At 38.3% G+C, this 57,671-nt stretch carries 50 protein-coding genes and 1 pseudogene (1 of these 51 running past the window's edge); 37 read left to right on the top strand and 14 right to left on the bottom strand.

The features are described from left to right. On the top strand, window positions 1-366 hold the end of the coding sequence (ald, locus tag WKU33_RS07520) for an alanine dehydrogenase (protein WP_188857723.1). Its footprint begins 765 nt before the window's first position; only the last 366 of its 1,131 coding nucleotides appear in the window; its start codon lies beyond the left edge, outside the window; its stop codon occupies window positions 364-366. A gap of 58 nt (window positions 367-424) precedes the next feature. Here the strand turns inward: ald and WKU33_RS07515 are convergent, their stop codons facing one another. Both WKU33_RS07515 and WKU33_RS07510 read right to left on the bottom strand, forming a co-directional pair. Beyond that, window positions 425-2,218, bottom strand: a complete 1,794-nt coding sequence (locus WKU33_RS07515) for a TcaA NTF2-like domain-containing protein (RefSeq protein ID WP_188857725.1) — start codon at window positions 2,216-2,218, stop codon at window positions 425-427. A 922-nt stretch (window positions 2,219-3,140) separates the two neighbouring features. After that, window positions 3,141-3,470 (bottom strand): DUF3899 domain-containing protein, encoded by a 330-nt coding sequence (locus WKU33_RS07510; protein WP_188857727.1) that lies wholly within the window; start codon window positions 3,468-3,470, stop codon window positions 3,141-3,143. Window positions 3,471-4,210: 740 nt separating this feature from the next. Between WKU33_RS07510 and WKU33_RS07505 the strand changes: the two genes are divergently transcribed. From WKU33_RS07505 to WKU33_RS07485, 5 genes are all read left to right on the top strand, one after another. Further along, entirely contained in the window at window positions 4,211-5,944 is a 1,734-nt protein-coding gene (locus tag WKU33_RS07505; protein ID WP_188856204.1) for a peptide ABC transporter substrate-binding protein, read from the top strand. Window positions 5,945-6,073: 129 nt separating this feature from the next. After that, window positions 6,074-7,006 (top strand): oligopeptide ABC transporter permease, encoded by a 933-nt coding sequence (gene opp3b, locus WKU33_RS07500; protein WP_188856203.1) that lies wholly within the window; start codon window positions 6,074-6,076, stop codon window positions 7,004-7,006. Then, entirely contained in the window at window positions 7,003-8,022 is a 1,020-nt protein-coding gene (opp3C, locus tag WKU33_RS07495) for an oligopeptide ABC transporter permease (protein WP_156855124.1), read from the top strand. The genes opp3b and opp3C overlap by 4 nt, the downstream gene beginning before the upstream one ends. Before the next feature lie 18 nt (window positions 8,023-8,040). After that, window positions 8,041-9,099 carry an ABC transporter ATP-binding protein gene (locus WKU33_RS07490; RefSeq protein ID WP_156855122.1) on the top strand — a complete coding sequence of 353 codons (1,059 nt, stop codon included), beginning with the start codon at window positions 8,041-8,043 and terminating at the stop codon, window positions 9,097-9,099. Window position 9,100: 1 nt separating this feature from the next. Further along, complete coding sequence (locus WKU33_RS07485; protein WP_156855120.1) at window positions 9,101-10,042, top strand: ABC transporter ATP-binding protein; 942 nt, start codon at window positions 9,101-9,103, stop codon at window positions 10,040-10,042. A gap of 185 nt (window positions 10,043-10,227) precedes the next feature. On the opposite strand, the gene queF is transcribed toward WKU33_RS07485, so the two are convergent. The 4 genes from queF to WKU33_RS07465 all read right to left on the bottom strand — a co-directional run bounded on the left by queF (window position 10,228) and on the right by WKU33_RS07465 (window position 13,062). Beyond that, window positions 10,228-10,716 carry a preQ(1) synthase gene (gene queF / locus WKU33_RS07480; RefSeq protein WP_188856202.1) on the bottom strand — a complete coding sequence of 163 codons (489 nt, stop codon included), beginning with the start codon at window positions 10,714-10,716 and terminating at the stop codon, window positions 10,228-10,230. Continuing rightward, window positions 10,689-11,282 (bottom strand): VUT family protein, encoded by a 594-nt coding sequence (locus WKU33_RS07475; protein ID WP_156855250.1) that lies wholly within the window; start codon window positions 11,280-11,282, stop codon window positions 10,689-10,691. Before WKU33_RS07475 ends, queF begins: the two co-directional genes overlap by 28 nt. After that, complete coding sequence (queC, locus tag WKU33_RS07470; protein ID WP_255454341.1) at window positions 11,282-11,941, bottom strand: 7-cyano-7-deazaguanine synthase QueC; 660 nt, start codon at window positions 11,939-11,941, stop codon at window positions 11,282-11,284. The genes WKU33_RS07475 and queC overlap by 1 nt, the downstream gene beginning before the upstream one ends. Before the next feature lie 431 nt (window positions 11,942-12,372). Further along, window positions 12,373-13,062 carry an SDR family oxidoreductase gene (locus WKU33_RS07465; RefSeq protein ID WP_156855114.1) on the bottom strand — a complete coding sequence of 230 codons (690 nt, stop codon included), beginning with the start codon at window positions 13,060-13,062 and terminating at the stop codon, window positions 12,373-12,375. 335 nt (window positions 13,063-13,397) lie between these two features. Between WKU33_RS07465 and WKU33_RS07460 the strand changes: the two genes are divergently transcribed. Then, the gene (locus WKU33_RS07460; RefSeq protein WP_156855112.1) at window positions 13,398-14,369 is read left to right on the top strand and encodes a LacI family DNA-binding transcriptional regulator; all 972 of its coding nucleotides are present in this window, start codon (window positions 13,398-13,400) and stop codon (window positions 14,367-14,369) included. 16 nt (window positions 14,370-14,385) lie between these two features. Next, a complete protein-coding gene (gene rbsK, locus WKU33_RS07455) occupies window positions 14,386-15,297 on the top strand; it encodes a ribokinase (RefSeq protein ID WP_340453953.1) in 912 nt (303 codons plus the stop codon). A 217-nt stretch (window positions 15,298-15,514) separates the two neighbouring features. On the opposite strand, the gene WKU33_RS07450 is transcribed toward rbsK, so the two are convergent. The 3 genes from WKU33_RS07450 to WKU33_RS07440 form a co-directional block, all read right to left on the bottom strand. Next, entirely contained in the window at window positions 15,515-16,660 is a 1,146-nt protein-coding gene (locus WKU33_RS07450; RefSeq protein WP_188856200.1) for an acyl-CoA dehydrogenase family protein, read from the bottom strand. Between the two features lie 343 nt (window positions 16,661-17,003). After that, window positions 17,004-18,284 carry an L-lactate MFS transporter gene (locus tag WKU33_RS07445; protein ID WP_188856199.1) on the bottom strand — a complete coding sequence of 427 codons (1,281 nt, stop codon included), beginning with the start codon at window positions 18,282-18,284 and terminating at the stop codon, window positions 17,004-17,006. 269 nt (window positions 18,285-18,553) lie between these two features. Then, entirely contained in the window at window positions 18,554-19,132 is a 579-nt protein-coding gene (locus WKU33_RS07440; protein ID WP_340453950.1) for a uracil-DNA glycosylase, read from the bottom strand. A 138-nt stretch (window positions 19,133-19,270) separates the two neighbouring features. Here WKU33_RS07440 and WKU33_RS07435 point away from each other — a divergent pair, with 138 nt between their 5' ends. The 3 genes from WKU33_RS07435 (at window position 19,271) to manA (ending at window position 24,358) form a co-directional block, all read left to right on the top strand. Next, entirely contained in the window at window positions 19,271-21,199 is a 1,929-nt protein-coding gene (locus WKU33_RS07435; protein ID WP_340453948.1) for a BglG family transcription antiterminator, read from the top strand. 140 nt (window positions 21,200-21,339) lie between these two features. Continuing rightward, on the top strand, window positions 21,340-23,289 hold the full coding sequence (locus WKU33_RS07430; protein WP_188856197.1) for a PTS fructose transporter subunit IIABC: 1,950 nt from the start codon (window positions 21,340-21,342) through the stop codon (window positions 23,287-23,289). Between the two features lie 112 nt (window positions 23,290-23,401). Further along, window positions 23,402-24,358, top strand: coding sequence for a mannose-6-phosphate isomerase, class I (manA, locus tag WKU33_RS07425; protein ID WP_340453946.1), 957 nt, complete (start codon window positions 23,402-23,404; stop codon window positions 24,356-24,358). Window positions 24,359-24,617: 259 nt separating this feature from the next. Here manA and WKU33_RS07420 read toward each other — a convergent pair whose 3' ends face one another. Continuing rightward, window positions 24,618-25,412, bottom strand: a complete 795-nt coding sequence (locus WKU33_RS07420) for an HAD family hydrolase (RefSeq protein WP_340453944.1) — start codon at window positions 25,410-25,412, stop codon at window positions 24,618-24,620. Window positions 25,413-25,605: 193 nt separating this feature from the next. Here WKU33_RS07420 and WKU33_RS07415 point away from each other — a divergent pair, with 193 nt between their 5' ends. The 4 genes from WKU33_RS07415 to tkt all read left to right on the top strand — a co-directional run bounded on the left by WKU33_RS07415 (window position 25,606) and on the right by tkt (window position 31,381). Further along, complete coding sequence (locus WKU33_RS07415) at window positions 25,606-27,642, top strand: BglG family transcription antiterminator (RefSeq protein WP_340453942.1); 2,037 nt, start codon at window positions 25,606-25,608, stop codon at window positions 27,640-27,642. Continuing rightward, on the top strand, window positions 27,642-27,923 hold the full coding sequence (locus tag WKU33_RS07410) for a PTS sugar transporter subunit IIB (protein WP_340453940.1): 282 nt from the start codon (window positions 27,642-27,644) through the stop codon (window positions 27,921-27,923). The genes WKU33_RS07415 and WKU33_RS07410 overlap by 1 nt, the downstream gene beginning before the upstream one ends. Before the next feature lie 27 nt (window positions 27,924-27,950). Further along, window positions 27,951-29,291, top strand: coding sequence for a PTS ascorbate transporter subunit IIC (locus WKU33_RS07405; RefSeq protein ID WP_340453939.1), 1,341 nt, complete (start codon window positions 27,951-27,953; stop codon window positions 29,289-29,291). A 92-nt stretch (window positions 29,292-29,383) separates the two neighbouring features. Beyond that, window positions 29,384-31,381, top strand: a complete 1,998-nt coding sequence (gene tkt / locus WKU33_RS07400; RefSeq protein ID WP_340453937.1) for a transketolase — start codon at window positions 29,384-29,386, stop codon at window positions 31,379-31,381. A 217-nt stretch (window positions 31,382-31,598) separates the two neighbouring features. Here the strand turns inward: tkt and WKU33_RS07395 are convergent, their stop codons facing one another. The 3 genes from WKU33_RS07395 to WKU33_RS07385 all read right to left on the bottom strand — a co-directional run bounded on the left by WKU33_RS07395 (window position 31,599) and on the right by WKU33_RS07385 (window position 35,659). After that, window positions 31,599-32,453, bottom strand: a complete 855-nt coding sequence (locus tag WKU33_RS07395; RefSeq protein WP_188856195.1) for an ROK family protein — start codon at window positions 32,451-32,453, stop codon at window positions 31,599-31,601. Window positions 32,454-33,011: 558 nt separating this feature from the next. Further along, window positions 33,012-33,941, bottom strand: coding sequence for a DMT family transporter (locus WKU33_RS07390; protein ID WP_340453934.1), 930 nt, complete (start codon window positions 33,939-33,941; stop codon window positions 33,012-33,014). Window positions 33,942-34,162: 221 nt separating this feature from the next. Then, window positions 34,163-35,659, bottom strand: coding sequence for an aldehyde dehydrogenase family protein (locus WKU33_RS07385; protein ID WP_336252986.1), 1,497 nt, complete (start codon window positions 35,657-35,659; stop codon window positions 34,163-34,165). 386 nt (window positions 35,660-36,045) lie between these two features. Between WKU33_RS07385 and WKU33_RS07380 the strand changes: the two genes are divergently transcribed. The 19 genes from WKU33_RS07380 (at window position 36,046) to WKU33_RS07290 (ending at window position 53,078) form a co-directional block, all read left to right on the top strand. Further along, entirely contained in the window at window positions 36,046-36,996 is a 951-nt protein-coding gene (locus tag WKU33_RS07380) for a hydroxyacid dehydrogenase (RefSeq protein WP_156855087.1), read from the top strand. Between the two features lie 304 nt (window positions 36,997-37,300). Next, complete coding sequence (locus tag WKU33_RS07375) at window positions 37,301-37,996, top strand: CoA transferase subunit A (protein WP_340453931.1); 696 nt, start codon at window positions 37,301-37,303, stop codon at window positions 37,994-37,996. Beyond that, complete coding sequence (locus WKU33_RS07370) at window positions 37,974-38,603, top strand: 3-oxoacid CoA-transferase subunit B (RefSeq protein WP_156855084.1); 630 nt, start codon at window positions 37,974-37,976, stop codon at window positions 38,601-38,603. The genes WKU33_RS07375 and WKU33_RS07370 overlap by 23 nt, the downstream gene beginning before the upstream one ends. Window positions 38,604-38,640: 37 nt before the next feature. Beyond that, window positions 38,641-39,642: a TAXI family TRAP transporter solute-binding subunit gene (locus tag WKU33_RS07365; RefSeq protein WP_445321687.1), complete on the top strand. Its 1,002-nt coding sequence runs from the start codon at window positions 38,641-38,643 to the stop codon at window positions 39,640-39,642. A gap of 44 nt (window positions 39,643-39,686) precedes the next feature. Continuing rightward, window positions 39,687-41,642, top strand: a complete 1,956-nt coding sequence (locus tag WKU33_RS07360; RefSeq protein ID WP_340453927.1) for a TRAP transporter permease — start codon at window positions 39,687-39,689, stop codon at window positions 41,640-41,642. A 71-nt stretch (window positions 41,643-41,713) separates the two neighbouring features. Next, a complete protein-coding gene (locus WKU33_RS07355; RefSeq protein WP_156855078.1) occupies window positions 41,714-42,559 on the top strand; it encodes a 3-hydroxyacyl-CoA dehydrogenase in 846 nt (281 codons plus the stop codon). A 10-nt stretch (window positions 42,560-42,569) separates the two neighbouring features. Then, window positions 42,570-43,352 (top strand): enoyl-CoA hydratase/isomerase family protein, encoded by a 783-nt coding sequence (locus WKU33_RS07350; RefSeq protein WP_340453924.1) that lies wholly within the window; start codon window positions 42,570-42,572, stop codon window positions 43,350-43,352. Window positions 43,353-43,364: 12 nt separating this feature from the next. After that, window positions 43,365-44,516, top strand: coding sequence for an acyl-CoA dehydrogenase family protein (locus tag WKU33_RS07345; RefSeq protein ID WP_188856187.1), 1,152 nt, complete (start codon window positions 43,365-43,367; stop codon window positions 44,514-44,516). Window positions 44,517-44,528: 12 nt separating this feature from the next. Continuing rightward, on the top strand, window positions 44,529-45,716 hold the full coding sequence (locus WKU33_RS07340; protein ID WP_340453923.1) for a thiolase family protein: 1,188 nt from the start codon (window positions 44,529-44,531) through the stop codon (window positions 45,714-45,716). A gap of 77 nt (window positions 45,717-45,793) precedes the next feature. Continuing rightward, the gene (locus tag WKU33_RS07335) at window positions 45,794-46,789 is read left to right on the top strand and encodes an NAD(P)-dependent oxidoreductase (protein WP_340453922.1); all 996 of its coding nucleotides are present in this window, start codon (window positions 45,794-45,796) and stop codon (window positions 46,787-46,789) included. Window positions 46,790-46,793: 4 nt separating this feature from the next. Beyond that, a complete protein-coding gene (locus WKU33_RS07330; protein ID WP_156855070.1) occupies window positions 46,794-47,195 on the top strand; it encodes a PaaI family thioesterase in 402 nt (133 codons plus the stop codon). A gap of 27 nt (window positions 47,196-47,222) precedes the next feature. After that, window positions 47,223-47,447, top strand: a complete 225-nt coding sequence (locus tag WKU33_RS07325; RefSeq protein WP_156855068.1) for a hypothetical protein — start codon at window positions 47,223-47,225, stop codon at window positions 47,445-47,447. Between the two features lie 136 nt (window positions 47,448-47,583). Then, window positions 47,584-48,342 (top strand): IclR family transcriptional regulator, encoded by a 759-nt coding sequence (locus WKU33_RS07320; RefSeq protein WP_156855066.1) that lies wholly within the window; start codon window positions 47,584-47,586, stop codon window positions 48,340-48,342. Window positions 48,343-48,408: 66 nt separating this feature from the next. Beyond that, window positions 48,409-48,579, top strand: a complete 171-nt coding sequence (locus tag WKU33_RS07315) for a hypothetical protein (protein ID WP_156855064.1) — start codon at window positions 48,409-48,411, stop codon at window positions 48,577-48,579. A gap of 404 nt (window positions 48,580-48,983) precedes the next feature. Further along, the gene (locus WKU33_RS07310) at window positions 48,984-49,943 is read left to right on the top strand and encodes an ornithine cyclodeaminase family protein (RefSeq protein WP_340453919.1); all 960 of its coding nucleotides are present in this window, start codon (window positions 48,984-48,986) and stop codon (window positions 49,941-49,943) included. A gap of 61 nt (window positions 49,944-50,004) precedes the next feature. Then, entirely contained in the window at window positions 50,005-50,220 is a 216-nt protein-coding gene (locus WKU33_RS07305; RefSeq protein WP_156855060.1) for a hypothetical protein, read from the top strand. 15 nt (window positions 50,221-50,235) lie between these two features. After that, window positions 50,236-51,678 carry a sodium:solute symporter family protein gene (locus WKU33_RS07300; protein ID WP_156855058.1) on the top strand — a complete coding sequence of 481 codons (1,443 nt, stop codon included), beginning with the start codon at window positions 50,236-50,238 and terminating at the stop codon, window positions 51,676-51,678. Between the two features lie 133 nt (window positions 51,679-51,811). Beyond that, complete coding sequence (locus tag WKU33_RS07295; protein WP_156855245.1) at window positions 51,812-52,402, top strand: hypothetical protein; 591 nt, start codon at window positions 51,812-51,814, stop codon at window positions 52,400-52,402. Window positions 52,403-52,520: 118 nt separating this feature from the next. Next, a complete protein-coding gene (locus WKU33_RS07290; protein WP_156855056.1) occupies window positions 52,521-53,078 on the top strand; it encodes a flavodoxin family protein in 558 nt (185 codons plus the stop codon). A 74-nt stretch (window positions 53,079-53,152) separates the two neighbouring features. On the opposite strand, the pseudogene WKU33_RS07285 reads toward WKU33_RS07290, so the two are convergent. Next, window positions 53,153-54,301, bottom strand: a pseudogene (locus WKU33_RS07285) (CdaR family transcriptional regulator); the annotation flags it as partial. A 193-nt stretch (window positions 54,302-54,494) separates the two neighbouring features. On the opposite strand from WKU33_RS07285, the gene WKU33_RS07280 reads away from it, so the two are divergent. The 3 genes from WKU33_RS07280 to WKU33_RS07270 are packed head-to-tail and all read left to right on the top strand — an operon-like array spanning window position 54,495 to window position 57,510. Next, complete coding sequence (locus tag WKU33_RS07280; RefSeq protein WP_340453916.1) at window positions 54,495-55,661, top strand: NAD(P)/FAD-dependent oxidoreductase; 1,167 nt, start codon at window positions 54,495-54,497, stop codon at window positions 55,659-55,661. Window positions 55,662-55,699: 38 nt separating this feature from the next. After that, complete coding sequence (locus WKU33_RS07275) at window positions 55,700-57,058, top strand: sodium-dependent transporter (RefSeq protein WP_156855050.1); 1,359 nt, start codon at window positions 55,700-55,702, stop codon at window positions 57,056-57,058. Window positions 57,059-57,108: 50 nt separating this feature from the next. Further along, window positions 57,109-57,510: an acyl-CoA thioesterase gene (locus WKU33_RS07270; protein WP_198042568.1), complete on the top strand. Its 402-nt coding sequence runs from the start codon at window positions 57,109-57,111 to the stop codon at window positions 57,508-57,510. The last annotated feature ends 161 nt before the right edge of the window (window positions 57,511-57,671 follow it).

The raw sequence follows: 57,671 nt of genomic DNA, 5'->3' as shown, positions 1-57,671 counted from the left end.
TCGATGGAGCCTGGTTCTGTTATCGTAGACGTTGCGATTGATCAAGGCGGGAACTTTGAAACGATTAGCACACCAACGACCCATGATAACCCAACTGTTATGAAACATGGTGTCGTGCATTATGCAGTTGCAAATATCCCTGGTGCTGTACCACGTACCGCAACAGTTGGTTTAACAAACGTGACCATTCCTTATGCAGCACAGATTGGCTCACATGGAATCGCCAAGCTTATTCAAGATAATCTAGCGATACGCTCTGGTGTTAATACAATTAATGGAAAAGTAACCATTCAAACGGTGGCGGATGATCTTGGTTATCGTTATACTCCACCTGAAGAAGCACTGATTGAAACGGCAAATGTATAATGATAGAAAATACCCTTCTGATTTGTTTAGAAGGGTATTTCTCGTTAATTATATTTTTTTAATCTATATTTGTTAATGATACCCCATTGCCATCCGACTCTACGGTGTAATTCCAACTATAATCACTAGTTTCCTCTTTACCGCTGCTATAAATTATCTTAATGGTTTCGTCTGTCGTTACAATCCATGAATCGCCGTCTTCTTCAATATTCGTTACGGTTGCATCGATGACTTCTTGCTTCATACCTTTTTCCACCAAGCGATTTACTAAATCTACTTGCATGCCGTGGAGCGGGCTGTCATCTTTGATATAAGGACGAACTAGCTCATAATCATCCGCATTAATCGCTTCAACAAGACTGTATATATAATTTAAAGTGGTTTCCTCTATTTGTTCATCCATGTCTTTGCTTGCAGGTGCTGAAGCTGACTTGGTAGCCTTATGTAATTCTTGCGACCCTTCCAATGTTGCCGTAGCTTTAAAATCATTACTGCTAAATAGTCCATACGAACTCGCTTCATCGATCAGCCATTTTTCTTCATCCGAATCGAACTTCATTAGAAGTGTTACCGTGTCAATTCGTTCTTCTAAATCAGGCTGCTCATCAATATCATAGGTGGATGCTGTAAAATGGAAGTTCGCCGGGATGGCAACTTCATTTTTTTCATAGAAAGTTAGCTCATCATAATTTATTTCAATTTTGTCTAATTGTCCAGTGAAATTTTTCCCGTACTCGATATTATAGGAAAAGTCGTCTTGGAAATTTTCTCTTACGTTTTCCGTGACAGCTGTAAAGATTGTGGCATCATTCGCTGCATGGGCTTCTACATATTCTTCCCCATACAATAAAATAACTTCTGATAAATTATCCATCAGTTCCTTGCTTACAGTGTTCAATGTAAGCTCGTAGTAATCTTCTTCAATCTTGATATCCTCTAATGTCACCTTACCCCATTCTGTTTCAATAATCGGAGTTGCAGTGACAGAGCCATCCAGATTCATCGGGCCAAGTGCGTCAATATTCATACTCTCATCGAAGGGAATTTGCTGTTCATTCACTTCAATGTACGCATTTTTAATCGGACTGTTATTCGAATTATATAAATGGAATGTTGTCGATTCTGCATCCAGTTGAACATCATGGTAAACCGTATCACTATAGCTGTCTCCGAGGATTATTACATCATCGGACTCAGCTTCCGTTAATTCCCCGCTGTAACTACTATGTATTTTATACTTCCCGGGTGCGAGTGGCCCGTAAACAATGTTTCGTTCATCGTTCTTTTTAGCAGGAAATGTTTCTTCATTAAATGTCGTTTCTATATCTTTAAAAGGCAGATCCAAGTCCACATATTGTGGTACTAAAGAAAATTGATATTTGGGAAAAATAAATAAATGCTTCCCGTTATCTATTAGTTTCATAAGGTCATTCTGATTCGTAAAATCCTCTAAATTTGTCGTTTCAATATTGATATAATGTGCCTCTTCTTTTGCTAGAGTGACAAGTGCTTCTGCCTCTGCCTGTGATATCGATTCACCTTGCATCATTGTCAAATCCTGAACTTTTCCATAATCTTCTTCAATGATTGCTGTGATGAATCGTTCTGCCGTTTTTTCTGGAGAGAAATATGATTTTCCCCACGTATAGCCGCCAATCATGAAAACTAATAGAGCGGCTACTGCACCCATGATTATTTTTTGTTTCTTTGTATAATTTTTTGGCTGCTTTTTAGGAGGGATAACTGTATTTCCGTCCTGTTCTGAAGAGGCATGTAATTTATGCCCACAATTCTGACAAAAATTCAAGGATTCATCTATTGCTTCCCCGCATTCCGTACAGTACTTATCCATGTTTGATAGACCCCTTTATGTTAATTATTTCTTCAAAATCACCATCGTCAGATAACGATCTTAATTATTCACACTCTAGTATTTAAGAAATAAATTTTCTTCATCCATTCAATCATAAGTAGTATAGACTATTCTATTAAATTTGTTAAGCCTTTTCGTTATTTAATGAATATGAATAATTATATACTTTAGTAGATTCATATATAAATGTTTGCACTAGTATTAGATTAATAAAAACAATCATTATGATGACCGGTTCAATATCAGAAAGGAATGAAAAGAGTATATCCTTATACCCTTCGCAAAAGACCTAGTAATGTGTAGCATTATTTCGGTTAGGTAAATAATGCTTATAGATGATGAAGATGATGATTGGGAATTGGTAACAGTGGAAGTTATGCAATATGGTGATAAGTGGTATGTCTCGGATGTGTACGGGTCAAACCATTATACATAAAAATTAATTTAGCTTTTATATAATAAAGTGGAAGACTTAGCCGTTTTGTATAAGGCCTAGTCCTCTTATAGCCGAGTAGTGAAAGCTGGTATCAACTTACTCTCTTCGCCTAAGTTTCCTTTAATGAGGCTGGGACATAACTATTCTAATATGAATTAAATCCGAACAAAACTGCTAACTAGCTCCGGGAATATACGGAGACTCCAGCAGGAGGCCGGCTAAGTACGGTCACGTCCTGTGACCAACGCCGGCACTAGAACCTCCTGTTCGTCGGCCGGCATCGGGGAGACCCCGCAGGGCGGCAGCCCGAGGAGGCTCACCAGCCGCCTGCGGAAAGCGTAGTATATTCCCGGAGCGGTTGTTGATGCTCTTTCTTATCATTTGTTCGGATTTATAACCATACTAAGAAGTTATGTCCCAGCCTCGATTAAGTTCGCTCACGCAATGGGAGTCGCTGTTTCGGTTTTAATATAAAGATAAGGCTAAAAGCATGAGCAAAATAGTTACCATCCCCGTTATGAGCGGAAGTTGGTAATTTTGGGGAACAAGACGTGATAGTGGTCTCCGGTCTTTTTCAGTCACGTTACTAAATGTGTGCTGAAAACTATAAAAAATGATATCAAAGAAACGTCCTTTTATTACATAACCAGCCATCGCTATGAGGATTAGTGCAGTGCCAATAATAAAAGATACATTAATATAGGCTAATAGGTCCGCACGTTTGTAAAAAATCATAGCAAGCAGTAACACAAGTAATTGAGTTATACTATTCCAAATCAAAATTTTCTTGAGCATGTAGGTTAACATCCTTTATAAAAAATGGATACGAGAACAAAGGCAAGCGCCCTTGCAGGTAAAAAACGCGATCATCTTCGCAACACCTGGGACAGAGATCGTCCCGCTAAAGGGCGTTTGTACTAGCACATCCAGTAGTCGCAGCAACGTACAAACTGTGTTTCTGGACGCAGAGCGGACTTGGCTAGTCCTGGATACCTAAGTTACCATAGTATTTTTATTTAATACTTTCTTATCTTTAAAAAAGTCTTGCCGAATTATAAATCTACTGGTATATTATATTATGAAAACGCATTCATGCAAGAATTAAACTGAAAGGTAGCATAAAAAACGATAATCAATTATAGTGGCTAACCCCAAAAACAGGGTTATTTAACTCCTCTTATCTGAACATCTTAAAGTTATGCCTGCAATATCAGCTTATCATTGGATAATTCTTTATGCCAATTTATTCCTGATCGGCTACGTATGCAATTAACTTGGAGATTACGAACCTGCATGAAAGCAATATACTAAAAAGTAAGGAGGAGACAGAAGTATAGGTGAAAGGTCTGGTTTTATAGAAGGGAAGCCATTGATTTCGTTCATACTATCTACATAGAAGGAGAGGGTTTTATAAGAATAATTGCTCAATTCCGATAAAGAACTTTGCAATAATTTGTAAAAAAAGTAATGTACAATTATTTAAATTGTAGTATAATATATCCTGAAACTATATAAAGAAAAGGGTGGGTTTACGAATGAAAAAGTCAAAATATTATCTTTTTATTGTACTAGCCTTGATGCTGGTACTCGCTCTTTCAGCTTGTAGCGGTTCTGACTCAGACTCAGGTGCAGATTCAGGCTCAGAGCCGGATTCAAGCTCGGACACAAGTAGCGAGGAAACTGATGAAGGTTCAGATGGTGGAGAAGCCACAGGTGAGCAAGTGTTTAATATGATTGAAACAGCTGAGATTCCTACGGGTGACCCGTCACTTGCTACAGACGCAGCTAGCTTTATCGTGTTTGGGCAAACAATGGAAGGTCTTTATGTTTTAGATGAGAATGATACACCTGTCCCTGCGATTGCAGATGGCGAACCAGAGATAAGTGAAGATGGTAAGGTCTATACATTTAAATTACGAGAAGATGCTGAGTGGTCTAATGGTGACCCTGTCACTGCCAATGACTTTGTATATTCTTGGCAAAGAGCAGTAAATCCTGAGACTGGATCAGAGTATGCATATATGTTCTCCGGAATTATTGAAAATGCAACAGAAATTATGAATGGGGATAAAGATCCAGAAGAGTTAAAAGTCGAAGCTATTGATGATTACACGCTAGAAGTAACATTGGAACAACCTGTTGAATATTTGGATTCCCTATTGGCATTTGGAACATACTTACCTCTTAATGAAGAGTTTGTTGAGGAGCAAGGTGACAGCTTTGGAACAAATAGTGACACGATGCTTGCAAACGGACCATTCGTACTAACAGAGTGGGACGGAAGCGGTCTAACTTGGAAGTATGTGAGAAATGACCATTATTATGATAAAGAAAACGTTGCTTTAGATGAAGTTAACGTACAAGTTGTAAAAGAACCAAGTACAGCGGTCAATTTATTTGAAACAGGCGAAGCAGATCGTACAGCTGCTTTAAGCGCTGAATATGCACAACAATATCAAAATGATGAGAATGCTTCTACATTTGAAGAAGGTAGTTCTTGGTATTTGAAGTTCAACCAGGTACGTGATGGCGAAGAAACTCCATTAGCGAATGAGAATATTCGTAAAGCAATAGCAATGGCGTTTGACAAAGAAGCATATACAACAACAGTTTTAGCAAACGGTTCTGTTCCAAGTGATGGATATGTACCAAGAGGTTTGGCGAAAAATCCTGAAACTGGCGAAGATTTCCGTGAAGAAAGCGGCGACTTGATTGGATTTGACCTAGAAAAAGCACAAGAGTATTGGGAAAAAGGTTTAGAAGAGTTAGGAGTGGAAGAAATTACGCTTGATTATTTAAGTGATGATACAGAAAACGCTAAGAAAACAAGTGAATATTTCCAGAGCCAACTCGAAACAAATCTAGAAGGTTTGAAACTTGAGTTAAGAAACGTACCATTTAAAGTGCGTCTGCAAGATACGACCAATCAGGACTATGACATTGTCATGCATGGTTGGGGACCAGACTACTTAGACCCAATGACATTCCTTGATCTATACGTTACAGATGGAACGAACAACAATACTGGTTATTCAAATGAAGAATATGATCAATTAATTGAAGACGCGAAAGTGAAATATGCGAATGACCCTGAAAAACGTTGGGAAGCAATGTTAGAAGCTGAAAAGCTATTGATTCAAGAGGATACTGTAGTGGCTCCAATCTATCAAAGAGGACGACTTGTTCTTATTAAACCAAATGTAAAAGGTTTTGAAGAGCATTTATTCGGACCGGACTATACATTGAAGAACGTGTATATGGAAAACTAATTTTGCTATCAAGTGAACAGCAACGGTTAAAGGAAAAGAGAGTATTCCGTAAAGATACTCTCTTTTCCTCATGTATGCACCTTTTTTATTAGAAAATTTCTATTTATTAGCATATAGGAGGAAACACCAATGGCGAAGTATCTCATAAAGCGTATAATTTATTTGGTTATTACGCTGTTTATTATAGCTTCATTAACATTCTTTTTAATGAAGTTCTTGCCTGGTAGCCCATTCCAAAATGAAGAAAAGCTCACGGAAGATCAGCGAGTAATCTTAGATGAGAAGTATGGGCTAGATAAGCCGATTCCTGTGCAATACGCCAATTATATGATGAATGTTGTGAAGGGTGACTTAGGTGTGTCGTTTCAGTTCGACAATCAACCCGTGACAAAACTTTTAAAGAATCGTATGGGGCCATCCTTACAGCTTGGTTTTCAGGCGATGTTTATTGGAACCATTATTGGTATATTACTTGGCGTTTTAGCTGCTATGTTTCAAAATACATGGATTGATTATGGCAGTACATTTTTAGCAGTCTTAGGGAAATCAATTCCCTCTTTCGTATTTGCAGCACTCTTGCAGTATGTAATCGGAGTTAAGCTCGGATGGCTGCCTGTTGCATCCTGGAATGGATTTGCTTCGTCAATTATGCCAACGATTGCTCTGGCGATATTCCCTATTGCAACCGCGGCCCGTTTTATGAGAACAGAGCTGATTGAGGTCTTTAGCTCGGATTATATTACTCTCGCAAAAGCAAAAGGGAACTCAAGAATGGAAGTATCCTTCAAACATGCTATCCGCAACGGATTAATTCCTCTTGTAACCGTACTTGGACCTATGGCTGTAGGATTGATGACGGGGTCGATGGTCGTAGAAAAGATATTTGCGATTCCGGGAATCGGAGAACAGTTTGTAAAATCAATTATGACAAATGATTTTCCAATTATCATGGGAACAACCATCTTTTTTGCCTTCTTGTTGACAGTGATTATTTTAATCGTGGACATATTATATGGAATTATTGATCCAAGGATTCGTTTACAAGGAGGGGATAAATCATGATGAATGTTCCGGAAAAAATTGAAAAACATCGATTTGATCCCGCTCCAAAGGATCATTCTGATTTAGAAAAGATTGAGAAACCACAACTTTCATTCGGTAAAGATGCATGGCTACGGGTCCGGAAAAATAAAGCAGCAATTGTTAGTGCAGTCTTATTATTGCTTATAGTTGTGATGGCAATTATTGGACCGTCCCTTTCAAAATTTGACCCCTATGCGCAAAACGTTGCCCATGGGAATCTTCCTCCTCGTGTGCCTGTTTTAGAGGATATTGGGATATTTGATGGCAGTCAAAAAATCGGCGGTGTAGAAACAAATAAATATGAAGAACTTGGTATAGAAGAGTATTATTGGTTTGGAACGGACAGTCTGGGACGTGACCTGTTCTCCCGTGTCTGGGTAGGAACAAGGGTGTCACTTTATATTGCCCTTTTAGCGGCAGTAATTGACATGGTAATTGGTGTTGTCTACGGATTAATCTCCGGTTTCAAAGGCGGCAGAGTTGATAACGTGATGCAACGTATCCTGGAGGTAATATCTGGTATTCCTAACCTAATTGTCGTCATATTAATGCTTTTAATCTTAAAGCCAGGTATTATGTCGATTACAATAGCTTTGGTTATCACCGGCTGGATAGGTATGGCAAGGGTTGTAAGGGGACAAGTGCTTAAGTTGAGGAATCAGGAGTATATACTTGCCTCAAGGACACTCGGAGCAAGTAACTTCAGATTATTATTCAAACATTTACTACCCAATTTATCCGGGGTTATTATCATTAATACCATGTTCACGATTCCTAGTGCCATCTTTTTTGAAGCCTTCCTAAGCTTTATCGGAATTGGTTTACAAGCACCAGAGGCATCTCTTGGTACACTAATTGAGGATGGATATAAAACATTTCAGTTCTTACCTCATTTAATGGTTATTCCGTGTATTGTTATTTGTATTATCTTAATAGCTTGTAATTTAATGGGAGATGGACTTCGTGACGCGTTTGATCCAAAAATGCGTGATTAATAAATGAGGTGAAACGACATGAAAAAGATATTGGAAGTTTCAGATCTGCATATTTCTTTCCATACATTCGCAGGGGAAGTGCAGGCCATCCGTGGCGTGAACTTTGATCTTTTTGAAGGAGAAACACTTGCTATAGTTGGAGAGTCTGGATCTGGAAAATCGGTAACAACGAAGTCGATCATGCGATTGTTACCACCTGACAACTCGGAAATAAAAAAAGGAAAAATTCTTTTTAAAGATACAGATATTGCTCAAGCAACGGAAAAACAGATGCAAAAAATTCGTGGAAAAGATATTTCAATGATCTTTCAGGATCCCATGACCTCGTTAAATCCAACGATGACAATTGGAAAGCAGATTATGGAACCACTTTTAAAGCATCAAAAGTTGAGTAAAGACAAGGCAAGGGAACGGGCTTTGAAACTGCTTGATCTTGTAGGTATTCCAAAACCGGAAATTCGTATTAAACAATACCCGCACCAATTCTCAGGTGGAATGAGACAGCGTGTTGTAATTGCGATTGCACTTGCTTGTGCTCCGAAAGTGTTGATTGCGGATGAGCCAACAACGGCCTTAGATGTTACCATTCAGGCGCAGATATTAGATTTAATGAAAGAATTGCAAAAACAAATCGAAACATCGATTATTTTTATCACACATGATTTAGGTGTTGTTGCTAATGTTGCTGATCGTGTAGCTGTCATGTACGGGGGTAAGATTGTAGAAATTGGCACCGTAGATGAGATATTTTATAATCCACAACATCCTTATACATGGGGGTTAATAAGTTCCATGCCAAGCTTGGATTCAGGAGATGAGGAGTTATTTGTAATTCCTGGTACACCACCAGATTTACTGCATCCGCCAAAGGGAGATGCGTTTGCTCCAAGAAATCCATATGCTATGAAAATAGACTTGGAGGAAGAACCGCCAATGTTTCAAGTTTCGGATACCCATTTTGCTGCTACCTGGTTGCTTCATCCCGATGCACCTAAAGTAGACCCTCCAGCAGCAGTCAAAGAAAGAAAGGCTATATACCAAGCGAAACAAGCGGCTTCTTTAAAGGGGGGACAGTGAAGTGGCGGAATCAGAAAAGTTGTTAGAAGTTAAAAATCTTAAGCGACACTTTAACGTTGGCAAACCAAGTGAAGTCAGAGCAGTGGACGATGTCACTTTTGATATATATAAAGGAGAAACATTAGGACTTGTTGGCGAATCAGGATGTGGCAAATCAACTACTGGAAGGACCATTATCCGTTTGTATGACGCAACAGACGGTGAAGTGCTTTATAGAGGCAAAAATGTACATGGGAAAAAGTCAAATTCGGAAATGAAGGAATTCAACCGTAAAATGCAGATGATTTTCCAGGATCCTTACGCCTCATTAAATCCAAGGATGAAGGTATCAGACCTGATCGCTGAGGGGATTGATATCCATCGTCTAGCCAAATCGCCTAAAGAGCGTATGGAAAAAGTTCATTCGCTTTTGGAAACAGTTGGTTTAAATCGAGAACACGCGAACCGTTTCCCGCATGAGTTCTCCGGGGGACAAAGGCAAAGAATAGGTATTGCGCGGGCATTAGCAGTGGAACCGGAATTTATTATCGCGGATGAACCTATTTCGGCTTTGGATGTATCAATCCAAGCCCAGGTAGTTAACTTACTCAAAAAACTACAAAGGGAAAAAGGACTAACTTATTTATTCATTGCCCACGATTTATCGATGGTGAAATATATTAGTGATCGAATCGGTGTGATGTATTTTGGTAAATTAGTCGAACTTGCGCCTGCCGAGGATTTATACCGCAATCCGATGCATCCATATACACAGTCATTACTTTCCGCAATCCCGTTACCGGATCCGGACTATGAACGCACCCGTAAACGGCAATCATACAATCCTGCAATTCATCAGTACGCTGAAGGTGAAGAAGTGACCATGCGAGAGGTTGCTCCAGGACACTTTGTCAATTGTTCGGAAAAAGAATTTGAACAGATCCAGAAAGACTATAAAATTTAATAAGCTTTGAGCGTGGTATCCACTATGATCCGTGCCACATTTTAGTAAACTTGATTGTTAGCTAGATTCCTCGAAGTTTATTCGCTAAACATAAAATACCTCCATCAATAGGATGATGGAGGTATTTTATGTTTAAGCAGATTCTATATCTAACTGCATGTAGAATAATAAATGGGGATTTCACTTCATCTATTATCTACTTTCTCCGGATACATATCATGCTTAAACATTCGTTCTCTTGCCATTTCTTCATATATCGTATTGGGCTTTCCGTAATTGCAATACGGATCAATGGAGATTCCTCCGCGTGGGGTGAATTTTGCCCAGACTTCGATATACTTCGGATCTAATAATTTAATCAAGTCTTTCATGATTATATTTGCACAGTCTTCATGGAATCCTGGTTGGTTCCTGAAACTGACCATATACAGTTTCAGTGATTTGCTTTCCACCATCTTAACATCAGGCATATACGAAAGGTAAATCGTGGCATAATCCGGCTGTCCTGTCATCGGACAAAGGCTTGTAAATTCAGGGATATTGAATTTAACGAAATAATCATTTTCTCTATGTTGATTTTCAAATGTTTCCAAAATGTCGGGATTGTATTTGTAATTGTATTCCGTATTTTGATTTCCTAGTAATGTTAAATCGTTTGTGTCACTTTTTCGCATGCTTTATCCTCCTCTAATTTCCTATCCGTAATATTCGGTTCATACAGATCCATTTTTATAACGACTTTCCTAATTCCACCAGCAACTACTAATTGCATCACAACCTTGGCAACCCATTGACCTAATATGGCATAGGGCACTAGATTCCACGGAACGAATTCCAGTCCAAGCGGTCCAATACCGATAATGACAAAGATTGCTGAATCCAAAAATCCTGCAACGATACCTGAATACATGACCCTTTTTACAAATGGTAATTTAAACCGTGTATAAATTTCGGTGTCGGCTGTCTCGGAAATAATGAAGCTTAATGTACTTGCAAAAACGACCCATAATGGATCCCCTATTAAATAGCTTGAAAGAGCTGAGAGTAACAGGGCTAGCCCAATGAGCAGATAGGTCCGTAATCTGCCGAATCTATTTTGCACCATATCTCTCATGACAAGGGTTAATCCGATCAGCAAGGTACCATACGGGATGATGAGTGGACCTAGTTCCAAGGGAGCGAATCTTGCAGTAATGACATTGGCTAAAATGATAGATAATAGGTAGATAGCTATTCGAATCATACTACATGTCGCCCTTGTAGATAGGTTTCTAACCCATCATTTCTTAGTTTACAAGCAGGGCATTCACCACAACCATCCCCGATAATCCCGTTATAGCATGTCAACGTGTTTTCCCTAATATACGCTAGGCGATCCATCCGATCTGCCATTTTCCAAACCTCTGATTTATCTTTCCACATGAGAGGGGTGATTAATTTAAAAGGAAAATCCATTGCAAGATTTAACGACGTGTTGAGTGATTGAATAAAAACATTTCGACAATCCGGATATCCGCTGGACTCTGTTTCACTGACCCCGGTGATAATATTTTTTATGCCCATTGATTTTGCATAAATGGCAGCAAATGAAAGGAAGATATGATTTCTTCCTTCTACATATGTATTTGGTATTGTTCCTTCTTCTATTTCCATATCTTTTCTCGTTAAGGAATTTTCAGTTAATTGATTCAGTAGATCCATCTGAATAATTTTCTGATTGACACCGAGATCCTTTGCTATTTTCTTCGCGCATTCGACCTCCGATTCATGTCTTTGCCCATACAAAAAAGTGACGGTTTCCACTTGATCGAATTCTTCCAATGTCCATAACAAGCATGTGGTCGAATCCTGTCCGCCACTAAATACAACCATTGCCTTTTCCATTGTACATTCCTCCATAGTTTTTATTTAAGAGGGGATGGTTTCGAACCCTCTATGAGTATTTAGAACGAGATATCCATTATTGTTGGTCTTCCTATTCTAACCGTTTCCTTTATAGGATGGATAATAAAGTAACCAAATTTTTATATTCACCATTATAAGGAAAGAAAAGTGGAAACGCAATAGTAGTAAAAAATTGTATGGAGTTGTGTTAATTCTGGCGTTGGGTGTACTGAATTATCGAGGACGCTGTCGTAAGTTAAATTTCTAACTCAAACCTTCTGCGTCTGCCCCGAACCCTAGCATTCTCTTTTCGTTTTTTCAGTATGGATAACCATCTCGCAGTTATCCGTACTGGTTATATAATTAAGGATTGTTCAGTAAACCCTTCCTAAAACATTAAATCCTATTCCTTTAAAAGCTTATAAATACAACACTGTCCACTACTACTATTTGTTAGTAATTGTGATCTCCGTTACAGTCAAATTATCACGCGGTTCAACATTGTTCATAATAATTTCTGCTACGTCGTCCGGATTCATTAAGTGTTTTGTTTCTTCTTCCGTATAAATCCCATCCCAAAATTCAGTTTTCATGCCTCCCATGTATGCAGCATAAACATGAATATTCGTATTTTTTAATTCGGCTACTAGGCTCTCTGTAAATCCTCGTACTCCAAATTTGCTAGCACAGTATACCGATTCGTTTATTTTACCAGTCTTTCCTGCTGTTGAGACAACGTTAATAATTCTTCCTTGGTTCCTTGCTTTCATCTCTTTTAGGGCTTCTTGCGTACAAAAGATGGTTCCTTTCAAATTAATATCAATCATTTGGTTTATATGGGTTTCTTCGATATTTTCAGCGAGATCAAATACACCTAGCCCAGCATTATTTATTAACAGATCTATGGTACCGACTTCACGCTTAATGGAATTAAAGACATTTACTACCTCTGTTTTAGAGGAAACGTCAAGCTCGTAAATTGTATAATCTGATACGAGTGACTCTGAAACCTTAAGAAGCTTCTGTTTCGTGCGTCCTAATAAAACAACATGAAACCCTAATTTCGAATATTTTATTGCTAAAGAGGCACCTAGTCCGCTTCCTGCACCTGTTATGATCACATTCTTTTTCCTCATCTTTACATTCATTCTCCTTTGTGAATAAAGTATTTTAAGTAATATACGTTTGTTTTTAATCGCTAGCCTATGTCAAAATAGAATAATGTGTAACCCTTTACACATATATGATAAAATACTTCTAATTTGATTTCAACTCTCTAATGTAATTGTTTATAATTATTTATTTCCAGTTGAACATGGAATGATTCAAATTTAAAATAAGTATCTGCTCGTAATATCATCATATCGTATTGCAATAATGTTTTATAACAATATATAGCTTATAATAGAGATTAAACTATGATCCTATCTTACTTAGTCTTTACATAGGATCTAAATAGGTGGGGGTTTGTATGGTTACGATAAAAGAAGTGGCAGAAGAAGCAGGGGTTTCGGTTGCAACTGTTTCCCGGGTAATCAATCAAAATGGTTATGTTAGTGAAGAAACTTTGGAAAAAGTAAAAAGTGTAATTGACAAATTAAATTATAAGCCGAATTCAATAGCTAGATCACTTTATCATAAAACTTCAAATATGATTGGTCTCATTATTCCTGACATAACTAACCCTTTTTTTCCAGAATTGGCAAGGGCAGTTGAAGATGTTGCAATGATGTATGGATTTAAAGTTGTACTTTGCAACTCAGATCAAAACCCAGAAAAAGAAATGAAATATCTCGATTTGTTTAAGGAAAAATATGTTGATGGCATTATCTTTACTACACAATCACAAGAATCAACGGTTTATTCAGATTTAAATGTCCCTATAGTTGCTTTGGACCGTATTGGAGATACGACGATCCCTTCCGTTGTTTCAAATAACTATAAAGGTGCTAAGAAAGCTACTGAGCTATTGTTGCAAAAAGGTGTAAAAAATATTGCTCATATTAGAGGTCCAAAAAATATCGCACCTTCAGAAGCACGTTATCACGGTTTTATCGATGCCGTGGAAGGAAAAGGAGTTAATTATACGATAAGTGAAGCTGAATTTCAGCTGAAAGATGCGGAAAGAAAAGCCGAGCAATTCTTTGAAACTCACACAGGTATAGATGGAATTTTTTGTAGTAATGATACAATTGCAGCTGGGTTTTTGAAAGTAGCTTTAAAAAAAGGAATTAAAGTACCCGAAGACCTTCAAATTGTTGGATTCGATGGATCGTTTTTTGGCGAATTTATTTATCCAGAATTAACGACTGTATCCCAGCCTATATATGATATGGGAGCAGTAGCTACTCGATTGTTAATAAAAATAATTCAGGGCAATCAACCGGAAAAGTTACTATATGAAATGCCAACGACAATTATAGAGAGAGGTACGACCAGATAGTAATGGAGGAGATTGTATGAAGAAACCAGTGGTTTCAGTAGTTGGAAGTATAAATATGGACTTAGTGGTGAGTGCCTCCAAGCGTCCCATAGCCGGTGAAACAATCTTAGGAAATGACTTCCAGATTATTCCGGGCGGGAAAGGGGCGAATCAAGCTGTTGCCATTTCGCGTCTTGGGGCTGAAGTTCATATGATTGGAAGAGTTGGAGAAGATAAGTTTGGTGCCAATTTAATAGAATTTCTAGAGAAGGAAAGTATATTCTTAGGTGGAGTAGAAACATTACCTGATATATCTTCAGGAGTAGCAGTTGTTACTTTAGCAGATCAAGACAATGATATTATTGTCGTACAAGGAGCCAATAAATATGTAACACCTGATTATATAAGAAAGTTCGAAAAGCAAATTGCGGAAAGTGACGTTGTGCTTGCCCAACTAGAGATTCCTATTGAATCAGTAGACGAGGCTGCAAGGCTTTGTCATAAGTATGGAACTACATTTATCTTAGATCCAGCTCCTGCCCAAGAACTTCCTTCTTCATTAGTAGAATATGCGGATTATATTACACCTAATCAATCAGAGCTTTCTCAGTTAACGTCAGAAGGAATGATGAGTTTAAAACAATACCCACAAAAACTGATTGTTACAGAGGGGAAAAGTGGAGTTATGTATTTTGATGGAAATGATATTATTAAAATATCTAGTTACCCTGTTAAAGCAGTAGATACTACGGGTGCCGGTGATACGTTTAACGGAGCATTCGGTTATGCTATCAGTCAAAAATACGATTTACAAACTGCTTGTGAATTTGCAAATGCAGCAGCAGCCTTATCTGTTACGAAGCTGGGAGCTCAAGGTGGAATGCCAACGATGGATGAGGTTAAAGAATTTCTTTATAAAAATGGAAAAGGAGATATTGTAATTGCTTGAAATAATTAAAAAAGAGAAGTACTAAAAGTTGTGGTATCTAAATTATTCTAAGTTTTTTATTGACTCTAGCTTGTGAATTTATTTTCCCTTTAAGCACCAACTACTATCTCTTCGGGGCCAGTTTACGATAAAGGCATAAAGTATACCAATCAGAAGCAACGATGCGGGAATGTTAAGGGAGGGGGGAACGAGAGTCCCCGACATTCCCCCATGTAACTTAATTATTTTTCGTTTGAGCCAAATTCATAATCGTCATATCATCCATCGGCGGGTTATGAAGGCCGGCACGAACATCGCGGTAATAGCGCTGTAATGGATTGTTCTCTGACAGACTTCGGGCACCGACGATACGCATCGCTAGATCCACTACATGAATTGCCTTGTTGACAACCGATAATTTTACGGCGCCAAGCTCTGGTCCCATTGTTTGCCTCATGCTTTCATCTGCTCCGTCCCATTTTCTAGCTACAGAGAAAAGGAAGTGTTTTGATTCTAATATCGCTAATTCCATTTCTCCCATCTTCTGTTTGACGTTTGGCAAGTCGGAAATGGTTCCGGATATGCTGTTAGGTGAATAAGTTCTAGCAAATTGATTAGCATAATCCTGAGCAGCGCGGGCGATACCGAGATAACAGGCTGGAATATGAAGCAGCCAACCCGTTGCTTTTCTCTTTCCACCTGTGAGTTCTTCCACGAGATCATCTTTTTCTACCTGCACATTTTCGAGAACGAGGTCGTGACTGCCTGTTCCTCTCATAGCAATGGAATCCCAGGTTTCATCAATGCTTACTCCTTTAATATCATGTTTAATTAAAAAGTTACCTATTTTCTCCGTCCCATCAATCGAGGCACTTACTACAAAATAATCAAGAATTGGAGCGAGGGTCGTGAATGTTTTTCTGCCATTAATTACCCACCCTTGTTCGGTTTTCTTGGCATACGTTTCCGGCTTTCCTCCACGTGTCGGACTGCCAGTGGCCGGTTCGGATGCTGCGTTATTCAGCAAGGAACCAGTTGCAACCACGTCTTTTGCTACGCTTGCAAACTTATCCTTATCCCAGATATTATTTTCGCCAAGATGTTTCATGATTCCCATATGCCAGCCAATGGAAAGGGCTGTTGACCCGTCTGCTTTACCGATGATCGCTTGCAGGTAAAGCATTTCACTGAGAGAAATCTCGCCACCACCATACTTTTTAGGTAATGTAAGAGCTGGATAACCGATACTTTTTAGTGCGTTGAAGTTTTCAAAAGGAAAAGTGCCTTTCTTATCATGCTGTGCAGCTCGTTCTGTAAAGGGAGCAACTGTTTTCTTGAGTAAATCAGCACGTTCCTCCATCGTTTGTAGCTCTGTGATTTTCATTCCATATCCCTCCGTTAGTTTGAGTAACCTTCCGTAAGTTGTAATCCTATTAATTTACTTGGTTTTATACAATTTATTATGTCATTAGGAGGTAGAAAGTTCAATAAATAGGTGGATTGGTCTCCCGTGATGGTAAGCAAAGTATGCCATTGACACGTTATATTTACTTAGGATGCTAACACGTATTCGTGGTAAATGTGAATTAGTGTATTAACTACATATTTAACTAACAAAATCAACACTTACATAAACTGAAACTTCATTCAGTGGAAGAAAAACAAAAACTCCGACTGAATGAAGTTTCAGTTTATAAGAAGGTACATGGATACCTTTGCCTAATCGTTTACTTATTCAACACACTTCCCTTTTCATAAGCAAGTGGTGTTACTTCCTTCTTGTTTCGGATTCTTTTTATATCTAGTCGTATCCATAAGGAAAGTGCCAAGGCGACGACGAATAATAAACTAAAAATCATCATAGTCAAATCATAACTATTGGTTGAATCATAAATCAGGGATAAAAGAAGCGGTCCAGCTAAACCAGCCATTGCCCAGGCAGTCAAGATGTAACCGTGTATAGCGCCCAGCTGCTTTGTACCGAATAAATCCCCAATATACGCAGGAATCGAAGCGAATCCTCCACCATAACACGAAAGAATTGCAAACAATAAAATTTGGAAAACGATTGGGTTGCTTGCAAAAGGTAATATAAAGAATGCAGCAACTTGAATAACAAAAAATACGGTGTATACATTCGGGCGTCCAATATAATCACTTAACGAGGCCCAGCCTAGTCGACCGGCACCATTAAACACACCCATGATGCCGACCATCGTAGCTGCAGCAAGCGCGGTCATCCCTGTGATCTCCTGTGCCATTGGAGATGCAACTGCAAGAATCGCAATGCCACATGTAATATTGATAAATAACATGAACCAAAGAAACCAGAAACGTCGTGTTTTAATTGCTTCATTTGCTGTTAACTGAGATAGATCGGGTTTGATCTTTTGGTTACTGGATTTCTTTTCCTCAAATCCTTTTGGTACCCAATCTTTTGGTGGCGGCGCTAAATAAAGGGAGGAAAGGTTCATGACAGTAAAGTATATTACTCCTAATATAAAGAAGGTGGCGGGAATATTGATTGCGTCAATTAACGCTGCAGCAAGAGGGCCGGAAATCATTGCCGCAAATCCAAATCCCATAATAGCTAGTCCAGTAGCAAGCCCCCTGCGATCCGGAAACCATTTCACAAGTGTAGAAACCGGCGCGATGTAACCAATTCCGAGCCCAATCCCACCAATAACACCATAGAATAAGTATAATAATAGTAAGGATTCTGTTAATGTAGCAAGTCCCGAACCAGCGACTCCAACGCTGAAAAATAAGGCAGAAAGCATCCCGGATTTTTTAGGACCATGCTTCTCTACAAATCTACCCATAAAAGCGGCGGACATTCCTAAAAAGAAAATTGCGATACTGAATGCTGTAGATACCTGCGCCGTGTCCCATCCGTACTGCTCGACCATAGGATTTGTAAACACACTCCATGCATAAGCAGAACCAATGGAAAGATGAATACCTAAGGCTGAAGCAGCAATTAACCATCTGTTTTTAACTTTTCCCATCTAACATCCTCCTTTTTTAATATATGGAAAATTCTTGGTTGATATAATATTCTCTATCTATTAATCTAAAATATACACCAATTTGTAAGCGATTTCAATTACGGATTTTATTTTATTCTGTCCCCAGCTGAATAATGCTGGACCTTGCTGTAATAATTGATGGTGAATTCTATGATGAAGAAGCTAACCTCGGATTTTTAGTTGGAAAGGAGCGGCAAGCCTGTTTCATTCCGAGCAAGGTTTTACAGTAAAGAAATGAGTTGAATCCCTTAAGACTGCATTTCACGGTAGTGACTGGCAATAAACGTTAAATCCTCAATAAATAATGAGCGTAAATTCGGGCGGCGTCTGACAGCCAATGGATGATAAGCCACCGCTGTCTTAAACCCATGTATTTCATGCATGAAGCCGCGCAGTGATTTTACATCTACATCGGGATCTTGGAAAAAAGATTGGACTGCAACGTTTCCTAAACAGAGAATAAAATCTGGCTGTTTAAGTTGAAGCTGCTGAGTCAAGTGCATCATACAGACTTGTCGGACTAGCTCTTTATCATAAGCACGTACCGGCCTTCTTTTTAAAATGTATGTAATATACAATTCCTCCATTTCTAGTCCAACCTCTTTGGCACCCTGCTGAAGTGTCTGCCTTGTACCACAAACATATGCATTACCTTCACGGTCTTCACGTGCACCAGGATTATCAAGAATAACCATAATAGGTGCATTTGGATGTCCTTCACCCCACACCATACGTGAGCCTTGTAGGTATAACCCGCATTCCTTGCACTCTCTAACGTCTTTTGGGACCGGTTCCTCAGGCCACGGCATCGGACAAAAATCAGACAAAGAATTCGCCTCCTTTTGCTTGCAAAATGTATACATCTTAATCTGCCCAAATATCCTCAGTTCATAACTTCCCCTGTAGATATTCATTGCTTCTTCATCACCTATTAGTCTAAACTCTTACATAGGAGTAGATAAACTATGAATGAAAGACAAAAAGAACTTCTAAAAATACTTTTAACTGAATATCAAGTCCCGCTCCTTATCCAAGAACTTGCCTCGCGACTAGATTGTTCAGAGAAGACAGTGCGAAATGATTTAAAACAAATTGATTTATATTTAGTCGAGGTGTCAAATGGCAGTATCGAGCGAAAGCCAGGTGTTGGTGTTACGCTTGAAATGGATGAAACGGAACGTATAGAAGTATTGCACTTGCTTTTATCAACGTCTCCTTTTCAAGGTAAGGGAGAGCGAATTATAGAAATTGCTTTTCAATTACTTACAAGTAATAATCCGGTTACAATCCAAGCCTTTGTAAATAAATATTATGTGGCAAAGACTGTGATTAAGAAAGAATTGGACAACATACAGCATTGGTTAGCGTCTTTTGACCTGGAATTGATTTCTAAACCAGGGCTTGGGCACATGATTAAGGGGACAGAATTGCAGAAACGCCAAGCATTATCACGGCTGCCGCTACTAGTTTCAACGGCCGATCGAAAATACGTCCTTGATTTATTTTTGCCCCATGAGATTACGACAATTAAGAAAGCGTTGCGTGATCTGCGGCTGAACTATCGTTTATCTTTTACAGATGAAGCAATGGAGAGTCTCCTTGTACATGCTCTCATTATGCTAAAGCGTACGAGACAAAAATCGCCTGTGCTTGTTAATGAAAAAGAAAAAGTACACGTTTTTGGTCAGGAAGAGTATCGCTATGCTGTCTCTTTTTTTGAACAACTGGAAGCCGTATTTCGAATTTCTTTTCCTGCAGATGAACGTGTTTATTTTACTTGGCATCTTATAAGCAGTAAGGTGACTGAAGACGGTCTAAATGATAAATTAAGTTCCGATTCCTTTTTACTGGAAGTAGTATCTAATCTAATTAGGAAGCTAAGCAAACTAACATTGTTTCCATTTAAAAAAGATGCGGTACTAGAAAAAGGATTAGTTGTGCATATGCATTCTGTGATTAATCGCATCCGATATGGTTTTCCCATTACGAACCCAATGTTACTTGAAATTAAAAAGATGTACCCGTACATGTTTAGCATGATTATTTTGGCATTGGGAGAGATAAGGCAAACATATAATCTTGATATTAAAGAGGATGAGGCTGCATATCTCGTTTTACATTTCCAAGCCTCTATAGAAAGAATGGAAGGATTCAAAAATGAACGTAGGAAAACTTTAATTGTCTGTCATATGGGTGTAGGGATGTCCCATTTACTTGAGGCTAAAATTGCTCAAAATTATAAGGGAATTGAAATTGTCGCTTGTATAAGTAGAGCAGAGATAGATCAAGTTTTAAAGACAAAAGAAGTAGATTTTATTATTTCTACCGTTCCACTAGAAAAAGTGGAGGTACCCTTTATTGTTATTTCTCCTTTGCTGGAGACAAAAGATAAGGAAAAGCTTAGTCAGTTTTTGGATGAGCTAGATCATAAGGTTGAAAAAAGTAGCGGTTCTTTAATTCAAAGCTTCATCTCTAAAGATTTGTTCTTCCTCGAAGTGGACAGGGAACATCGTTATGAAGTAGTTGAGTTACTCGGAAATGCACTGATTCAAAAAGGATATGTAAAGGAAAACTTTACTCATAGCGCACTACTTAGAGAAAGAAAATCTGCAACCTCAATTGGCGGAGGTATTGCTATACCACACGCTGATCCTGTTCTTATAAAAAAATCGGCGATCGCAGTAGCTGTTTTGAAGGATCCGATTGAATGGGGAAATGAATTTGTCTCTGTTGTCTTCATGCTTGCAATAGCAAATGCCGATCAAAAAATAACTAGGGAAGTTATCGGACAAATTGCAGCAATCAGCGAGGAACCGTTAATAGGGAAGGAACTAGCAAATGTGCAAAACATGCAAACATTTATAGACGTTTTAGAGAAGAGAGTAGGTTATTAAGCCTGCTTTCTTTTTTATGTATGGTAAGGTCTAATTGATCATTTATTACCACTAGTTCCGGTAAAAATAAAAACTTATTCATGGACAAGCTAGAGTTATAATAAGTTTAGAACGCAATTACTTTTCAAGGAGGATACATGATGAAAGTATTAGCTGTGACAGCTTGTCCAGTTGGAATTGCTCATACGTACATGGCTGCAGAAAATTTACAAAAAGCAGGCGAAGAAATGGGTATTGACATAAAAGTGGAGACGCAAGGATCAATTGGTGTAGAGAATCCATTAACGGAACAAGATATCGAAGAAGCAGATGCAATTATTATTGCTGCTGATAAAGAGGTATCAAAGGAACGTTTTGTAGGGAAGAAACTGATTGTGACAGGTGTACAGGATGGAATTCGTAAACCAAAGGAATTGATTGAACAAATCCAAAGTGGTGATGTAGCTATTTATCGTCCTGCATTAAGAGATGCAGAAAATATTAAGAACGAACGTAAGAAAAAGGAAAATCCTATTTATAAACATCTAATGAATGGTGTTTCCTATATGGTGCCATTTATTGTTGTCGGTGGTTTATTGATTGCGATTGCATTGACACTTGGTGGAGAGCAAACTCCAGGTGGAATCGTGATACCGGAAGATTCGATCTGGAAACAAATTGAATCTCTTGGCAGTACAGCATTTATGTTTATGGTTCCGATATTAGCTGGATTCATTGCTGTAAGTATTGCTGATAGACCAGGCCTTGTACCAGGTATGATTGGTGGTTATATTGCTGCTAACGGAAGTTTTTACGGTAGTGAAGCTGGCGCAGGTTTTATCGGTGGGATTATTGCTGGTTTTCTAGCTGGTTATGTTGCATTGGCTATTAAGAAAATTAAAGTACCAAAAGCTGTTCAACCTGTTATGCCGATCATATTTATTCCAATTATTGCATCCTTTATTGTTGGATTATTATTTATCTTTGTTATCGGTGCACCAGTTGCACAAATCTTTGAGGCGTTAACGGTATGGCTTGCAGGTATGGAAGGATCAAGCTCGATTTTATTGGCACTTATTCTTGGTGCGATGATTGCGATAGATATGGGTGGACCATTCAATAAAGTTGCTTTCTTATTTGGATCTGCCATGATAGCAGAAGGTAACTATGAAATTATGGGACCAATTGCTGTTGCTATTTGTATCCCACCAATTGGAATGGGACTAGCAACGATGATGAATAAGAAAAAATATCTAGATAATGAAAAAGAAGCTGGAAAAGCCTCTTTTACGATGGGCCTTTTTGGCATTACAGAAGGTGCGATACCATTCGCAGCACAAGATCCACTTCGTGTAATACCAAGTATTGTTGTTGGTTCTATGGTTGGATCCGTTATTGCGATGATTGGTAATGTAGGTGATCGGGTTGCCCATGGTGGACCAATCGTAGCTGTGTTAGGTGCGGTAGATAATGTAGCGATGTTCTTTATTGCATCCATTATTGGAGTTATTGTAACGGCATTTATGGTTAACTTCTTGAAGAAAGACGTGGTTGACGAGTCAACTCTTGCAGTGGCAGGTGGAGGTACGATCGGTGATTTAAATGAGGAAGTTCAAGAAGATGCTGAATCCGAGGAAGTTGAAATAGAAGAAATCAATAAACTAACCTCTATTACGAATATTGATTTAATTGAAACGGATTTAGCTGGTGAAACTCGTGATGATGTTATCGATGAGCTTATTGGAAAGTTTGATGCATCCGGAATTTTAAATTCGAAAGAGGTTTTTAGACAAGCAATTTTAAATCGTGAAAGTCAAAGCACAACAGGACTCGGTATGAATATCGCAATTCCGCACGGCAAGTCAAACACAGTGAAACGCCCTGCGGTTGCATTTGGTATTAAGCGAGACGGTGTTGACTGGCAAAGTTTAGACGGAACGAAGGCGAAGCTCATCTTTATGATTGCAGTACCAGAGGAAAGTGCTGGAGACACTCATTTAAAGATTTTACAAATGTTATCCCGTAAATTGATGGACGAAGAGTTTAGAGAGCAGCTTTTGAATGTGCGCAGTTCAGAAGAAGCTTATGAGCTGTTAGATACGATAAGCTAGTTTGAGGGGCTATCTACTAAAATGACAGAAGGGAACCTTGTGTTTTCTTCTGTTCCTCTTATGATAGAATGACACTGTACATAAAAGAAAAATTAGATTAATGGAGGTCACTATGTATAACGAACCTATTTTTCTACAACCTGTATTTCAAGAAAGAATCTGGGGTGGACAAAAACTAAATACACAATTTAATTATGACATTCCTTATGAACACACTGGTGAGGCTTGGGTTGTCTCTGCTCATCCCAATGGACCAAGCATTATAGAGAATGGTCCATTAAAGGGAAAGACTTTATCAGATGCTTGGATGTCGCATGGTGAATTATTTAATAGGCGTAAAGACTATGAGGGTGATTATCCTTTATTAGTAAAAATTTTAGATGCAGCTGATGACCTGTCCGTGCAAGTACACCCGAATGATCAATTTGCACAAGAAGTAGAAGACGTACCATATGGAAAGACAGAGTGCTGGTATGTTTTAAGTGCAGAAGAGGGTGCGGAGCTTGTGTTAGGACATCATGCAACGACACAAGAAGAACTTGAAGATATGATCAATCGTGGTGAATGGGATCAATTGTTACGCCGTGTCAGTGTAAAGGCAGGAGATTTTGTATATGTTCCAAGTGGTACGATTCATGCAATTGGAAAAGGTATTGTAATCTTGGAAATACAACAAAGTTCAGACATTACGTATCGAGTATATGATTATGACCGAACAGATGTGGCGGGGAATAAGCGTGAACTGCATTTAGAACGTGCAAAACAAGTAACAACAGTTCCACATCAAGATGCAGAGGTAGAACAAACGGAAAATGTGGTAGGAGATTTAACAGTTAAGGAATTGGTGGAAGAGAAGTATTTTTCTGTGTATCACTGGGAGTTAAACGGTAATGCTGCACTTACGATGGATGAGGACTTTTTACAGGTGAGTGTCATTGCAGGTCAAGCAAAGCTAACAGTGAATGGTCAGGATTTTGAAATAGAGAAGGGGAGTCACTTTGTAATCCCACATAGTGTTGAAACATATGAGCTTACCGGTGAAGCGGAGTTGGTTGTTTCTCATACTTAAATGAAATAAGCCTTATTACTTGGAATAGTAATAAGGCTTATTTATAAGGATGTATGAAATTTTGCGTTTGTATAAACATAATAAGTATCTACCGAAATAATCGTCTTATAAAATCAAAAATTCAAGTGTTATGAAACATTAAAGTAATAGCTATTTTTATGATTAAACTAGATTAGGTAAACTGAATTACTTTTAGTTTCTCAACCAAACACTTATTTAATCCATTTTCCTGAAAAGAATATTTAGTTATTTCATCCGCCTATTCCTGTATCGTATCTTCAGCATTCTTCATTGCTATACTATAGGCTGCGAGTTCAAACATTGGCAAATCATTTTCACCGTCTCCGATTGCCATCAAATTTTCTTTTGATAAATTATACTCTTTCAATAACATTTCAATACCCGTTGCTTTTGACACATTGCTAACCATTATTTCAGCATTGTGCAGGGATGAAGAAAAGAGGGAGAAATCTGTCTTCTGTCTTATCTCCTTTAATGTATGTTTCCAGTTATTAATTATTTCCGTGTTCATGCTGAAGAAATAAATCTTTAAATTATCTTCATAACTAATTTCATCAATCCATTTCATTTCATTTTGAACAGATTCGACTCTGGCAATGTACTTATTATTTAAGAGTGTGTCAGGTCTTGGTAAATGTAGTTCTTTCTCCAAGGTTTCTTTATCTTCTTTTAATGCAAATCTGCTTCCGTTTTTGGGGTGAATTTCATAATATAAATTTCTTTTGCGGGCATTAGTCAGAACAGTTTTGACGAGGTCTGCAGGTAAGGTGTGCTGGGAAATATCTTTATGATTCGTGAAACAGCTCATACCATTTGCTGAGACGAATCCGTCAATAGGAAGCTTTTCGGGTAGGACTTTATATATTTCTTGTTTCGTTCGGCCAGTTGCTATAAAAATGCGTATATTTTGGTTACATAATTCACAAAATAGTTTTACTAGCTCATCAGAAACAGTATTTTTATCATTTAATAGTGTTCCATCCATGTCAAGTGCAATTGCCTTAATATCTATTAGTAAACGAACCTCCATCATTTTTTCTATGATTAGCTTTTTCTGCCCTCTTATATATTGCCTCATCGCCTTAAAGTATAATAGGGTATTGAAATAAAACAACCTAATGAACAGCCCAAATGATGTTGGAAACCCTTGCAATCATTGTGCCCAATGGTGATTGTAGCAACGTTGGAAACGTTTTATAATTAAAAAAAGAGGTGGAGGGATACTATTGTTTGACCAACGATCCTATAAACTGTTTGAAGAATTAACAAAACATGAAAAAATAACGAGGCAAGAAATAATGATGCAATTAAACTTATCCGAACGTCAACTCCAATATGATTTGGAAAAAGTAAATCTTGCACTGGGCAATAAAGATTTGCCGGGAATTAAAATTTCCAATCAGTTGCTTTTTATTGACGAAAGATTAAGAAATTTAGTCAAAACAAACTACTTAGATATTAATGGCAATCAATTCATTATATCGGAACAAGACAGGCCATACTTAATTTATTTGTACACATTTATTCGAAAAGAGCCTGTTTCTAATTACCATTTTCAATTATTACTGGGTGTAAGTAAAAATACAGCACTTACAGATGTAAGAAGGCTAAAAGAAATTTGTGAAAAGCGGAATGTAAAGTTCCTATACACTCGTATGGACGGGTATCATATGGCTGGGACTGAAATGGATAAGCGGAGATTAGCAATCTTTAGCGTAAATCATTTACTTTCTCAACCACTCGGGAAAGAAATAATTATTTTGGCACTTAAGTCATGGGGGAAGGTAGAAATCCTCGTTGAAACACAACAAATTATTAATCAATACCTGCAAACAAATGAGATAAGTTTAGTTAAGAGTAGAAAGACAGAGATGTTAATCCACCTTGCCCTCTTGAGAGTTCGCGCGGGAAAGGAAGAATTACACTTTACGAACTTAGAAAAACAAATGCTTGAAAGACAGAGCATGTATAAACATGGGAAAGAGTTATCGAGGAGGTTATTTCTTGAGGGAGGTGAGGATGAAGGTTATTTTGTAACGATACAGTTACTCGTAACGCTTGAGATAGTTAATAGTCAAGCTAGTCCAACATTAGAAATGTTAGCAGGACAAATTATCGACGAATTTGAGAAAAACACATTACTTCCAATTGAGGATAAAGCATTTTTGAAAAGAAGTTTATACAACCATCTTGTTCCAGCGTTCTTTAGAATTACATTTGAAATTCCGCTTTTCAATGAATTGAGTGAAAGAATAAAGAGAGAGTATCCGGATCTTTTTCAGTTTGTGAAGCGTTCATTGTCCCCGCTGGCTCTTTGGACAGGGAAAGAAATCAGCGAATCTGAGATTGGTTTTTTCACTATGCATTTTGGTGGCTACCTAGGTAGCGGAAATTATCTATATGCAGAAAAATTAACAGGATTAATCATTTGTTCCAATGGACTAAGCTCATCCATCATGCTTGAAGCACAATTAAAAGAGTTGTTTCCTGCTATCCGATTTTCTAGAATACACAATCGTGACAAGTTTGAAGACATACCCCCAACGAACTATGATGTCGTATTTTCGACCATTAAGGTTGAATCAGTAAAGCCAGTATTCGTTGTAAAGACGTTGCTATCACAAGTAGATAAGTACTATTTAATTCGTGAGGTATTACAGAAATTCCCAAGATTCGATGGACAATTCACCGTTGAGCAATTGATGGAAATTATTAAAAGGAATACTGAAGTAAAAGATGAAAATCAACTATTTTCTGAGCTCGTCAATTTATTATATGTACAAAACAAAAATAAGGGGATGAACAAGCCAATGTTATCAGAGCTCTTGACGAAAGACACAATCCATTTTACGGATGAAAAGATGGATTGGAGGGATGCTATTATTAAAGCATCACAACCATTGGTAGAATCCAATAAAGTACAACGTAAGTATGTAGATTCCATGATAACAAATGTAGAAGAAATTGGAGCTTATATTCATATCGGTAAAGGAATAGCTATTCCGCATGCTAGACCAGAAAACGGTGTGAACCAGCTGGGGATATCTTTTTTAAGGACAAAGACTCCTGTATTGCTTCTAGATCAGGATAATCATAAAATTGATATTTTTATCTGTTTAGCTGCTATCGATAGTGAAGCACATCTTAAGGCACTTGCACAATTAACAAAAATATTAGGTGATGATGAGTTACTTGAGGCAATGAAAGCTGCTGAAACTGCAGAGCAAGTAATCGAAATTATAAAAAAGGGAGAGGACAAATAATGAAATTTTTAGCGGTTTGTGGATCAGGTTTAGGAACTAGTTTTATGGTAGAAATGAATATCAATCAAATTTTAAGTGAGCTTGGTGTGACAGGGGTGGAAGTATCTCATTCTGATTTAAGCTCAGCAACACCTGGAGATGCGGATGTCTTCTTTCTTGCTAAAGATATTGCTGAAGGTGGAGCACATCTAGGTGAGGTTGTTGTGATGGAAAGCATCATTGATATGGATGAATTAAGAACTAAAGTAACACAAGTTTTGGAGAAAAAAGGATTGATCTAATTTAAAACAAAATAAGGGGGTAAAGAAATGCAGACGTTAATTGATATTTTAAGTCAACCAGCCATTCTAGTAGCACTCATTGCCTTAACTGGCTTATTAGCGCAAAAAAAGAATATGTCGGATACCGTAAAGGGAACTACCAAAACATTCGTAGGTTTCCTTGTTATTTCAGCAGGTGCAGGAATTCTTGAATCTGCGTTGGTACCATTTGGCGCTATGTTTGAGCAAGCATTTAATGTTACTGGAGTTGTTCCCAATAATGAGGCTATTGTTGCTCTTGCATTATCAGAGTATGGTACAAATACAGCATTAATTATGTTTTTTGGTATGGTTGTCAACATCCTTATAGCAAGATTTACCCGATTCAAATATATTTTCTTAACTGGTCATCATACACTCTACCTTGCGGCGATGTTAGCCGTAATTATGGTTGTTGCGGGCTTTGATACAATTGGGTTGATTGCTGCAGGTTCTGTTGCACTTGGTATTGTAATGACGTTGTCACCAGCTATTCTTCAGCCGTTTATGCGACAGTTAACTGGGAATGATAATGTTGCATTAGGTCACTTCAGTGCTGTCGGTTATGCTGCAAGTGCTTTAGTTGGTAAATTATTTAAAGGAAGCAAAGAAAACTCTACGGAGAATATTAACTTTCCAAAAGGGTTAGGGTTTTTACGAGACAGTACAGTAAGCATTGCATTAACAATGGTTGTCATGTACGTAATTGTAGCACTTTTTGCAGGACCTGCTTATATTGAAGCAGAGCTAAGCGAAGGTACAAACTTCCTTGTATTCTCTCTAATTCAAGCAGGTAGTTTTGCTGCAGGTGTATTCATTATCCTATCTGGAGTTCGTTTAGTATTGTCAGAAATTGTACCTGCCTTTAAAGGGATATCCACTAAACTTGTACCAAATGCTAAACCAGCACTTGATGTTCCGATTATTTATCCATATGCACCAAATGCAGTATTAATTGGATTCTTTGCAAGTTTCTTAGGTGGAATATTCAGTATGATAATTATGATTTTCACTGGTGGTGTTATTATTTTACCAGGTGTTGTACCTCACTTTTTTACAGGAGCAGCTGCAGGTGTTTTTGGTAACGCTACCGGTGGCTTTAAAGGCTCTGTTATTGGATCCTTTGTCAATGGGGTAGTTATTTCATTCCTTCCAGTGTTCTTAATGCCAGTACTTGGTGATTTAGGATTCGCAAATACAACATTCTCTGATGCTGACTTCGGTGTATCTGGAATATTCTTTGGTTCATTGGCTAATTATGCAGGACCAGTTGCCATTACAATTAGTTTAATTGTCATCCTTGCATTAATGGCAATACCTGTGAAAAAGAAAAAGACAGAAACAAGATAAGTTCGTTTAACGTGTTCTAGTTTAAATGGTGCTGAGGGTTATCGTATAAAACCTCAGCATCTGGGAATTAAAAAATACTGGAGGAATTTAATATGATTACAAGAAGTTCAAGGATTTCTGAGTTATCGATTAACACAATTCGTACGTTAACAATTGACAGTGTGGAAAAAGCACAACACGGACATCCAGGAATGCCAATGGGTGCAGCTCCTATGGCATATAGCCTTTGGAAGAATGTTATGAATATTAACCCCGAAAATCCGAACTGGTTCAATCGCGATAGATTTGTATTATCAGCTGGACATGGTTCTAATTTATTGTATAATTTGCTGCACCTTTCAGGGTACGATGTAACGATAGAGGATCTAAAGAATACAAGACAGTGGGGAAGTAAAACACCTGGTCATCCGGAGTATGGAATAACTCCTGGAGTTGAAGCAACTACAGGACCACTTGGACAAGGTATACCTGTGAGTGTTGGAATGGCTTTAGCTGAGAGGCATTTGGCGGAAACATATAATAAAAATGATTTTCCAATTGTAGACCATTACACATACTCAATTTGTGGTGATGGAGACTTAATGGAAGGAGTATCTTATGAAGCTGCATCACTTGCAGGACACTTGAAACTAGGACGTTTAATTGTGTTATATGATTCAAATGATATAAGTTTAGATGGTGGTCTAGACTTGGCATTTTCTGAAGATATTAAAAAACGTTTTGAATCGTGTAACTGGCAATATTTATATGTTGAAGATGGAAATGATATTGAAGCTGTTCATAAGGCATTGTCAGAAGCGAAAGCAGATGAAAATCGACCGACTATTATTGAAGTGAAAACTGTTATTGGTTACGGTTCACCGTCTTTACAAGGAACAAGTGATGCACACAGTGACCCTTTAGGCAGAGAAGAAATCGAACGTACGAAAAAATTCTATAACTGGGAACACAAAGAATTTCATGTGCCACAAGAAGTATATGAAGACTTTAGCAGTATTAAAGAGAACGGAATACAAAAAGAAAAAGAATGGAATGACCTACTCGCTGCATATCAGGATGAATATCCAGAACTTGCTGAAAAACTAAAGCGAATCATAGATGGTGAGCTTCCGGTTGATTGGAGTAATGAACTCCCTGAACATAAAGAAGGCGAAACACTTGCGACACGGGTTGCAGCCAGTGAAACATTGAATATACTAGCTGGTAAATTACCTGAATTAGTTGGTGGATCTGCTGACCTAGATTCATCAACAAAAACAAGGTTAAAAGATCACGTTGACCTTAATAGTCAGGATTATTCTGGAAGAAATATTCGATTTGGTGTACGGGAATTTGCGATGGGAGCTATTGCCAACGGACTTGCACTGCATCATTTACGTCCATTCGTGAGTACATTCTTTGTTTTCTCAGATTACTTGCGTCCAGCAATCAGACTAGCTTCCTTGATGGAACTACCAGTAACATATGTGTTTACGCACGATACGATTGCAGTTGGACAGGATGGACCTACTCATCAACCCGTTGAACAGCTTGCTGCATTTAGAGCAATGCCAGGGATTTCTGTTATTCGACCTGCAGATGCAAATGAAACAAGAGAAGCATGGAAAATAGCTGTGGAAGAAAAAGGTCATCCAACAATGCTAGTGTTAGGTAGACAAGGCTTACCTACTTTACAAGCGACAGAAACGTTGGCAAATGAGGGCGTCCGTAAAGGAGCTTATATCGTTTCCAAAGCTTCAGATGAAGCAGTTGGGATTATCATTGCAGCCGGTTCTGAGGTTTCTTTATCAATTGAAGCTCAAGCTCGTTTAGCTGAAGAAGGTATCCATGTAAATGTTGTAAGCATGCCATCATGGGACCTTTTTGATAAACAATCAGTAGAATATCAAGAAAGCGTACTGCCTAGCAAACTACAAAAACGATTAACAGTCGAAATGGGCTCTAAACTTGGATGGAGAGAATATGCAGGAAGTGAGGGTGCTGTAATGAGCATCGACACATTCGGCGCATCGGCTCCAGGAGACCAAGTAATTGAAGAATACGGCTTTACTGTAGAAAACGTCGTAAATAAATTTAAAGAATTATTGTAATGGATAGAAACAAAAAAGGTAGTGAGGGTGTGGACAAAGTAGAAAATTAGTTGGAATTTACATTCGTGATGGTAGAATTGAAAAATTCCACTGCTATGAACAGAAACCAACTGATAGTTCATGAAAATCACCTTACAAAAAAGGTTCCGTCACAAATGATCGGAACCTTTTTTCGATACTCATGACTGTTTATGAGTTATGTCTCAGTTTTTCCCATTCAGCCCAACAAAGCCAGTGCAATAGCACCTTTAATCCCCTGTTCATCATTTAATGTAGGTGCTACAATCATTTCATCCAAATTTTCAAGCTGCATGTATGTATTCGACAATGCCATTACTTTTTTACGAATAAGTGGATATAGCTGCTCCTGTTTCATTACGCCACCACCAATGATTACTTTTTCAGGAGAAAGAATAAGAAGATAATTAATGATAGCTTGTGCTAAATAGTCTGCTGTCATTTCCCATGCAACATGATCTGTTCCTAATAAATCTCCTTTTTTACCAAAGCGCTTTTCAATCGCTGGTCCTGAAGCCAAACCTTCTAAACAGGTACCATGGTAAGGACAGTTTCCTTCAAAATTATCGTCTTTTCTTTGCTGAATAAAGATGTGTCCCATCTCGGGATGATTTTTGCCAATATAAGTCTGTCCGTCTTTCACAAATCCGGCTCCAATACCTGTGCCTACAGTGATATAAAGGACACTAGCAGCATTTTTTGCAGCACCATATTTGAATTCTCCTAATGCTGCAGCATTGACATCCGTATCTAACGTTATTGGTATATTATAATCTAGTTTTAGCTGATCTAATAGACGGTACTGCTTCCATTCTAGCTTCGGTGTGTTTAAAATCCTGCCAAATGTTTTACTTTTTTTATTCAAGTCAACAGGACCAAAACTTCCTACGCCTAGTGCTTGGATATTATAATTGTTGAAGAATTGCTTTGCTGCACCCAGTGTATTTACAGGGTCTTCTGTAGGGAATGTTACCTTGTCTAAAACATTGCCAGATTCATCGCCAACAGCACATACAAATTTGGTACCACCTGCTTCAATCCCACCTATAAGCATGTTTCTCATCTCCTAAGTACTAGTTTTCTTACTCAATATAAAATAACATGAAGGCGCATAAAGAAAAAGAATAACTTAGATGAGAAGTGTTTTAAAGAAACTACCAAGAAGAATCTTTATGATTTGACTTGGAGGCATTGCACAAGCAAAAAAGACTAAAACAGATTGTTATTATGCGGAGTCTGTTATAAATTTGCAAGAAGTGAAGTAGTGAAAGTGTTTAATAACTTCTTCATTTTCATTTTTTTCGTTCTCACCCATCCAAATCAACTGCATTCCCCACATAATCCCGTAAAAAAATAATAGAAATACCATAGAGAGAGGTATACACTGTAGTATAGAAAACTATCTAATTAGAAGATAGCACGATAATTAGGTAGTTTTATAGTCCAGCGCTCCTCATCGTACAACTCGCGAAGTTAAGAATGTTATTCATTTCATCAATTTTTCGGGTAAACAATCGAAATTCAAGTTGATAAATTTGTAGGAAATATATTCTTGAAGTAGAGGGGGCGTATTACTTTAAATCCCCCTTATCCTTCCCAGTTCTAGTTATCATCATCGTTTCTTGAATATATGCTTTCTTCTTCGCTGAATCATCCATGCTTCCAAACCTCCGGAACCAAAGATTACACCTGAAACAATAAAAATGAGTCCGATAAAATGCGAAAATAGAATGGCTTCATTTAGGAAGATTGCTGCCCCAATAAGGGAGAAAAATGTATTTAAATTTAAAAAGATAGACGTTTCCGCTGGTCCCAATTGACTAATGGCATAATTGTAGGTCATATGGCCAACTCCAGTTGCAATAATAGCTGAAAAAAGAAATACGAGCCAGATGGAGTAATTGACATTGCCTAAAGAAGCGATCCCCTTTGGCTCTGTCCCAAGACTAATCACAAATAGAACGACAGAGCCAATCACTAACATGTAACCAGTCAGCAGTCTTGGATCCATTGTTTCTGCTGCTTGCTTGATGACGATAAAACTAAGTGCCTGAGCAAGGATCGCCAATAAAATATAAAAATCGCCGATGTTAATTGTATTTAGTCCTCCATTTCCTGCTAACACTGTGAAGCTCACACCAATAAAACCTAAGATAAAACCGATAAATTGAAGTATCGTTGGTTTTCTTTTTAAAATGATCGTTGCAAAGATAACGGTTAAAACTGGTCCCATACCTAAAATCAACCCAGCATTTGTCGCACTTGTCATCGTTAGGCCGCTTGCTAAAAAATAATGATGCATGACCACACTAAAGATAGATCCGCCGACTACATAAAACCATTCTTTATTCTTGGGAAGTCTTACCAACTTTGTAAAGGTTAATATGATAAATACAACCAACCCAGCAGTTAGAATTCGTAAGGAGGTAATTGTAATTGGCATAAAGTTTTCAACAATTACTTTAAGGGCAGATACATTTATCCCCCACATAAGCATGACGAATATAACGACAAGATACGTATTGCGTGTCTTCTTATTCAATCTTGAAGCACCACCTGAGGATTTAATAGAATCAACTACCAATCTGTATGGGCAGTATAGGTTTTCTATTAGTCTATCATATATTATTTGGATTAGAGAAAAAAATAAAAAAAGGCCAACAACCGATACCTGTTCAATAAAACAAAATCAGGTGTTGAGTGTTGACCGTTAAAGCATAGGTTGTTTGAATTTATCCGCGTGTGCAATTACTTTTTAAAAAATTACTCTACATCAATCTGGGCACGTTGTAACTTTCCGCTATAATCTACATAGACTGCTTTCCATTCTGTGAAAACATCTAAAGCTTGAATACCGGAGTCACGATGACCATTTCCAGTACCTTTTGTTCCACCGAACGGCAGATGAATTTCTGCTCCAGTTGTCCCCGCGTTTACGTATACAATTCCAGTATCTAAATCTCTTTGCGCCTTAAATACTTTATTCACATCCCGAGTGAAAATAGAGCTGGATAAACCGTATTCCACGCTGTTATTGACTTCTATAGCCTCTTCAAACGATCCAACAGGAATTAATGATACAACTGGACCAAAAATTTCTTCTTGAGAAATCCTCATATCAATTGTTGCATCCGTAAACACAGTTGGTTCAAAGTATAAACCTGCAGCATACTCATCTCCAGTTAGTTCATTTCCCCCAGCAATTAGTTTTGCGCCTTCATCTTTGCCGATTTTTATATAGGACTTAATTTTTTCCAAACCAGCTTTATTGATGATTGGTCCGACCTTAACGTCATTATGCAATCCGTTTCCAATTTTTAACTCTTTTATTTTCTTTAATATGAGTTGTTCGAGGTCCTCTTTCACAGCTTCATGTACAATTACACGGCTACATGCTGTACATCTCTGCCCGCTCGTACCGAATGCACTCCATACGATTCCTTCTGCAGCAAGTTCCAAATCTGCATCATCCATGACAGTTACTGCATTTTTGCCACCCATTTCAAGGGAAACTTTTTTCAATTGCTCTCCGCATTTAGCTGCGATGCGTCTTCCTGTATCATTCGAACCTGTAAATGAAATGACCCGAATATCTTTATGGTTCACAAGAGCATCTCCAACGGTTCCTCCAGATCCAAACACAACGTTTAAAACTCCCTTAGGAAGACCAGCCTCAATAAAAATCTTCATCAGTTCATTCGCCATTAAAGGTGTTTCTGTTGCGGGCTTCCAAACGACAGCATTACCTGCGACAATTGCCGGAAAGGATTTCCATGTAGCAATTGCAATTGGGAAATTCCAAGGTGTGATCAGACCAACAACACCAATTGGGGCTCGTACACTCATTGCGAATTTATCTTTTAATTCGGCATTTGTTGTCTGGCCAAAAAGACGACGTCCTTCCCCAGCCATATAATATGCCATATCGATTCCTTCTTGAACTTCTCCACGAGCTTCTTCGAGTACTTTTCCATTTTCCATCGTGAGCAGCTTAGATAAATGTTCTTTCTTTTCTTTCATGATCCTGCCCACTTCAAATAAAACTTCTGCTCTCATAGGTGCTGGCACGAGTGCCCATTCTTTTTGTGCAGCTTTTGCAGCTTTCACTGCCTGATCCACATCCTCCTGAGAAGAAAGAGGGACTTTAATAATACTTTCTCCAGTTGCCGGGTTAATTACATCTGTTGTTTCATTCGCTTCAATCCACTCACCATTAACATAATTCATCAGCACTTCTTTATCTAACAATTTTTCTGTCATTTACACCTCTCCTTATCCAACTTTGTATTACTTTACCTAAAGATTTTAATTCACCATAGCGCACATTCCTTTTAATTTCTATGGTTATTATGCACAAATAATTAGGAGAAGGGGCAGGTATCTGGTTTCGAATTAGCAAAAGAACGGAAAAAGGGAGCTGTTCCTCTGTTCTAAAATTAATTGTATGAGTTACACAAAATATCTAGCGATAAAGTGAAACTTCATTCGGTTGGGGTTTCCTTCCCTCCTGTTTAGAGGTAGGGGTATTACAGACCGTTAATGCGTGATAAATAATATACGTTGTCAAATTGAAAGTTGGGCAGTATAATAAAAAAATGATACATAATTTACAGATAATTCTATCGTAAGAGGGGAGAGGGAGTTACATGAAAATTCTTGTAACAGAACTAATGTGGGAAGACGGGATTGAAGAATTGAGAAGAAAGGGATATACGGTGGATTACGATATGGAATTAAGCCGGAAAAGAGAGGAATTGCTGCGTTTACTTCCGGGATATGATGCATTAATCGTTCGTAATGAGACGAAAGTAGATACAGAGTTTCTTGAAGCTGCAAAGAAAACGCAGGTAATTGGCCGTCTGGGTGTCGGGCTTGATAATATCGATTTGCAAGGTGCGAGGGAAAGGGGTATCCCTGTAATCTCTGCTCGGAATGCAAATGCTACTTCTGTTGCAGAATACGTAATGGCGGCGATGCTTGATGCTTCTCGACCACTTGCAGCTGCGGATGCAGATGTACGTGAGGGAAACTGGAATCGTAAATTCTTCACAGGGTATGAACTGAGTAAACGGACCCTTGGACTTGTCGGTATGGGGGAAATCGCTCATCGTGTAGCGAAGCGGGCAAAAGCGTTTGGAATGAACGTGATTGGTTATGACCCGTTTATTGCTCCTTTTGATCATGTCATTCAGGAAACCGGAATCAAACAAGTGGAAATGGACGAGTTACTAAAGGAGTCCGACTTTGTTTCCATTCATGTACCGTTGAACAAAGCAACAAAACACCTGATTAATCGTAAAAAGTTCCCGCTAATGAAGCCACATGCATATGTAATTAATTCAGCAAGAGGCGGAATTATTCATGAAGAAGATCTGGTCGAAGCAGTGGAAGCAAAACAAATTGCTGGTGCTTACCTTGATGTGCTGGAAAAAGAACCAGTGCAAAAAGATTCTCCGTTAGCAAGGGTTGACTCTATTAAGCTTTCGCCACATATCGCAGGGTTAACGATTGAAGCCCAATCTCGGACAGCGATGCTAATTGCTGAAGAAGTAGATCGGGTAATGAATGGCGGACAGTCACTTTGTCGAGTAAATTAATTAAAGTAATATGAAAAAGCAGCCGATGAAAAGCTGCTTTTTTATTACCAAACTTTCGCACTGATTAACTTCATAAAATGATTTAATCTTTAAATAATCCCTTTATAAAGATTTGTTAAAAAATTTTGACGAGTCATTGACATTTTACAAATCGATGACTATAATAAAATTTAACATAATGTAGAATAATCATTCCGTAAAGTGGAATAAAATCTAATGCTATTTTCTATTAAAGATCAAGTGACGATGAAGTGTTTCAATGATTCATAGGATATGAGATTTTAGTAATGAAGGAGGAAACTTAGTGAATAAATTAATTGATAAGTCGGAAATAAACAAATACATAAAGGACGGTGATACTTTACTTGTCGGTGGTTTCGGACTATCAGGAACACCATTCACACTAATTGATGAGTTAGCGATATTAGGGAAAAAAGAATTAACAGTTGTCAGTAATAATCTCGGTGAAAAGGATAAAGGACTTGGAATACTTTTGCACACGGGGAGTTTGAAAAAAGCGATGGGCTCCTACTTTACATCCAATCGTGATGCAGTGAGTGAGTGGTCAAAAGGCAATTTGGAAATAGAATTAATTCCACAAGGAACATTGGCGGAGCGAATCCGTTGCGGTGGAGCTGGGATTGCAGGGTTCTATACGAAGACAGCTGCCGGAACGAAGCTTGCTGAAGGAAAAGAGGAAAATGTTTTTGATGGGGAAACTTATATATTAGAAAGAGCAATTAAAGGGGACGTTTCCTTAGTTAAAGCTTTGAAAGCGGATACACTCGGAAACTTAATTTATGACCATACCGGAAGAAACTTTAACCCGGTAATGGCAACTGCAGGAAAAATCGTGATTGCTGAAGTTGATGAAATTGTCGAAGTCGGTGAATTGAAACCTGATGAAATAACGACTCCACATGTATATGTTGATTATCTCGTGATGAATGAATATGAAAAGATAGGGGGTAAATACGTTGTCCCAACAAGATCGAATTAAAATAGCTAAACGAATTTCAAAGGAATTACCGGATGGCGCTTCCATTAATCTAGGTGTTGGGATTCCTACACTTATTCCTGATTACCTTGGCGATAAAAAAGTAGATTTACATTCAGAAAATGGACTTCTTGGAATGGGGCCGACACCGGATGAGGAAAATATAAATATGGATTTGATCAGTGCAAGCAAGAAACCGATTACCATGGATAAAGGCGCTTGCTTATTTGACAGCGCAGATTCGTTTGTTATGATTCGTGGCGGTCATATAGATGTAGCTGTTATGGGAGCGCTGCAAATTGATCAATATGGAGAAATTGCAAATTGGGCGATTCCTGGAAAGGATATTTTGGGTGTCGGTGGTGCGATGGATTTAGTTGCTGGTGCGAAGAGAATTATTATTGCTTCCATGCACCAGGCGAAAGACGGTTCACCAAAGTTTGTAGAAAAACTTACTTTCCCAACTAGTGGTAACGGAAGAGCAGATTTACTTGTTACGGAACACGCGGTATTTAAGTTTACTGAAAATGGCGCAGAACTAGTAGAACAGTTGTCAGATTTGAGTTTAGAAGAGTTAAAGGACATAACTGGTGCAAAGTTCACCTATTAAAAAAATTAGATTGCTAAATGAAATGGAGGAGATGAAATTGAGAAAGAAGATTTTCCTATTTATAGTTTCGATACTTTTGTTAGCATTAGTCGCATGCGACAACAATGGGGATGAATTAAATTCAGATAACACGAAGGAAAATGGAAATATTACAACTCCGGATTCGATTGGATTCGGTGCTGCTAGTGTAGGTGGATTCTGGTATACGCTTGCAGGAGCGATGGGCGATCAAATGAAAGAAATATTTCCAGATTCAACGGTTTCTATTGTAGAAGGTGGCTCAATTGCGAATCTAATGGGACTTGGAAATGGTACGTTCGATGTAGCATTTACGAATAGTGAAGCAATTTCTGAGGCGAATAATGGGGAGGGTGAATTTGATGAACCGATTGATAACTTCAGTACGATTGCAACATTGTATCCGAACCCACTTCAAATTGTAGTGCGAGCTGATTCTGATATCTATTCGATTGAGGATTTGAAAGGCAAAAAAGTGAGTCCAGGAATTAAAGGATATAGTGGAGAAATTGCTTTTCAGAAAATATTAGGCTTAGTTGGTATGAGTTACGATGATTTAAAAGGAATTGAATATATCGGGACAGAAGATGCATCTGAGTTAATGCGTGATAACCACCTTGATGCTTGGGTAGGAGTGCTAGATACACCAGCTGCTACTTGGCAAGAGCTAGATACGACAGTAGGTATTCGCCTTATCTCATTAGAACAAGAGACGATTGACGGATTGAATGAGTATAATCCAGGTTATATCCCTCATACGATTGAAGCAAGAACCTATCCGAATCAGGATGAGGATGTTGAGACGGTAGCACCTTACACTGTACTTCTGGTAAATGACGATACGATGTCAGAAGAAGATGTATACAATTTGACAAAGTTAGTAGTGGAAAAAAAGGAAGTCTGGCAAAATCTATCAGCTACATTTAATGACTTTAATGCAGAGTATTCGGTAGAGAACAACGTAGGCGATATGCACCCAGGTGCAGTAAGATACTATGAAGAAATCGGGGCGATGGAATAATCGGTATCTAGGATACGTATCTAAGTAAAGGAAGGTGAAAATAAATGGAAAAGTCGAATCAACAAACACAATTAGATGTGGAAAAACACGAAGATTATGATGATGACGGTAATAAACAAGCAAAGCTTCGATTACTGGGGGGGAAAGCTGGCCTCATTATTTCGATACTTGCAATTGCAATGTCCTTATTCCACTTATACACTGGATTATTCGGTGTATTTGAATCGATACTACAAAGGTCTGCGCACCTTGGGTTCGCATTGATGCTAGTCTTTGCTATCTATAAGCCAGCATCTAAAGCCGCCGATTCAAAAAGTATTCCGTGGTATGACTGGTTGCTTATTTTAACATCTGGTTTAATATATAGTTATTTTGTGTTTAATGCAACAGATATTGCAGCTAGAATGACTTATATTGAACCTCTATCTGGGCTGCAGATCGGACTTGCTATTGTAGGTGGATTGATCTTAATTGAAGCTACAAGAAGAGTAATTGGGAATGTACTTGTCATCATTATTGCTCTATTTTTACTTTATGGCATCTTCGGGGATAAACTACCTGGGCCAATCGCGCATGGTGGATTCGATTTGCAATGGATTACCGATCATTTATTTTTCACAACGACAGGTGTATTTAGTACACCACTTGGAGTATCCGCTACCTTTATCTTTCTGTTTATTTTATTTGGGAAATTTTTGGAAGTATCTGGAGCAGGTCAATTTTTTATCGACTTATCTGTATCGGCGATGGGGAAATATCGTGGGGGACCAGCTAAGGTAGCTGTTGTAGCGAGTGCTATCATGGGAACGATTTCAGGGAGTGCAGTTGCAAACACAGTTACAACAGGAGCTTTTACCATTCCTATGATGAAAAAGACAGGGTATAAAGGACACTTTGCAGGAGCAGTTGAATCAGTTGCCTCTACAGGTGGACAAATAACACCACCAATCATGGGTGCATCAGCATTTATTATTGCAAGTTATTTGGGAGTTCCATATATTGAGATTGCTATTGCAGCAATTATCCCTGCAGTACTGTTTTATATTAGTGTGTTTATGCAGGTCGATTTACGAGCAAAGCGAATAGGATTACACGGCCTTAACAAGGAAAATCTAGAAAGTACGTGGTCAGTATTTAAGAAAGGTTTCATTTTCTTCCTGCCTCTTATCGTTATTGTTGTAATGTTAGCTGGTGGTAGTTCTCCAATGAGAGCGGGTTTATTTGCTATCGGCGCCACGATACTAGTTGGGATCATTAATCGTATTGCAAAAATGGATTTCAAACCCATTGTAAAGGCATTGGATCTTGGAGCAAGAGCTTCATTAGAGACAGCCATTGCATGTGCCGCCGCTGGTTTAATTGTTGGAGTTATTGGATTTACAGGAATTGGGCTACAGTTTAGTAGTCTTATTATCAGTCTTGCTGGTGGAGTACTATTAATTACATTGGTACTAACAGCGATTACAAGTATTATTTTAGGGATGGGGCTTCCAACAGTAGCTGCATATATTGTACAAGTTCCATTAACCATTCCAGCTTTAATAGAACTAGGAGTTTCGCCACTTGCTGCGCATTTCTTTGTATTCTACTTTGCGTCTATTTCAGCAATTACACCACCCGTTGCACTTGCAGCATTTGCAGCATCTGGAATTGCTGGTTCAGATCCAATGAAGACTAGTCTATCAGCTTTAAAACTTGGTATTGCTGCATTTATAGTACCTTTCATTTTTGTCTATGGGGAACAACTTTTATTAGTTGGAAGTCCAGGGGATATCATTCTCGCAACGGTTACTGCAATAATAGGAATTATCGGAGTTGCGGCAGCTGTTGAAGGTTGGGTGTTAAGAAACGCTTTCTGGTATGAACGAATTCTCTTGTTTATAGGTTCAATCATTATGATTATGACTGGAATTTGGACAGACTTAATAGGAATTGTCATACTGGCAGGTATCTATCTATTGCAACGTTTTTATCGCAAAGATTTATTAACAGGTATATAAAAGTCTGTTAATAGCTGTAAACTTCAGTTTGATTTTGAGTTTTATAGAAGATTATATAAAAGGATGATTACATGAGAAAAGTTACCGTTGTCGGTTCGGGAGTAATGGGAACAGGAATTGCCTATGCATTTTCCATTAGTGGGTATGATGTATGTGTCAATGATATAAATGAACAGGCTTTAAATAAGGCAAAGGAAAATATTTATGCATTAATGGATGGGAGTGTTAAAAAAGGCTATTTAAAAGAAGAAGTCTATCAATCCGCAAAAAATAATTTGAAATTTGAATCTGATTTAAAAATGGCAGCCGACGGAGCAGAACTAGTAATCGAGGCTGTTTTAGAAAGAATGGATGTAAAGGTTGATGTGTTCAAGCAATTAGATGAAATCTGCGGTCCTGACACGGTACTTGCAACAAATACATCCACGATGAGCCCAACGGAAATTGGTGCACAAACATCGAGGCCGGATAAAGTAGTTGCGATGCACTTCTTCAATCCAGTGCATAAAATGAAGCTAATTGAAGTTATTCGCGGATTGGAAACATCGGATGACACGATGAAATATGTACATGATACAGCTGCAAAAATTAATAAAACTACCGTTGAAGTCAACGAATTTCCGGGATTTGTCACTTCTCGCATGAATTGCTTGATCGGCAATGAAGCAATGAATCTATTAATGGAAGGTGTAGCTTCAGCGGAGGATATTGATAATGCGATGAAGCTAGGACTAAATCATCCAATGGGTCCTCTAGAGCTTGCAGATTTAGTAGGGCTCGATACGAGATTAAGAAACATGGAATACTTATATGAAACCTTGGGTGAGAAATACCGTCCATGTCCACTCTTAGTGAAATATGTGAAAGCAGGCCGTTTAGGTAAGAAGTCAGGTCGCGGCTTTTATGAATACAGTTAGGAGGAAAAACATGAGGACTGAATATAAAAGTGTGAAGGTTGAATTGGAAGACGGAATTTTTTGGCTAACATTGAATCGTCCAGAAGCACGGAATGCATTAGATGCAAACATACTTTATGAAATAGATGCAGCGATACAGGAAGCTGAAGCACATAAGGATGTAAAAGTGATTGTCATTCAGGGAGCTGGCGAAAAGTCATTTGCAGCAGGAGCCGATATTCGTCAGCTAAATGAAAGAGACCCACTGGAAGCACTTGTACCGGGGATGCAAGGCGTATATAGCAAAATTGAGAGTTGCACGAAAGTCACCATTGCTGCTGTTCGCGGCTTTGCATTGGGTGGCGGCTGTGAGCTTGCGATGGCATGTGATATCCGTCTGGCAACAAAAAATGCTAAATTTGGATTGCCAGAATTGAATTTAGGGATTGTTCCGGCAGCCGGCGGTACACAGCGTTTGTCACGTATGGTTGGAAAAGGTAGAGCATTGGATATGATATTAACCGGAAAGATTATTGATGGTGAAGAAGCGGAACGAATTGGACTTGTATCGTATTTCGTTGAAGAAGAAGCGCTTCAGGAAAAAATTCAGGAAGTAGCTGAACAGACGTTGAAAAAAGGTCCTGTTGCAGTAATGCTTGCAAAACGCGCTGTACATAAAGGTTATGACATTGATACAGATACTGCGCTATGGATGGAAAAATTGTCCCAAGCTGTAGCTTTCGGGACAGAAGATAAGCATGAGGGAACATTGGCTTTCCTCGAAAAAAGACAAGCAGAATTTAGAAATCGATAAGGAGAGGTTAGGATGGACTTTAAATTTTCTGAGGATATTGAGTTTTTAAGACAGAATGTACGTAAATTTGTAAGAGAAGAAGTAGAACCTGTTGCTATGGAAATCGAGGAGAAGAATGAAATCCCAGAAAGAATTGTTGAACAGTCAAAAGAAATGGGGTTATTCAGCTTAGGAATCCCTGAAGAATATGGCGGACTTGGTTTAGATATGGTAGGAAAATGTGCGATTTACGAAGAGCTTGGTAAAACACATAACGGATACACAACATTGATTGGAGCGCATACAGGGATCGGTTCTGTTGGTATTGTGGAACTTGGAAATGAGCAACAAAAAGAAAAATTCCTGCCAAAATTAGCTTCAGGTGAATGGATAGGATCCTTCGCGCTTACAGAGCCTAGTGCTGGTTCAAATGCAGCTAATATGAAAACAACGGCCGAGAAAAAAGGCGATAAATATGTTATTAACGGTTCAAAGCACTATATTACAAATGCTGTAGATGGCCATGTGTTTACTGTCATGGCAGTAACTGATCCTTCCAAAGGTGCAAAAGGGATTACATCATTTATCGTTGAAAAAGACACGCCAGGATTTATCGTAGGCGCTGTGGAAGACAAAATGGGGCTACGTGGTTCTCATTCTGCAGAGCTCTTCTTTGAAGATATGGAAGTCCCAGCAGAGAACATACTTGGAGAAGAAGGACACGGCTATGTAAACGCGTTAAAAATTTTAGCAAATGGCCGCGCAGGTCTTGCAGCGCGTAACCTTGGATCAAGTAAACGTCTATTGGAGCATTGCTTGGATTACGCACAGGAACGTGAGCAATTTGGTAAACCAATCATTGAAATGCAGGCAATCCAGCATATGCTTGCAGAAATTAGCAAAGAGATCGCTGCATTAGAAGCTCTAACATATAAAGTTGCTTGGATGACAGATCAAGGTCAGCGTGTTGTTAAAGATGCAGCAATTGCAAAATTATATGGTTCGGAAGTTTACAACAAAGTAGCTGATTTAGCTGTACAAATTCACGGGGGAATTGGTTATATGAGAGATTATCCGATTGAGCGTTATTACCGTGATGCACGAATTACGAAAATCTATGAAGGAACATCTGAAATTCAAAAAAATATCATCGCTGGTGAATTAAAACGCGAATTGAAGAAATAGGAGTGTTAGGGAATGAATGAATCGTATATTGTTGGCTCAGTAAGGACAGCTGTGGGTAAAATGGGCGGGACATTAAAGGATGTACCTGTTGATTATTTAGCTGAAAAAGTAATTCGTGAATTGATGGAACGAAACGGTTCAGACATTAGCGTAGATGAAGTCATTCTTGGCCAGGCAAAACAGAGCGCAGATACTTCCAATTTGGCACGTCTTGCTGCATTGCGCGCTGAATTACCGGTTGATGTGAGCGGCTATACCGTTCACCGCCAGTGTGGTTCAGGACTGCAGGCAATTAATAATGCTGACATGCAAATAAAACTTGGATTATCTGACGTCGTTATTGCTGGTGGGGCGGAAAGCATGAGTACGGCACCTTACTATTTAAGGCATGCTCGCTTTGGTTACCGTGCTGGAAATGGGGTCTTGCTTGATCCGAACACAGAGAGCCAGCCATGCTCTCAGCCACAGGAGAAATATGGTAATCTGACAATGGGTCTCACTGCTGAAAATCTAGCGGAGCAGTACAAGATATCCAGAGAAGAGCAGGATGAATTTGCACATCGCAGTCAAACATTGACAGATCAGGCGATTAAAGCGGGCCGTTTTGAAAAAGAAATTGTTCCTTATGAAGTAAAAGAACGTAAAAAAACAATTATCTTTGATACAGATGAACATCCATTCCTGACTTCACTGGAAAAACTTGCTACATTACCAGCCGTGTTTAAAAAAGGTGGTTCTGTAACTCCAGGGAATGCAAGTGGGAGAAATGATGGGGCTTCCGTTGTTCTCATGATGAACAAAGAGAAAGTGAATGCGTATGATCTAAAGCCAAAAGCAAGAATTCTTGGTCAGGCTACAAGTGGTGTATCACCTGAGATTATGGGGATTGGACCAGTTGAGTCAACCTATAAAGCTTTAAAACAAGCAAATCTTAAAATGGAAGACCTTGGTTTAATTGAATTAAATGAGGCTTTCGCGGCACAATCACTTGCGGTGATCAAAGAAGCGAAAATGGATATCAATAAAGTGAACGTAAATGGCGGGGCAATCGCACTTGGCCACCCAATCGGTGCAACAGGGGCTATTCTGATGACAAAGCTTCTTCATGAAATGGAAAGAAGAGGAGAAAAATACGGTCTCGTAACACTTTGTATTGGTGGAGGGCAAGGGATTTCTACAGTAATTGAATATTTAGGTTAGTTCATTCAGATGGTGATTCAACAAATCACCATCTGATTTATAACAAGGTGATATATAAATCAAGGAGGTGCAGCTTTTTGAAACCCATACATATTGTGCAAATTCTTTCTATGTATCATACAGATGGGGAAGATGTTTTAAATGAAAATGCAAAGGTAACAAAATTTGAAACATTTGATGAACGGGAAATTATATCATTCTTAAATAATAACAAAGTCGATGGCATCATTCTTCGGGCACCAGCTCGGATTACGCCAGCTATTTTAGATGCATGTGAAAATGTGAAGGCGATATCCGGAGCAGGAGTAGGACTGGATAATATCGATGTTGATTATGCAACAAAAAAAGGAATCCGCATCCTTCATGCGCCAAAAATCAACACCAATTCGACGGCTGAACATGCGGTAAGCTTGATTCTTGCCGTAATGAAAAATATTGTAAAGTTCAACGATGAAATGGAAAAAGGAAACTACTCCTATCGGGATGGAAAATATACGAGCGAGCTGAAAGGGAAGACCCTTGGGCTTGTCGGATTTGGCTCTATTTCACAGAGAGTAGCCAAGATTATGAAGCATGGATTTGAAATGAATGTAACAGCATATGTGAGAAGAATTCCGGAAGAAAGGCAGAAAATAGCAGATGCAATCGGGGTTGAACTTACAAAAGATATGGGAGAAGTATTTAAGAATAGCGATGTAATTAGTTTGCATATCCCATTAAATGAAAATACAGATGGCAGTATCGATAAAACATATTTTGACATGATGAAGTCAGATGCGGTGCTGATCAATACGGCACGTGGTGGTGTGATTAATGAAGGTGATCTGGTAGCTGCAATTAAAAATAAACAAATCCGTGCTGCGGGTGTAGATGTGTTCCGAGTCGAACCGGCTCCGGCAGATCATCCATTTCTTGGTGTGGAAGAGATCATCAAAACACCTCATATTGGTGGCATCAGTCTGGAAGCAGCGAAACAAACAAGTACAACGATAGCCTCCAATCTGATTAAAGCAGTTGAAGGGGAACAATTACCGACAATCGTCAATTGGGATGAGCTGTCTGCAGGAGAGTGAAAAAATGGATACTGAAAAAATATTACAGGATTTTGAAGGAAGTAATTTTTGGCAGTTTATTGGTCTAGAAATGGAAAAGGTGGAAAAGGGAAGTGTGACACTGAAGCTTCCTGTTATTCCTTCATTTTTTAATGTAAAAAATTCCGTACATGGTGGAATTTATGCTTCAATCCTTGATACTTCGATGGGGTTCTCAGCTCGTTCTCTTGGATTTGATGAAGTAACGACACTGGAAATGGATGTTCATTTTTTAAAGGGCGTCAAAGAAGGAACAATTTATGCGACGGGGAATGTGATTCATCAGAATCGTTCCACCGTGCTGGTCGAGGCCGGATTATATGATGAAGAAGGCGATAGACTTGCCCATTCAACAGGAACGTTCCGCGTTGTGAAATTTGCTAAATAAGCCAAGTGAATTTGAATTAAACTCAGAATGACAAAGATCATGCAGGAAGAGCTGGTTGATCAATGTTTCGTTATATTATTTTCAGCAGGTATACTTATTCATTACTTTTACGGAAACAGTGGGCTCGATTTATTGGAAGGTCTTACGCAAAATCTTGCCATCTTGTCTACTATTTTACTTACTCCGCTGATTTTTCTACCGCTTGAAGGGGAAGGAGTAATCAGCACAGAATCAGCTCCTGCGTGCATGTAAATGGAATAAGAGTAGGGATTGGTGGAATGGGAAATATTTTCTGGCTACCTTTATAATAGCAATGGGATATATCTCAATTATAATATAGTTTCAAGCATGTTATTTAGTATCAAAAAAGTAACTGAGGTGGTTAATATTGAGCAAAAGTTTAGTAAGAGCGATTCAAGTACTCGATTGTTTTTTAGAACAGCCGGTCATGACAATTAATGAATTGGCTGAAAGGGCGAATATGCCCAAGACCACAGTATTTCGGCTAGCTGGCGGATTAGAGGAAGCTGGATTACTGATAAAAGACAGAAAAACAAGTCATGATGTAACCTACCGGATGTCTCTGAAGTTCCTTACATATGGTAAACATGTAAGTGAACAGCTGGAATATAATAAAATCGCACTTCGTTATATGAAGGAATTAAATGAAGAAATCGATGAGCTTATCCACGTTACGATCATGGAAGGTAATGAAGCAGTTTATGTAGAAACAGTGAATAGCTCCAAGCCAGTGCGCCTCGTCGTAAAAGTTGGTGCGAGAGCGCCTTTATATGCTGGTTCAGCTCCAAAATTGCTCTTATCAAGTATGACCGATGAAGAATTAGACGTTTATTTAAACGAGGTCGAACTGAAAAAGCGTTCATTAAATACACTGACAGATAAAGAAAAAATAAAAGAAGAAGTAGAAAAAATAAGGAAGCGTGGCTATTCCATCAGTTATTCGGAAAACTTCGAAGCGACAGTTGGGATGTCTTATCCAATTTATAACTACGACGGAAAAATGGTTGCAGCAATCGGGATAAGTATTCCGGATATAGACCATACGAAGGAGAGGGAAGAATTTCTGTTGGATAAACTGGAGAAAACAGCATGGAAAATATGGGAGGAACTTGGTTATACAGACTAATAGTTTAAGCAGGCTCTTGAAACTGTAACCCATTGTATTCTTATGGAGAGGAGTCTGGTCTGAAAATTGAAAGTATCTGCATCTCGTCTGAAAGAATTTTACGCAGATGTTCCAGAAAAAAATCTGATACGTGCAAAAGAAGCAGAAGTGATTGCTGATAGTCTTGTTGATGCTGATTTAATCGGGATCAAGTCACATGGTATAACAAAAATAAAGTTAGTCATGACGGAAGAATAGACCGGGAACACGTTGGGAATAACGAACTGAAACTGAGGTGTTCTCATCAGGATACCGATAGCTCCAAACAGATATCCGAAAATATATGTAGCTTTGGAGTTATGCGCGTATTCCTGATGGAGCAGGCATTCGTCTGGCACCTGTTTAACTATCTTTATTTTTGCAAGCGCTTCCAATTCGATGTGTGCAAAATGACCAATAATTTATTTCGTTTTATTTTTTCTGTTATGGTGTTATTTCAATTTGTATCTTTGAAGAACAAAAATTAACGAAGTATTTAAGCGTTTTTTTTAGGCAAACTGACTATAGAAATGTTATCTGAAATGGGTTATAAATTAAAATAGTTCAACAATTCCAATGAAACGTTATCTAACTGATTAAGTATATAGGGAGGTTATATTTTGTTGTATTTAAATGAACAAGCTATTCGAGATGCGGTTACGATGAAGGATGCAGTAAATGCAATAGACACAGCCTACAAGCTTTATGAAAAAAATGAATTTCAGATGCCGGAAAGACTGCAGGTGAAGGAAAATGACAATACATTGTTGTTAATGCCAAGTATTATCGAAGGTGCAATCGGGACCAAGCTTGTCACAATATTTCCAAATAATATAGAGCATCCAACACTGCACGGGCTGGTTATTTTAATTGACAGTAAAACAGGTCAGATTAAATGTCTAATCGATGGTTCTTTCCTGACAGGATTGCGGACAGGCGCAATAGGAGGATCAGCAGTTAGAAATTTGACAGATGAAGGTGTTTCTAAACTAGCTGTTATCGGAACAGGAGTACAAGGTTTGTATCAAACAATTGCAGCCTGTATTGAAAGAGAATTTAAAGATATATATTTATACAATAGAAGTCCTGAAAAGATTCCAGCATTTCAAGAGGAGTTACGAAGCTGGCTTGGGGAGGACATTCGGTTGTACGCAGCAGATTCCCGGGAAGCAGCTGTACGAAATGCAGAAGTAATTATTACGGCGACCACTTCGGATAATCCAGTTTTACCTGATGATAAAGAACTTCTAAAAGATAAAGTCGTCATAGGCGTTGGTTCATTTCAGCCGACCATGCGTGAATTTCCAGAGTCTCTCTATGAATTAGCGGATAAAATATATTTGGATACAGATCATGCCATAGAGGAATCTGGTGATATTATTCATCCGTTGGAACAAGGCTGGATTAACGAAGAGAAACTAGAAAATATGGCATCCTTTATAGCGGGTTCAAAGAAAGTTAATAAGGAAGCAGGAAGGAGTGTTGTCTTTAAATCAACAGGTATGGCGTTATTTGATGTGGTTGTCGGAAAGTTGGTGTATCAAAAGGCGCTGGAAAAAGGGGTTGGTATGAAACTGGATTGACAGATAAGATTCAGTTCCATTTAACATTTGGATACTAAAAAAATGCAAGGGGGAAAGTGAAATGAATTCAAAGCTGAAAGACCCTGGAATTATTTTATTGTATGTACTAGTAGCAGTGGTCGCAATCGTACTGATATGGTGGCCAACGGACATTTATCTATTGGGTATTTCTTTAGCTGGTTGGTTAATGTTTTCCACTTATCTCATCTGGTTTTTATTAGCTATCATTTATGTGTTATGGATAGAAAGGGTACAAAAAGAAAATGAAAATGAATAGATAGGGGGGACGACAATGCAATTAACTGAAACAATTATATTGGTGATCTATTTAATCTTAATGACGTTAATGGGTATTTATTTTACAAAACGTGCTCATACATCTGAAAGTGATTATTGGACAGCAGGTAGACAAATAAATACATTTGTCGGTGCATTTGCATTATTTGCCGCACTTGCAAGCTCTAGTTCATTAATGGGAGCGGTTGGATCAGGAGTCTCACTGGGCGTTCCGTTCCTTTTTGCCTATGGTTTTGGTGCGGTAGCTATTCTTCCATTTACAATGTTTCTCGTTTCTGGGCAAATAAGAAGGTCTGGTGTTGCTACATTACCGGAGTTTTTTAAACAAAGATATGGGAATAAGGTACAACTATTAGCTGTAGCGATTGTAGTTATCGGGATGACATTTTACATGGTGCCGCAATTAACCGCTTCCGGATTAATTGGTTCATATATACTTGGTGTTGAATATACAACCGCAGTTATTGTACTTGGTATCGGCTTCACGCTTTACGCTGCCCTTGGAGGTATGTGGGCAATCACTTATACCGACCTCGTCCAGGGAGCACTTATTCTTGTAGGTATGTTCATTCTGTCAATTATTATTTTAATACAGCATAATGGTTTTGGCTCGCTTTTACAGGATGCTCTGGCGGTTACACCCCATTTTGGAGATATAACACAACCATGGATGTCCTATTTTGGTTTGTTTTTAGCTTTCCTTTGGTTTGGTATTGTTTCCCCATCCGCGGTTATGCGCAACTTCGCTTCACGCGATGCTCGAGTAGCCCGTCGCTCGGCAATGTGGGCTTGTTTGCTCTATTTGACCATATTTATCTTTGGATTCATTGTTGCTTCTGCAGGAGCTACTCTAGGGATTGCTGAGAGCCTGACGAATCAGGATATGATTTTTATTTCAGTGATTGAGCACTATATGACACCAATACTGGCCGGAATCATGTTTGCGGGATTGATTGCAGCTATTATGTCGTCTGCTGATGCAATGCTACTAGCAATTTCCGCTGGTGTCGCCCGCGATATTTATAAAGAATATATTAAGAAAGATGCCTCGGAAAAACAGGTTACAAGGTTAGGTTTCGTTGTTATGTTCATTGCGAGTTTAATAGGAATTCTTATTGCTATCAATCCTCCTCAGCTGATAGCAATTATGGTTGGCTGGGTTGGTGGAGGTCTTCTTTCCACATTTGGTTTTCCGCTTGTTCTTGGTATCTGGTGGAAACGGGCAAATACAGCTGGTGCACTTGCAGGAATGATTGGTGGAGGATTGACTTTTGTTATTCTCGTTATTACGGAGCCGTTTGGAGTAGTGGCCGAGCCGATCATTGCAGCACCTGTTTCGTTAATTTTATTAATAGTTGTAAGTTTAATGACACCACCGCCACCAGAAGAAACGCAAAAACAGGTAGATCGTTATCATGGCGAAAGAATAGTATCTTAAATTGTTTTGCTTTTGAAAGCTAAATTGGGATAAAGCCTGTCTTCGTGAAAAGTATGGGGCAGGCTTTATTTCTAAAAGTTTCCATCTTTCGTTTCATTACAGCTTGTTGCAGGAAAAGAAAGGAGAAATAATGATGCAAGCAACTGAAATATCTACAAAAAAAATTCAGCGTATCGGCAGTGAAACAATTTCCGATAAGATTCTTTATAAAGCAATCTATAAAAGTATTGGTGTGAAGAGAAGATTTAACAAGACATGGAGCCCCGATTATATTCGTAATCACCTTGTGAAAAAGGAACTAATCTATCACCCGTTCTGGATCGTAAAAAACTTAGTGGTTGCAGCACGCCCGCCATTTCCTCCTAAAAAAACTCCAAATATTATTTTTATTGATGCCGTGTCAGGATACCGTGGTTTGTTTACAAAAATTCCTCCAATAAAGGACGAAGAAGTGGAGATGGATGCACTAGTAACAGTGCAGTTACCAGAGGAAGAATTAGATAAATATATAAAAAACGTGCAGCAAAAGCAAATCAATCGTTCCTATGTTTTAAAAAAACCGCACCATGAAGTGAAGGAGGTTTCCCTTGTTTATTTGCCGATATGGAAGGCGAAAATAAAGGGTGATCAAATAAATGAAACCTTCTATATTAATGGGAATTCTGGTGAATCGGAGAAATATATGAGCGAACGGTGGAAGAACAGAAAGGATTTGCTTGAATAATTACTGTGTGAAAAGGCCTATATGGATATTGAATACAAGAAATTGTGACTTTGTATTTAATATCGATTGTCATTTACTCTGGAACTAACAGGATAAAATCAAGCAAGGAGGAATGATAATGAAAGTATTTGCTCTATATGGCAGTTCTCGAAAAAATGGTAACTCTGATTTGCTTGCTGATAAGGTGCTCTATAATATCAAGCATACCAAGCGTTATCTCACTGATTATAATATTACACCAATTGACGATAAGAGACATGAGCCGGAAGGGTTTTTAGAACGGGTGAATGATGACTATAATGAGTTGGTTTCTGAAATGCTTGATCATGATGTTGTCATCTATGTTACACCTCTGTATTGGTATGGGATGTCTGGTCTGATGAAGAACTTTATTGACAGATCTACAGAAAGCATGCGTATTCCGGAACGCAACTTTACGGAGAGAATGAAGGAGATGAAACATTATGTAGTTATTGCGGGTGGCGATTCGCCTTATGAAAAAGGAAAGCCATTAGTGCAGCAATTTGCATATATTTTTGATTTCATGGGTACCAGGCTGGAAGGTTGGATTATTGGTGATGGAAATAAGCCTGGAGAAGTATTGGAAGATAAAGTTGCCATGGAAAATGCAAGTAAAATGAATGCAGAGGTTAAACAACTATTCTCACATAAATAAAAAAGCGGCAGGAACGATACACATATATATGGAAGCTGTGTAAACGACCTGCTGCTTTATTTTTTTAACGCCAAGTAGAGAAGTATGCAGTCCTGAAAATTACTCGTGTTGAGCCCAGTCATTTCCTCTATTTTCTTTAATCTGTAAATAAGCGTATTTCTGTGAATGAACAGTACTTTTGCTGTTTGGCTAATATTCATATTGTTTTCGCAGTATGCTATAAAGAGATCCGCCATTTCCTTAAATCGATCATGTTCCATAAGAGTATGGATCCGAAATTGAATTTTGTTACGATATTCTTTAGATGTTTCTAGTGGTAATTGTTCTAAAATGATTTCCCAATCAAATATGGTATGTATGTTTGATTCGAGGCTACGTTCTTTGGCGAACTGTATTAGTTTCACTGCCTCATGGTAAGACTCACTTACTTGTTCAATAGCAGGTGAAAGACTACCAGCTGCAATTGAAGGGTCTTTAATTGAATATATCCTATATAATCTGATTAATTCCCTGCTTTGTTTCTCAAATTGCTGCAGGAGCTCCCTGTATTCCCCCTCACTCCCCACTTGCCTCACAACAACTATTTTTTCGCTATTTAAAAATGTAGCTAACCCACAATCAGTGCATATATAGGCTTCCTGAGTGCATCTTAACAGGTTATCTTTCAGCTGGTCGATGGAAATATGTTTTTTAGCGCTGTGCAGTAAGGAATTGCCAATATCAATGACAATACAAAAGCTCTTTTTTCCATAAGGAATGCCAAGCACCCCACAGTATTGTTTGACCCTTTCTGTTTGGACTACTTCATTTAATAATATATATTGTGCAAATGTTTCCCTGGTTTTTGCCTTCATATCCGTTATTTGCCGATGAAAAGTTTCCTGCCACATTATTTCAACATAATTTTTAATTAATAATCCATAAGGTTTGACTTGAGCGGGCGGCCCAATTATTCCCAAGACTCCAACTGTTTTGTGATCAAATTGAAGCGGAAATGCGATGCCCTCATACACATTAACCATATTTTTTATTTGTACTTTATCAAATATAATGTGATCGTTCTTTTCAATTACTTCTTTTGAAGGCAAGTGGTAGGTGCCAACCCTGCTGGAGTCCGTAGAACCAATAATATAACCGTTGTGATCGCTCAGGCTGATAGCAAATGGTGAAATTTTTGAAACCGCTTCCACTACTTTTTGTGCAAATTGTACTAAGAGGTCCACTACACACCACCCTTTCAATCTTCTGTTTTTGTATTTATATCATATCATAATAAAGATAAATAGATAAGGTTAAATATTTAGAAAGCTTAAATATTTAGGCGGATTGTCCATAGTATAAGAGAAAAAAATAAGGTATAACTAATGAAAATTATAAATAAACAATGGATATTATTCTTAGTGAGAGGTGGTTTATATGTCAAAGAAAACAGATATTATAATTGTTGGTGGTGGTGTCATTGGTTCCAGTATTGCTTATAATTTATTGAATGACGGATTTACAGGTGAAATTACCGTATTTGAAAAAGATAAAGTATACGAGTTTTCTTCGACTCCAAGAAGTGCCGGAGGGATCAGACAGCTATTTACAACAGGAATTAATATACAAATTAGCAGGTATAGCTTAAAAAAATATATGACATTCGCGGAAGATATGGCGATAGGAGGCGAAAAAGCGGAAATTGATTTTAAAAATCCGGGTTACCTTTTTCTCGCTAAAAATGAAAACATCAGTCAGTTAAAAAGGCAGATGGAGCTGCAGCGAAGTTTCGGGGTACCTTCAGAGTTTCTTGAACAAGAAGAATTGTTATCAATCATCCCAGAATTAAATAATGAAGATTTGCAGGGAGGACTTTATTGCGGGGAAGATGGATACTTAGATCCGTATTCTGTCATGCAGGGTTATGCTCGAAAAGCAAAAGAGCTGGGAGCAAATTATGTGTATGAAGAGGTCGATGTTGTTATGACGGAGAGCGGAAAAGTAACTGGTGTGCAATGTAAAAATGGAGAGAGATATGAGGCCCATACGGTAATAAATTCAGCAGGTCCATGGGCACCTGAGCTAAGTAAAAAGATAGGACTGCCAATTCCGGTAGTTCCGCTCAAGAGACAAATCATTCAATTTGATATTGCTGAACCGTTGAAAAACAAATTGCCGTTAACGGTAGACCCAACCGGTGTTTATTTCAGGCATGAAGGATCATCGATAATTTCAGGATTTGGTGAGAAGGTGAAGCCGGGCATTGATTTCAGGTGGAATCGTTCTTTTTTCGAAGAGCAGCTATGGCCGGTATTGGCTACGCGGATATCCAATTTTGAAAGAGCAAAAATAACCGCTGGATGGGCGGGTATGTACAGTCATAATACAGAAGATCAAAATGCGATTATCGGAGGTCACCCGAAAATGAAAGGATATTTTATGGCAGCTGGGTTTAGTGGTCATGGCATGCAGCAAGCGCCAGCTGTAGGGAAAGGTTTGTCTGAGCTGATTCGAACAGGAAAATATGAAACATTAGATCTCAGTCCACTTCGATTTGAACGTTTTGCGGAGAATGAATTGATAATTGAAGGCGCAATCGTTTAGTTACTAAGTATACGAAAAATAATAGGGAGGGGAATTTCATGAGTGATCCTACAACGGATAAAAAAAGAGAAACATGGGGATCAAGATTTGGGTTTATCATGGCCGCTGCAGGATTTGCCATTGGTTTAGGGAACATATGGCGATTTCCCTATTTAGTAGGTGAAAACGGTGGTGGAGCTTTTCTATTAATCTATATTGCTATTATTATTGTCATTGGGATTCCCTTATTTTATGTTGAAGCAGGTCTTGGTAGAAAAGCACAGTCTGGTGCTATTACCGGTTTGCGTAAACTAACTAAAAAGGGCAGTACTTGGGTATCGATAGGATGGCTTGGCGTGTTTACGTCGTTACTTATCTTTTCGTACTATCTGATGATCATGGGCTGGCTATTTGCTTATTTTGTAAAGGTAGGTCTTGGTACATTTCAAGGGGTTACATTTGATCAGGCAGCCGATATTTATGATAAGTTTGTCGCAAACCCATGGCTTGTTACTGGATACGCAATTATCCCAATGTTGATTCTTGCGTTTGTAGTAGTGAAAGGATTGAAAGATGGCACAGAAAAATTTGTGCGACTATTAATGCCTTTACTCATCATCATGTTACTAGCTCTAAGTGTATTTTCACTTTCTTTAGAGGGTTCATGGGAGGGGGTTGTATGGTATTTGAAACCAGACTTTTCACAAATTAGTGGAGATTCTGTACTGCAGGCTTTGGGGCAGGCTTTCTTCTCCATTGGTATTGGGATGGCTGCTGCCTTCACTTATGGAAGTTATCTGAAGAGAGAGAAGTCCAATCTAGTTGTAGACGGAGTGTGGGTAATTTCGCTTGACACATTTGTTGCTTTTATCTCAGGAATGGTCATATTTCCGGCAATATTTGCTTTTAATGTTGCCCCAAATTCAGGACCAGGTTTGATTTTCCTGACATTGCCGACTATATTTGATCAAATGCCTGGTGGAACAATTTTTGGTCTTTTATTCTTCTTCCTGGTTATAGTAGCCGCACTTACAACGGGGGTTGGTTTTGTGGAAACATTAGCAGCTAATGCATCCGAATTATTTAATCTGAATCGTAAAACAAGTGTTTGGCTTGTGAGTATTGCTAGTTTGGTGTTGGCAATTCCGTCTATTTTATCACAGGGACCATGGTCAAACATTCAGATTTTCGGTATGGATATATTCACATTTATTGATTACTTCTCTGGCAATATAATGCTTGTCGTTGGTGCACTTTTGCTTTCTTTGTATGTTGTATTTAAGTGGAAAACGGAGAACTTCATCGATGAAATCAATATTGGAACAACAGGAGTGAAAATTCCTTATGCTGTTAAACCAATCTTTGCTTTTGTTATTCCGGTGGTAATCGCTGTAATTTTCATAACTGGTATTCTATAAAGAACTAAAGTTTTAAATATAAAAAATGGATTGCTGGGGAGAGAGATATTTTGAATATTGGAGAAAAACAAATTATTGTAAGTGAAAAGGATATTGATGGACTCAACCATGTAAATAATAGTGTATACCTTAATTATCTGGAGAGCGGAAGAGAAGCATGGTACATAAAGTACGCTGGTTATTCTTATGATGATTTTCATAGAAATAACCTTGGGACGGTCGTTTTGAGGATTGACATTATGTATAAAAAGGAAGCGGTAATTCACGATCAGCTTCAAGTGATTACGATACCGAAGGAGCTTGGGAATACGAGTTTTGTATTTGAACAAAAAATAATGAATCAAAATGAAGAAGTGGTCTGTGAAGCGACAATTACGAAAGTGATGATCGATTTCACTACAAGGAAAAGCAGACCAGTGATTGAAGAGATTGCACGGAATTTTAGGCAATAGAAAACATAACCTAAATAGATAATAGCTATAGTCACATCAAAAAACACTATTACAAGTAAAACGTATCTACGTGATACCATTTGCGGGAAAATATTGATATCAAATTGCGTATCAGGTTGAAAGTTCTAATAAAAAGCTTTATTAAATAAGAGTAAATAACA

The organism is Oceanobacillus sp. HCA-5259 (assembly GCF_037892815.1).
Classification (GTDB): Bacteria; Bacillota; Bacilli; order Bacillales; family Amphibacillaceae; genus Oceanobacillus; species Oceanobacillus indicireducens.
Note: the sequence above shows the minus strand (reverse complement) of the source record. Positions and strands in the feature narration are given on the sequence as shown.

What these genes read in the sequence shown, in the direction of transcription:
- rbsK (WP_340453953.1), top strand. Translation starts at nt 14,386, where the DNA reads ATGAAGAAACCAGTGGTTTCAGTAGTTGGAAGTATAAATATGGACTTA.
- WKU33_RS07410 (WP_340453940.1), top strand. Translation starts at nt 27,642, where the DNA reads ATGAAATTTTTAGCGGTTTGTGGATCAGGTTTAGGAACTAGTTTTATG.
- WKU33_RS07355 (WP_156855078.1), top strand. Translation starts at nt 41,714, where the DNA reads ATGAGAAAAGTTACCGTTGTCGGTTCGGGAGTAATGGGAACAGGAATT.
- manA (WP_340453946.1), top strand. Translation starts at nt 23,402, where the DNA reads ATGTATAACGAACCTATTTTTCTACAACCTGTATTTCAAGAAAGAATC.
- WKU33_RS07515 (WP_188857725.1), bottom strand. Translation starts at nt 2,218, where the DNA reads ATGGATAAGTACTGTACGGAATGCGGGGAAGCAATAGATGAATCCTTG.
- WKU33_RS07450 (WP_188856200.1), bottom strand. Translation starts at nt 16,660, where the DNA reads ATGAAAATCACAGAGCTACAAACGATGGAGGAACGTGCTGATTTACTC.
- WKU33_RS07305 (WP_156855060.1), top strand. Translation starts at nt 50,005, where the DNA reads ATGAATTCAAAGCTGAAAGACCCTGGAATTATTTTATTGTATGTACTA.
- WKU33_RS07340 (WP_340453923.1), top strand. Translation starts at nt 44,529, where the DNA reads ATGAATGAATCGTATATTGTTGGCTCAGTAAGGACAGCTGTGGGTAAA.
- WKU33_RS07295 (WP_156855245.1), top strand. Translation starts at nt 51,812, where the DNA reads ATGCAAGCAACTGAAATATCTACAAAAAAAATTCAGCGTATCGGCAGT.
- WKU33_RS07325 (WP_156855068.1), top strand. Translation starts at nt 47,223, where the DNA reads ATGACAAAGATCATGCAGGAAGAGCTGGTTGATCAATGTTTCGTTATA.
- WKU33_RS07490 (WP_156855122.1), top strand. Translation starts at nt 8,041, where the DNA reads ATGAAAAAGATATTGGAAGTTTCAGATCTGCATATTTCTTTCCATACA.
- WKU33_RS07420 (WP_340453944.1), bottom strand. Translation starts at nt 25,412, where the DNA reads ATGATGGAGGTTCGTTTACTAATAGATATTAAGGCAATTGCACTTGAC.
- WKU33_RS07300 (WP_156855058.1), top strand. Translation starts at nt 50,236, where the DNA reads ATGCAATTAACTGAAACAATTATATTGGTGATCTATTTAATCTTAATG.
- WKU33_RS07330 (WP_156855070.1), top strand. Translation starts at nt 46,794, where the DNA reads ATGGATACTGAAAAAATATTACAGGATTTTGAAGGAAGTAATTTTTGG.
- WKU33_RS07505 (WP_188856204.1), top strand. Translation starts at nt 4,211, where the DNA reads ATGAAAAAGTCAAAATATTATCTTTTTATTGTACTAGCCTTGATGCTG.
- WKU33_RS07435 (WP_340453948.1), top strand. Translation starts at nt 19,271, where the DNA reads ATGAATGAAAGACAAAAAGAACTTCTAAAAATACTTTTAACTGAATAT.
- WKU33_RS07460 (WP_156855112.1), top strand. Translation starts at nt 13,398, where the DNA reads ATGGTTACGATAAAAGAAGTGGCAGAAGAAGCAGGGGTTTCGGTTGCA.
- WKU33_RS07510 (WP_188857727.1), bottom strand. Translation starts at nt 3,470, where the DNA reads ATGCTCAAGAAAATTTTGATTTGGAATAGTATAACTCAATTACTTGTG.
- queF (WP_188856202.1), bottom strand. Translation starts at nt 10,716, where the DNA reads ATGCGAAAAAGTGACACAAACGATTTAACATTACTAGGAAATCAAAAT.
- WKU33_RS07445 (WP_188856199.1), bottom strand. Translation starts at nt 18,284, where the DNA reads ATGGGAAAAGTTAAAAACAGATGGTTAATTGCTGCTTCAGCCTTAGGT.
- WKU33_RS07290 (WP_156855056.1), top strand. Translation starts at nt 52,521, where the DNA reads ATGAAAGTATTTGCTCTATATGGCAGTTCTCGAAAAAATGGTAACTCT.
- opp3C (WP_156855124.1), top strand. Translation starts at nt 7,003, where the DNA reads ATGATGAATGTTCCGGAAAAAATTGAAAAACATCGATTTGATCCCGCT.
- WKU33_RS07380 (WP_156855087.1), top strand. Translation starts at nt 36,046, where the DNA reads ATGAAAATTCTTGTAACAGAACTAATGTGGGAAGACGGGATTGAAGAA.
- WKU33_RS07280 (WP_340453916.1), top strand. Translation starts at nt 54,495, where the DNA reads ATGTCAAAGAAAACAGATATTATAATTGTTGGTGGTGGTGTCATTGGT.
- tkt (WP_340453937.1), top strand. Translation starts at nt 29,384, where the DNA reads ATGATTACAAGAAGTTCAAGGATTTCTGAGTTATCGATTAACACAATT.
- WKU33_RS07350 (WP_340453924.1), top strand. Translation starts at nt 42,570, where the DNA reads ATGAGGACTGAATATAAAAGTGTGAAGGTTGAATTGGAAGACGGAATT.
- queC (WP_255454341.1), bottom strand. Translation starts at nt 11,941, where the DNA reads ATGGAGGAATGTACAATGGAAAAGGCAATGGTTGTATTTAGTGGCGGA.
- WKU33_RS07405 (WP_340453939.1), top strand. Translation starts at nt 27,951, where the DNA reads ATGCAGACGTTAATTGATATTTTAAGTCAACCAGCCATTCTAGTAGCA.
- opp3b (WP_188856203.1), top strand. Translation starts at nt 6,074, where the DNA reads ATGGCGAAGTATCTCATAAAGCGTATAATTTATTTGGTTATTACGCTG.
- WKU33_RS07465 (WP_156855114.1), bottom strand. Translation starts at nt 13,062, where the DNA reads ATGAGGAAAAAGAATGTGATCATAACAGGTGCAGGAAGCGGACTAGGT.
- WKU33_RS07385 (WP_336252986.1), bottom strand. Translation starts at nt 35,659, where the DNA reads ATGACAGAAAAATTGTTAGATAAAGAAGTGCTGATGAATTATGTTAAT.
- WKU33_RS07275 (WP_156855050.1), top strand. Translation starts at nt 55,700, where the DNA reads ATGAGTGATCCTACAACGGATAAAAAAAGAGAAACATGGGGATCAAGA.
- WKU33_RS07360 (WP_340453927.1), top strand. Translation starts at nt 39,687, where the DNA reads ATGGAAAAGTCGAATCAACAAACACAATTAGATGTGGAAAAACACGAA.
- WKU33_RS07345 (WP_188856187.1), top strand. Translation starts at nt 43,365, where the DNA reads ATGGACTTTAAATTTTCTGAGGATATTGAGTTTTTAAGACAGAATGTA.
- WKU33_RS07430 (WP_188856197.1), top strand. Translation starts at nt 21,340, where the DNA reads ATGAAAGTATTAGCTGTGACAGCTTGTCCAGTTGGAATTGCTCATACG.
- WKU33_RS07395 (WP_188856195.1), bottom strand. Translation starts at nt 32,453, where the DNA reads ATGCTTATAGGTGGGATTGAAGCAGGTGGTACCAAATTTGTATGTGCT.